This is a genomic window from Limnohabitans sp. DM1, from assembly GCF_001269385.1.
Taxonomy (GTDB): domain Bacteria; phylum Pseudomonadota; class Gammaproteobacteria; order Burkholderiales; family Burkholderiaceae_C; genus Limnohabitans_A.
Genome location: NZ_CXOO01000042.1, coordinates 1 through 56,194, shown reverse-complemented (window position 1 = coordinate 56,194; position 56,194 = coordinate 1). Strand labels below are relative to the sequence as shown.

Here is a 56,194-nt window from a genome sequence, read left to right as displayed (position 1 = left end):
GGCCCACCTGGGCCCACACACCCTGAGCGTGCGCGATGCGGCCACGATGATGAACGTGCTCAAACAGCCCGACGCCCGCGACTGGACCTCGCTGCCGCCGGACACCACCGACTACACCGTGGGCCTGGAAGACGGCATCCGTGGCCTGCGCATCGCCTACTCGCCCACGCTGGGTTACGCCAAGAACGTCCACCCCGAAATCGCGGCCTCGGTCGATCAGGCCGTTAAGCAACTCCTGGCCTTGGGTGCGTATGTGGAGCAGGTGGACCCGGGTTTTGAAGACCCCCTCGACATCACCACCGGCCTGTGGTTCCTCGGGGCTTACACCGTCTGGTCGGGTCTCACGGCCGAGCAGCAGGCCTTGGCTGACCCCGACTTCCGGGCTGAAGCGCAATTAGGTGCTCAGCTCAGCGCTCAGCAGGTCCAGCAATTGCACCAGCGCCGGGGCGTGCTGGGCTCGCACATGCGCCAGTTCATGCAGCGCTTTGACCTGCTGGTCACTCCTGCTGTGGCCATCCCGGCTTTTGAGGCGCGTGCGGCCGGCACGGTGGCCATGAACCCGGTGTCCATGCTGGGCTGGACACCCTTCAGCTACCCCTTCAACCTCACTCAGCAGCCCGCCATTACCGTGCCCTGCGGCTTGACCCGCAGCGGCCTGCCCATGGGCCTGCAGATCGTGGGGCCGATGTTTGGCGACGCCTTGGTCTTGCGGGCTGCCCGTGCCTATGAATCTGTGGCACCCATCCAACGGCCCGTCATTTGATTTGTCACTGCGTTCGCAGTGAGTCTGGGGGGGCAGGGGCAATGACTGCGGGTAAATCAGTCATTGAGCCCTTGGGAAATATCCAATTGGGTAATGTTAAATATAACGATTGAAGGTATATTTTTTTGACGATATTGTCTGAGTTGTGGATTTGATGCGTTGATCTCAGGGTTTACGGTGATTGCAGGCCGGTCTGTTTATCCTTTACTCTACAAAGTAGTCAAGATTCTGTTTTTTTCATGACAAATCCATCACTGAGATATTGGTTTTGACTATATTCGTCTAATAAAGTTTCTTTTTGACCTTCAAAATACGAATAGTGTTTGAGGTAAGTTTTTTGATCGTTTGATTGAGGTTTGCAACGCCCAGCAAGGTGTGCCAGCCACAGGAGTTCTCATGCAGTTGATCTGGGTGTCTGCACCTACAGCCAAAGTGGTGACGCTTTCCATCACCGCCCGAACCGTCTTGGTGGGCGTTTTGGCCCTGTCCACGCTCTTGGTCGCCTTGGGTGTGCTTTTTCATTTTGTGGGCCTGCGCGTTGCGGTGGAATACGCGCCAGAATTGGCCACACGCATGGGGGGTGTGACCAGTCAGGGTGAGCAAGACAAAGTCGAGGCCGCTTACCGAGCCAAACTCGAAGAGATCAACCAGCAGTGGGGGGCCGTGTCCGAGCGGCTAGAGCAATTGGAGTCTTCCAAGAACGAGTTGCTGGTGCGCCTGGGTGTTGCGCGCTTGTTAGGTGCGCCCACCGACAAAAAAACGCTTTCACAAGATGGCCGCGGTGGGCCTTTGAAGCTGTTGCCCATCTGGGGCAGCACCCATGCCCAACCCCTGAGCGAACAAATGGCGCAGGCTTCGCAGAAATTGCAGCAATTTGAGCAATCCATGGCTCAAACACAAACGCAATGGCAAAAAGACGCAGAACGTTTTGACAAGCTGCCCACAGCGCTGCCTTTGTCCAACGACTTCATGCTGACCAGCTCCTTTGGCGTGCGCTCTGATCCCATGACCCACTTGCCCAGCATGCATGAAGGCATCGATTTTGTGGCACCTGTGGGCACACCCATTCAAGCCACGGCCAATGGCGTGGTGCTGCGTTCTGAGCGTGCCGGGGCCTATGGCATTCTGGTCGAAGTGGCGCATGCCGATGGTTTTGTGACCCGCTATGCGCACTTGAAAGCCGCCACGGTTCAAGAGGGCGCTGTTGTGCAGCGCGGTGACACCGTGGGCCTGCTGGGCAACACCGGCCGCTCCACGGGCCCTCATTTGCACTATGAGGTGATTTTCAAGGGCCAGGCCATGCATCCAGCCAAGGCCCTGGCCGCATGGGCCAATCAATGAATCATGCCGTTTAAAAAGACAAGGAAACACGATGTTCGGTAGCAAAAAATCCAACAACACCCCATTGGTCATGAGTCAGGAAAAATTCAACACCTTGATCGGTAAAAACTCCGAAATCCACGGCTGCCTGCTGCTCAAGGAAAGCGTGCGGATTGACGGCAAAGTGATCGGCAACATCGAAGCCCCCAGAGATCAAGACATCTCGGTGGTGATCGGCCCGACAGGAGAAATCCTGGGTGATGTGATCGCTGGCCGCATCATCGTGGCGGGTAAGGTGTCCGGCAACATCCACTCTTATGAGCGTGTCGAGTTGTTGTCCAGCGCCCTGGTGCAAGGCGACACCAAATACGCTTCCATTGCCGTGGAGCATGGCGCGCGGTTGCTGGGCTTGCTGCTTCAGGTAGATGGCACGGACGTGCCCGCTCAACCCGAGCGTGACGCCCAAGATGCAATTCGCAAAGCTCAAACATCCGGTGTTGATGAGTCCTGAGTTTCAAGACAATTGAATTCATTAAAATCGGGGCATGACATTTTTAGCCCTTGATGTTGGCAATACCCGTTTGAAATGGGCTTTGTACGACCGCCCCAGCTCACAGGCCCAACTGTTGGCGCATGGCGCGGAATTCCTTGAAAACATCGACCGTTTGTCGGAAGGGGCCTGGGCAGATTTGCCAACGCCCGAGCGCATGTTGGGCTGCGTGGTGGCAGGAGACGCCATCAAGCGCCGGGTTCAGGAACAAATGGAACTGTGGGACTTCACGCCCCAGTGGGTGGTCCCCAGCGCCCAAGAAGCGGGCGTCACCAATGGCTATGACCACCCCTCTCGCTTGGGCTCAGACCGCTGGGTGGCCATGATCGGTGCCCGCCAGCGCATGCTGGCTCAAGGCCCGGCACGGCCTTTGGTGGTGGTCATGGTGGGCACTGCCGTGACGGTGGAGGCCATAGATGCCGAAGGCCGTTTTTTGGGGGGGCTGATCCTGCCCGGACACGGCATCATGCTTCGGGCGCTAGAGTCGGGTACGGCAGGCTTGCATGTGCCCACCGGCGAAGTGCGTCCCTTTCCGACCAACACCAGCGACGCGCTCACCAGCGGAGGTACCTATGCCATTGCGGGCGCTTGCGAACGCATGGTGCAGCATCTGCGCGAGTACACCGGCCAAGAGCCCATCTGCGTCATGACCGGTGGCGCAGGCTGGAAGATGGCACCCAGCATGTCCTTGCAATTTGAGTTGGTCGACAACCTTATTTTTGATGGACTGCTGAGCTTGGCGCAGCAGCGTTTTGCCTGAAGCGGGTGCAGTCAGGCACAGCGGGACTCACTTGGCCGGTGCGCTGTAGGCAGCGGTCAAGGCCTGCAAATGCGCCTTCAATTCAGGGCTGGCCATATAGGGGGTCAGCAAAGCCAGCACATGTCGGGCGCCGCGAGTCAATGCCAAGCCCGCGCTGGCGGGCTCCATGGCTTGGCGCGGGTTGCGCACATATTCATAACTGAGCCAATACGTGACCATGACCGACATGCTGGCCGATAGGGTTTCAATGCTGTCCGGGTTAATCTGCATGAGGCTTGCGGCCGCCAGGGATTCCAGCATCAGCCGAAAAGCATGGTTCTTGCGTTCCAGCACCGCATGGAAATGCGTCTCCAGATGGCGGTTGCCCGACAGCAGGTTGTTCAGGTCGCGGTACAAGAAACGGTGGTTCCAGACCTGCTCGAACAGGGAGTGCAGGAAAAACCATGCGTCTTCAATGTCATGCACATCGGGCGCCGCATCCAAAAGGCCCAGCATGGCGCCCTCGTATTGGTCAAACAGTTGGTTGACCAATGCATCCTTGGACGGGTAGTGGTAGTAAAGATTGCCGGGGCTGATGTTCAGCTCGGCCGAAATCAGCGTGGTCGAGACGTTGGGTTCGCCAAATCGGTTGAACAGATCCAGCGTGACCTCGGCAATGCGCAAGGCGGTGCGGCGGGGGGCTTTTTTGGCCATGGCGTGCGCTGGGCAGCGATGCGCTGATTACTTTGGGGACTTGCGGAAAAGGGTTTTGGTGGCCGGTTTGGTGCCTGGTTTTGCCGCTGGCTTGGATGCAGACGTAGATGTATTGGAGCCTGTTGGCTTTGGCGTCGATACGGCGGTTTTGGCTGTGCGTGGGGGCGTGCGGTCGGCTGCTGGGGCTGCGTTCAGTTGCGCTTCAAGTTGCTCGATGCGTGCCGTTAGCATCTGCATGTCCAGCAAGGTGGGCATGCCCAAGCGGTGCAGGGCTTTGGCCACGCGGTCTTCAAACAGATGCTCCAGCTTGTCCACCCGGACCGAGGCCTGTTGGCCCAGGTCGGTGGCCATGTGGGTCAGGCGTTCTGTGGCTTCTTGCAGTCGTTGCTGGGCTTCGGCCTGGCTTTTGCGTTGCAGGGCCAGTCCGTCGTTGACCAAGGCCTCCATGGCTTTGCTGCCTTGTTCTTGCGCCTTGGCCATGGCGCCCAAACCGGCCAGCCAGATGTTGTGGGCCGATTGAACGCTGAAGTCAGGCATGCTGCTGGATGGGTCAGCCGAGGTCTTGGGGGCTTTGCTGGGCGTTTTGGCCATGGTGAGGTTTCTCCAGAAGGCCTGACTTTAACCGGAAGGCTTTGGCAAAGCTTCTAAAATCCTGAAAAAACGGGCGCTGCATCCCGCTGCGTTCTCAACTCCAAAAAAAAAATGACCATTCTTGTCACCGGCGCGGCCGGATTCATCGGCGCCAATTTCGTGCTCGACTGGCTGGCACTCAGCCAGGAAACCGTCATCAACCTCGACAAACTCACCTACGCAGGCAATCTGGAGACCTTGTCCAGCCTGCAAGGCGATGCGCGGCATGTCTTTGTGCAGGGTGACATCGGTGACGCCGAACGGGTCAGCCGCTTGCTGGCCGAGCACCAACCCCGCGCGGTGGTCAACTTCGCTGCCGAAAGCCATGTGGACCGCTCCATCCATGGCCCGGGTGATTTCATCGAAACCAACATCGTGGGCACCTTCCGCCTGTTGGAGTCTGTGCGCGGTTACTGGTCTCCTTTGCCCGAGCAGGAAAAATCGGCATTCCGCTTTTTGCATGTGTCCACCGACGAGGTGTATGGCTCGCTGTCCAAAGACGATCCGGCATTCGCAGAGACGAACCGCTACGAGCCCAACAGCCCCTACAGCGCCAGCAAGGCCGCTAGCGACCACCTGGTGCGCGCCTGGCACCACACCTATGGCTTGCCGGTGCTGACCACCAACTGCAGCAACAACTATGGGCCTTACCATTTCCCGGAAAAACTGATCCCGCTGATGATCGTCAACGCCCTGGCGGGCAAGCCGCTGCCGGTGTACGGTGACGGCATGCAGATCCGTGACTGGCTCTACGTCAAGGACCACTGCAGCGCGATTCGCCGCGTGCTCGAAGCCGGGCGTCTGGGCGAGACCTACAACGTGGGCGGCTGGAATGAAAAGCCCAACATCGAGATCGTCAACACCGTGTGCAAGCTGCTCGACGAGTTGCGCCCCAAGGCCGACGGCAGCAGCTACGCCACGCAAATCACCTACGTGACCGACCGCCCCGGCCACGACCGGCGCTATGCCATCGACGCTCGCAAGCTCGAAGCCGAGCTGGGCTGGAAGCCTGCTGAGACCTTCGAAACCGGCATCCGCAAAACGGTCGAGTGGTACCTGGCCAACCCGCAATGGGTCAGCAATGTGCAAAGCGGCGCCTACCGCGACTGGGTGAACAAGCAGTACGCATGAATGCGTCATGGCGAGCGAAGGGCGGCCATACATGGATCGCCGCTTTGCTTCGCTCCTCGCGATGACTTTGGGAGCTTTTTTTGAAAATTCTGCTTTTGGGAAAAAACGGCCAAGTCGGCTGGGAGTTGCAGCGCAGCCTGGCCCCCCTGGGCCAAGTGTTGGCGCTGGACCGTCACAGCACCGACTTTTGCGGTGACCTGAGCCAACCTGAACAGCTGGCACAAACTGTGCGCGACTGGCGGCCCGACGTCATCGTCAACGCAGCCGCTCACACGGCGGTCGACAAAGCCGAGTCTGAGCCCGACCTGGCCCGCTGCCTGAACGCCACCGCCGTGCAAGCGCTGGCCCAGGCTGCAGCTGAAGTGGGCGCCTGGCTGGTGCATTACTCGACCGACTACGTGTTCAACGGCCAGGGCCAGCAAGCCTGGCAAGAGAGCGACGCCACAGCGCCGCTGAGCGTTTATGGCCAGACCAAGCTTGAAGGCGAGCAGGCCATTCAGGCCTCGGGCGCCAAGCACCTGATTTTTCGCACCAGCTGGGTCTATGCCGCACGCGGCGGAAACTTTGCCAAAACCATGCTGCGCCTGGCAGCCGAGCGCGAGCGTTTGACCGTCATTGACGACCAACACGGCGCACCCACCGGGGCCGACATGATTGCCGACGTGACCGCGCATGCGCTGCGTCAGGCCCTCCAGAGTCAGGACGCATCCCTCAGCGGCATTTACCACCTGGTGGCTTCGGGCGAGACCAGCTGGCACGGCTACGCCCGCCATGTGATCAGCCAGGCGCAGCAGCTCAGGCCTGAGCAGCTGCTGAAAGTGACCGAGATTGCACCCGTGCCCACCTCGGCATTTCCCACGCCTGCCAAGCGGCCGCTCAACTCCCGACTGGACACGCAAAAACTTCAGCACACCTTCGGTCTGGTGCTGTCTCCCTGGCAGCAAGGGGTGGACCGCATGCTGGCCGAAATCCTCTGAGCGCGCAGACCCCTTGCGGCACAATCACTTCCAAATGTCCCCTTTGAAACCAAGTTTCGCAACATGACCGACACCCTTGCCGCCACAACCGTCTCCCCCCGCGACCAAGCCCAGATCCTGGCGCAGGCCATGCCCTACATCCGCAAGTTCCACGGCAAAACGCTGGTCATCAAATACGGCGGCAACGCCATGACCGATCCGGCCCTGCAGCAGGCCTTTGCCGAAGACGTGGTGCTGCTCAAGCTGGTGGGCATGAACCCGGTGGTGGTGCATGGCGGCGGCCCGCAAATTGAAAATGCCCTGACCCGTTTGGGCAAAAAAGGCGAGTTCGTGCAAGGCATGCGCGTGACCGACGCCGAAACCATGGAAGTGGTTGAGTGGGTGCTGGGCGGCGAAGTGCAGCAAGACATCGTGGGCATGATCAACCGCGCAGGCGGCAAGGCCGTGGGCCTGACGGGCCGCGATGGCGCCATGATCCGCGCCAAGAAACTGCGCCTGATCGACGCGCAAGACCCCAGCAAAGAGCTGGACGTGGGCCAAGTGGGCGACATCCTCAGCATTGACCCGTCCATCTTGAAGGCCCTGCAAGACGATGCCTTCATCCCGGTGGTCAGCCCCATCGGCTTTGGCGAGAACAACGAGAGCTACAACATCAACGCCGACGTGGTGGCCGCCAAACTGGCCACCGTGCTGCAGGCCGAGAAGCTCTTGATGCTGACCAACATCCGGGGCGTGCTCGACAAAGAGGGCAACTTGCTCACCGAGCTGACGCCCAACCGCATCGACGAGCTGTGTGCCGACGGCACCATCAGCGGCGGCATGATCCCCAAAATCGCGGGCGCTTTGGATGCAGCCAAGAGTGGCGTCAATGCCGTGCACATCATCGACGGCCGCGTGCCCCACGCCATGCTGCTCGAAGTTCTGTCCGAGCAGGCCTTCGGCACCATGATCAAAAGCCGTTGATCCATCACAAATAAAAGAACGGGGGAGCACATGTCCGATTTAGACGAAACCAGCGAAGCCACCGCCGAAGCGCCTGCCCGCAAACGCCCACGACCCGGTGAGCGCCGCCTGCAGATCCTGCAAACCCTGGCGTCCATGCTGGAGCAGCCCGGCGCAGAGCGCGTGACCACCGCGTCCTTGGCGGGCAAGATCGGGGTGAGCGAAGCGGCCCTGTACCGGCACTTTGCCAGCAAGGCCCAGATGTTTGAAGGTCTGATTGATTTTGTCGACCAGTCCGTGGTGGGCCTGATCCGTCAGGTCACCGACCGCGAAGCCCCAGGCCCCAACCAAGCTGCACGCATCGTGGCACTGCTGCTGCAGTTCGCCGAAAAAAATCCCGGCATGTGCCGCGTCATGACCGGCGACGCGCTGGTGCTGGAAAACGAACGCCTGCAAGAGCGCATCAACTTGCTGTTCGACAAGATCGAAGCGCAACTGCGCCAGTCACTCAAAGTGTCAGACTCCAACACCCCCACCGCCGATGCCCAGGTGGCCGCGTCGGTGCTGGTGGCCTTCATGCAAGGGCGCTTGCAGCGCTTTGTGCGCTCGGGCTTCAAACGCCAGCCGTCAGAGCATTTGCAGGCTGCGTTGGCCCGCATCCTGTAATCGCCCATTTACTTGCAGGGCCGTACTTCGAGATGACCGTCTTGTAAGTCGGCACTCGAAGAGTCCGACGTTTAGGGTTGATGCCAGACACACCCTGCGAGAGCGTTTAGAGCTTGCAGACGCCATGAATAGTGGCAATAAGTACTGGATTGCCAGCAGATGAGACCATGGATGTACAGGGGTAAATTGCAAGTCATGGCTTGCAATTTAGAATGGTTGCTGCAAAAATGCATGCCATGACTGACAATATCCGCCTTCCCGATGAACTGGGCCGCCAACTGCAAGCCCGCCGAGAAGCGCTGGGCATGAGCAAGTCTGCTCTGGCCGAAAAGGCTGGCAAGGTTCGCGAAGTGATCTATCGGCTGGAAGCGGGAGAAGAGTCCACGGTTTCGTCGCTCCTGGCCGTCATGGGGGCCATGGGGTTGGTGATGCGCATGGAGCGCGCAGGCTTGCCAACAGCCGACGAAGTCGCCGCCAGATTCATGGACGAGGACGTCGATGCTTCCTGAAAAAATCCGTCTGCTGAATGTCTCGATTGGCGACGCAGACAATGCGGAAAAATGCGTGAAATGGGTCTGTCAATTGTGTTGACTTTGGAAATGCCTTACATTAATGTAAGGATAATAAGGAGATATGTAATATGACCATGGCCATGCTCACCAGCAAAGGACAAATCACCATTCCCGCCGATGTTCGTCGCGACTTGAAAGTTGATACGGGTGATCGTGTCGAATTCATCCAAATCGCACCGGGTCGGTACGAATTTGTGGCTGCCACACAGAACGTCACTCAACTCAAAGGGATGTTCGGAAAACCGGCAAAAAAAGTTTCCATCGATGACATGAACAAAGCCGTTGCTCAGCGTGGAGCGGCAGCAAGATGATTGGACTGGACACCAATGTCCTCGTGCGCTACATCATGCAAGACGATGCCAAGCAATCACCCAAGGCCACGGCACTGATCGAGTCATTGGATTCAGACCATCCGGGCTTCATCACCGTGGTTTCTGTGGTGGAGTTGTATTGGGTACTGACCTCTTGTTATGACCTGAGTGCACAGCAGGTCAAACAGGCGCTGGAAGTCCTGCTTCGAACCAAGCAGATCGTCGTGGATCGTGCCGATCAGGTGCTGCGTGCACTGCGGGTTTTTGATGAAGGCAAGGCAGATTTTGCAGATTGCTTGATTGAGCGCACAGCCGCTTCGGCAGGATGTGTGCAGACCATGACTTTTGACGTGGGTGCCGCGAAACACGCGGGGATGGTGTTGATCCGCTGAAGGCGTGTGCAAGGGTGATGCTCACTTGAATGTAGGCAACCGCCACAACAAAGTGTTGCCCTCCAGGCGGCTGGAGTTCCTCGACAAGTCAATCAACAAGCGATCGGTCAGTTGCCTGGCGTAAGTGCCAGCGGGCTCATGTCCACCCAAGACCTGCCCCTGCAAGAGCAGTTCATCACGAATGTCCTGGCTTTGGTAGGCCGTTTCGTTGGGCAGATAACTGTCCAGAAAATCACGCTTGTACCCAACAGGTTGACGCATGGCCTGCGCGGCCGAGTCAACTGGCTTGATGCACCAATAGTTCACGGCACGGGCATGGCCTTCGCGGCGAATCCGATGCTGGGCCATGAGCGCATTGAGCCAACGCTGCAAAGTTCGCCGATTTAGCGCAGATGGCAGGCTTTGTTCGTCGGGATATTGGGTGATGGCATCCTCCTCAGCTTGGTGAGACTGCATCAAAAGGGCATTGGGCAAATGCGCTCTTGTCGCGAAAGGTGGAATGGTGACATGGAGACCGACAAAGTGTCGCAATACTTTTATCGCGACATGGTCGTCCCCTGAAAAGGATTAGAGGAAGTATGGCGTCAGCCAACCCGCTTGCACCCTGTAGCGCATCCACCAAGCCGCGCACCGCAGCATGGAAAAAACCAAAAGCGACCCGCGCGTGCCCAAGGCGCTGCGGGCGCAGATGGCGTAGGCTTGGGAGTCGGGGTACGGCTATGCGAGATAGGTGGAAGTTACTGGGCTTTCTGCCTTTGTGATGCAATGACTGCCGCAGGCTGAAAGCCGACACAGGAATATCCAAAAAACCTGCTGCATATCTGTCATTGGAATCAGATTTATCCAGCAAAAAGCCGAATTAAATCCCTTGGGCCAAGATCATCTGGACCCCTTCAGTTTCGGGATCGCCAAATTTGACGATCCAGGCCTGCTCTGGGCTTTCAAGTTCTGACGGTGAAGAGCCAAGTGGAAATTTGAGGCCGATCTTCACATGATCCCACAGCACACCCTTCAAGTAGCGCGTTTCCTTTTCGATACGCATCCTCGCGGCGGGACGGCGTATCTTTAGATCCTTCACATTTTTTTCATTGAACGGGTTGATGGCGTGGAGGTGCTGACCAGCAGTGTCGTGAATATCTAGTAGTCGCTCCAGAACGGCGTCCTCGGGACCGCTCTCGAAATGTTTGGTTCCGTCCGCTTGCGACAACATGAATCCCAGCGACTTCGGCAGGAAGTGCGGGCTGATTTGACTAAGGTGCTTCAATACCTTCGCCGGCTTACCGTCGACCCGGTAGTCGGCGTTCTTATTCTGCTTCTGGCGAAGCGCGGCGTAACGTTCCTCATCGGCGGCTATTGCTGAGTACGCCACCAACTCGACGATTTGTCGGAGCTGTAGCCACATGAACTCATCATCGAACTCCGCGTTCAACGTCCGGGGCTTCTTGGCACCGAGGATCCTATCGATCGACCTGAAGCGCTGTTTCACTTCGATCATGTGATCTCGATACAGCTTTGGCGAAACGAGATCCATTGCCTATTTGCCTGCTGCGAAAATGAGCGCTAGCACGATGAAGCTGGCGATCCACTTGAAGGTATTTCGCATTTGTTCAACCTGAGCCCCAAGGGAAGCGATGGCAACGGCCATAGGGTCTGGGTTTGGCGGTGTGTCTTCGTATTCGGGCTCTACCGGCTCCGCAGGCTCAGGTTTGCGAAGGTCGCGGGGCGTTGAGGTGAAGTTAATCGATCTCACAAAGCCGGTGGCCATGTCAGGAATAGCGATCGTGTTGTCCTTCCGGTCAGGGCGGATGAACAAGTCACCGCGGTAAGAAAAAGGGTCTGTGGTGTACAGGCCCTGGAGTTTCAAACCCAACCTCATGCTGTAGATATGGCTGTTGCGGATGTCGGCCACCAAGGCATCAATGAAGGCTTTGGGTAGGTAGCAGGTGATCCACCATTCATCATCGACACCAATTTCCCAATCCGCCCGGTTGAATCCGAGCATGGCGCTGCCCAGCTCGTTGGATAGGGTCAGTAGTTCATGTTCGGTCGGTTCGAGCGACTGTGGTTTCCAGTCACCTGCGTCCAGGCTAATCGTCAAGCGCCGCACCTTGGACTTCGGGTCCCCGACAACTGAGATGCTCCAATCCTCCAATCCTCCAATCCTCCAGTGCGACAGTGCCACGCACACCTGTCATAAGCTGTGGCTCCTTACCTTCCTCCCCGAAATTGCTTAGGCTGGTCTGGACTTCCAGCGAATGGACCCCAATCCACATGATGTGACGCTGATAGTACGTGTGTTCCTCGCCTGCGTTGTCGGTGTACAGAATTTCCCCGCGCTCGATGTCTTTGACGTTGACGACCTTTTCATCCCTAAATGCCATAGTAGTTCCTTTGTGTTGTGCGTCATTATCTATGCGCAGCTCACGAGGGGAGCCGCCAGTTACCGAGCGCTGCCGCCACATAGATTCAAATCGATTGTTTGCCGAGGAGCGATTGCCGAAAGAAATCCGCAGTTTTCAATGCCCACTGCTTTTCGTCCGTTGAATTGGCCGTAGTGAATCGCACTTAATTGCCATCAAGAACCTGCCATGCATGAGCGTTGATTGGAAGTCGATTGAATTGCTGCCAAGCTGACGTCCACGATTGGCACCAAACGCTGCAAAGCAGCCCATCCACGTCCAGCGCCCCTCACCAATTCCACAAAGTCCCATCATGCTGCAACCGGTTCACCGGCAAATAAGCCCTTTGATACGGGTACTTCTCAGCCAGCTTTTCATCAATGTCCACCCCGTGGCCGGTTGATTCACCGCAGTGCATCATGCCGCGCTCAAAACGGTAGTCGTGCGGGAAGACCGTGAGCATTTCCTCGCTGTGCGGCATGAACTCTTGCACGCCGAAGTTGGGCACCCAGGTGTCAAAGTGCAGGGCAGCGCCCATGCACACGGGGGACAAATCGATTGCGCCGTGGCAGCCGGTGCGCACTTGGTAGAGGCTGGCCAGGTCGGCGATGCGGCGCAGGTGTGTGATGCCGCCCGCGTGGACCACGGTGGTGCGGATGTAGTCGATCCGCTGTTTTTCGATCAGCGTTTTGCAGTCCCAGATGCTGTTGAAAATCTCGCCCACCGCGATCGGTGTGGTGGTGTGGTGGCGTATCCACTGGAAGGCGTCCTGGTTTTCGGCGGGCGTCGGGTCTTCCATCCAGAACAGGCGCATGGGCTCCAGTGCTTTGCCCAGCTGCCCGGCTTCGATGGGTGTCAGGCGGTGGTGCACGTCGTGCAGCAAATGGATGTCGGGACCTACGGCTTCGCGCACGGCTTCAAACAGGCCAGGGGTGTGACGCAAATACTTCTCGGTGCTCCAGTCGTGCTCGCTGGGCAGGGTGCCGTCGGCGGGTTCGTACAGGCGGTTGGTTCCGCTCACGCCATAGACCTTGTTCAGGCCCGGCACGCCGCTTTGGGCGCGGATGGCCAAGTAGCCTTCTTCTTTGTGGCGCAAGACTTCATCGACCGTCTCGGCCGTGTCGCGGCCATTGGCGTGGCCGTAGACCATGACCCCGGTGCGGCTGCGCCCGCCCAGCAACTGGTACAGCGGCATGTTCGCCATCTTGGCCTTGATGTCCCACAGCGCGGTGTCCACGGCAGCAATCGCGCTCATGGTCACTGGGCCGCGACGCCAGTAGGCGCCTTTGTAGAGGTATTGCCAGATGTCTTCGATCTGCTGCGGGGCGCGCCCGATCAGGCAGGGGATGACATGGTCTTCGAGGTAGCTGACCACGGCCAGCTCGCGGCCGTTGAGCGTGGCGTCGCCGATGCCGTAAACGCCCTGGTCGGTCTCGATCTTGAGGGTGACGAAGTTGCGGCCGGGACTGCAGATGATGACGCGGGCGGCGGTGATTTTCATGGCTTGGTTTGCGGGAGTGATTGCAGTGTCATGCAATGGCGTCAGATTGGATTTTGTAGGTCGGCGGCTTTAGCCCCGACATGAGGCTTGCGCCGATGCGGACAAGCGTCGGAGCTGAAGCTGCCGACTTATGGGGGCGGTGTGTTTGGGCGGTCGGGGGCTTCCGCCTAGACATGAGGCTTTTGCCGAAGCGGGCAAATGTCGGAGCTGAAGCTGCCGACCTACGGGAACCCGTGTCGGGGTTTTGATGCGATGCGGCATTTGTCATGCGGCTGTGCTCAGCAGTTGCTGGACTGCGGCGTCCACGCCGTGTTGCAGAACCTGTTGGTGCCAGTGCGTGACGCGGGCGATCCAGGCTGCGTGTTGGGGCAGGGCGCTGCCCCACAGGTCTTCACGGGCCAGCAGGGCGCGAACGCAGGCTTCGGGTTCGGTGCGCTGAGCAGCGCCCAGGGCCATCAGGCTTTTGGCTTGCGGGTCGTTCAGTGTGTAGGCTTGGCCTTGCTCGTCCACGCCCAGCGTGTAGCGCACAAACACGGCTGCTGCCAGCGCGTGGTGCTCAAACGACGCACCCTTGGCGATTTGCCCGAGCACCGAGGGCGGCCAGCGCTGCGGGATTTTTTGCGAGCTGTCGGTGGCGATCTGGTGCACGCTGTGCTTCAAGTACGGGTTGCCAAAGCGCGCGATCAGCGCGTCGCGGTAATCTGCCCAGTCGGAGCGACTCAGGTGCGGCGCGACTTCTTGGCCCATCAGGCGGTAAACAAACTCACGAATGTCCGGCACACCAATGCAGCTGGCAATGAAGGGCCTGCCCGTGATCGCCCCCATGAGTGCCATGGCCGTGTGGCTGCCGTTGAGCATGCGCAGCTTGGCTTCTTCGTAGCTGTGCACATCGCCCGTCACGCGCACACCTGCGTTGTGCAGCAGGGCGGCGTCAGACGGGTCCGCAAAGCGGTCTTCGATCACCCATTCCCAAAATCCTTCGGTACTGAGTGACGCATCGTCGCGCAGGCCCAGCGCTTGGCTGGCGGCGGCCAGCACTTCGGCGGTGGAGGCGGGCACGATGCGGTCGACCATGCTGCACGGAAAGGCGCAATGCGCATCCATCCAGCGCAGCAGCTCGCCGTCTTGCGCTGTAGCGGTGGCCTTGACCAAGGCCTGCAGCTTGTGGCCATTGCCTTGCAGGTTGTCACACGAGGCCACAGTGATGCCCGGCAAACCGCCTTGCTGGCGCAGGCGCAAGCCGTCCAGCAGCAGTTGGCCTAAAGCGGGGGTGTAGCCTTTTTCTGTGACGGTGAGTGTGACCCAGCGGGTGGCGGGTGCGGCCATCGCCTGCACCACCGCATCGCGCTCGGTGGCGGCCACATTCATGCGCCACAGGGCTCCGGGCACTTGCCACTTCACACCCGTGCCATCGGCCACGCGCACGGCGTACAGGCCGTCTTGCGCCCGCAGCTGGTTCACCAAGTCGGGCCGCGTCATGCCGATGCCGTGAATGCCCCAGCGCGTGTCGCCCGTGGCCAGCAGGTGGTCAAACACCATGGCTTGGTGGGCGCGGTGAAAAGCCCCCAGCCCCAAGTGCACCACGCCGGGGGCGTGGGCTGTACGGTCATAGTTGGGGACTTTCACGTTGGATGGCAGCGATGAAAGGGTGTGGGCAGACAGTGGCATGGTGAATGTGTCTTGAAGAAGGGGTTTCAAACGAATAAGCGCGCCGCTCGTTGTAGGAGCTTGCCTGCAACCGAAAAGCCTGCGGACCGCAAGCGTTCGCATCGCCAGCAGGGCTGGCTCCTATGGGGAACAAGGCATATGCCCGAGGTGATGTGTAGGAGCTTGCCTGCAAGCGAACAGCCTGCGGACCGCAAGCGCTCGTATCGCCAGCAGGGCTGGCTCCTACGGGGAACAAGGCATATGCCCGGGGTGATGTGTAAGAGCTTGCCTGCAAGCGAACAGCCTGCGGACCACCAGCACCCGCATCGCCAGCAGGGCTGGCTCCTACAGGGAACAAGGCATATGCCCGAGGTGATGTGTAGGAGCTTGCCCTGCAAGCGATCAACCTGCGGACCGCAAGCGCTCGCATCGCTAGCAGGGCTGGCTCCTACATGAAATCCAGTCATCTTCAAGTCGCGGATCTTGCTTGGAGTTTCTGTTCAGACGCTTCGATCTCGGCCCAGGTGGCGTCGTCGATCCAGATGCCGTTTTGCTCGCGCTCTGCGCGGGCTGCGCGCTCGGGCTCGCCCGCCATGCGCACGCCATCGCTGCCCGGCGCATCGGGGCTTTGGCGCAGCCAGTCGGCAAAGGCCAGGGCTTCTTGTTCGAACATGGCTTGTGTGCCCAGGCGCACCGGATCGATCAGCATGGTCAGCATGCCGTTCAAGACCGCCCGTTGGTGGTCGGCTTCGCGGTGCCAGGTGCCACTGCCGGTGAGCGCGCCACCCAGCAGCTCGCAGGCCATGGCCATGCCAAAGCCCTTGTGGTCGCCAAAGGTCATCAGTGCGCCAAACAGGCCGTTGGACTGGGGCACCACCACCACACCCGGGTCGGTGGTGGGGTGGCCGTGTTCGTCGATCAAATAACCGGGTGGCACTTGCTCGCCCTTGTTGTGCGCCACGCGCATCTTGCCTTGCGCCACGCGGCTGGTGGCAAAGTCCAGCACAAAGGGCGCACGGTTGCCCATGGGCACGCCGATGCAGCACGGATTGGTGCCAAAGCGCCCGTCGCCACCGCCAAAGGGCGCGACCACGGGGCGCGAGAGCACGTTCACAAAATGCACCGACACCAAACCCTGCGCCACGGCCATCTCGGCAAAGTGGCCAATGCGGCCCAGGTGGTGCGAGCGGCTCAGCGCCACGGTGCACACGCCGTGCTGCTTGGCGCGTTCAATGCCCATCTGCATGGCTTGCACGCCGGTGATTTGGCCGTAACCGCGCTGGCCATCTAGGTTCAGCAAGGGGCCGGTGTCGAGCAGCACCTTCACGCCTGTGTTGGGACTCAGGCCACCTTCGAGCACCGCGTCCACATAGCGCGGCACCATGCCCACGCCGTGCGAATCGTGCCCGCTCAGGTTGGCCATGACCAGGTTGTCGGCCACCTGTGCGGCCTCGGCGGGGTTGCTGCCGGTCATGGCGATGATGTGGGTGATGTGCTGGCGCAGATCGGTGGCTTGGATGAGTTGGCTCATGAGGGGCTTTCAAGACGATGAGGTTGTAGCGGTGCACCGCTGTGCGCGATCGATTTTGGGGCGTGTGCCACGCCCATCGCCCACAGGGTGGGCTCCTACACGGAGGGTGTGGGTCTTTGTAGGAGCGCACCCTGTACGCGATGGTTTTTTTGGGCGTGTGCCACGCCCATCGCCCACAGGGTGGGCTCCTACATGGAGGATGTGGGTCTTTGTAGGAGCGCACCCCGTGCGCGATGTGGGGTGGGCCGCAAGGCGTGCCAAGGGATTCACATCACCGCGCCCACTTGCCAGGGCACAAACTCGTTTTGGCCGTAACCGTGGCGCTCGCTCTTGGTGGGCTCGCCCGATGCGGCGGCGAGGATCATCTCGAAGATGCGCTGGCCCATCTCGGCGATGCTCACGCCGCCGTCCACGATCTCGCCGCAGTTCAGGTCCATGTCTTCTTCCTGCTTTTTCCACAAGGCCGTGTTGGTCGAGAACTTGAGGCTGGGCGAGGGCGCGCAGCCATAGGCGCTGCCGCGTCCGGTGGTGAAGCAAATCAGGTTGGCGCCACCCGCCACCTGGCCCGTGGCGCTCACCGGGTCGTAGCCGGGTGTGTCCATGTAGACAAAGCCTTTGGCGGTGACCGGCTCGGCGTATTCGTACACCGCCTGCAAGTTGCTGGTGCCGCCTTTGGCTACCGCACCCAATGATTTTTCGAGGATGGTGGTCAGGCCACCCGCTTTGTTGCCAGGAGAGGGGTTGTTGTTCATTTCGCCGCCGTTGATGGCGGTGTAGTTTTCCCAGCAGCGGATGCGCTCGATCAGTTTGTGTGCCACCTCGGGCTTCACAGCACGGCGCGTGAGCAAATGCTCGGCACCATAAATCTCGGGGGTTTCGCTCAGGATCGCGGTGCCGCCGTGCTGTACCAGCAAGTCCACCGCCACGCCCAAAGCCGGGTTGGCGCTGATGCCCGAGTAACCGTCCGAGCCGCCGCATTGCAAACCCACGGTGATGTGCTCGGCGCTGCAAGGCTCGCGGGTGATGGCGTTGGCGCGGGGCAGCATCTCTTCGATCAAGGCGATGCCTTTTTCGACCGTGAGGCGCGTGCCGCCCGAGTCCTGGATGTTGAAGACCTTGAGCGTGTCACCCACGCGCAAGCTGCTGTGCGCCAGCCAGGTGCTGAGCTGGTTGGCCTCGCAGCCCAGGCCCACCACCACCACGCCCCAGAAGTTGGCGTGCGTGGCGTAGCCTGCCAGCGTGCGCTCGAGCAACTGGATACCCAGACCTTCGGTGTCCATGCCGCAACCGGTGCCATGCGTCAACGCCACCACGCCGTCGACATTCGGAAAGTTGGCGAGTGCTTGAGGGTTGTTGCGCTTGGAAAAGTGGTCGGCAATGGCGCGTGCTGCGGTAGCCGAGCAGTTCACGCTCGACAGCACCCCGATGTAGTTGCGTGTGGCCACGCGACCATCGCTGCGCTTGTAACCCATGAAGCTGGCTTCTTGGCGGGCGGGCTCGGGCTTGACGTCTTGGCCAATGGCGTAGTCGCGCTCAAAGTTGCCTTTTTCTGCGCCCATGTTCAGGTTGTGGGTGTGCACATGCTCGCCCGGCGCAATGGCTTGGTGCGCAAAGCCAATGATCTGGTTGTAGCGGCGCACCGGCTTACCCACGGCGATGGCGCGGGTGGCCACCTTGTGGCCCGGCGGGATCAGGCCGCGCACGGGCACGCCTTCGACGGCGCTGCCGCTCATGAGTTGAGTGCGAGCAATGACGACATCGTCGGCGGGGTGCAGGCGGATGATGAAATTTTGCATGTGTTGAATAAAAATGGATCCCCACCAGCCATATGCAAAGTTGCCTGGCGATTTGACGGGCTAACGATGAGAGGCCAAAGATTTAAGGGGCATTCGAAAAATCAGGGATAACGTGAATGGGGAAATGGGTCTGACCAGTTGCACAATCATCACATGTTCAAAATTCCAAGGTCAAGTGATTTCGCATGGGCATTTACCCCATTTAGACACAACCGTTCTTGATTAGGTTACTTCTGCAGTAGCTGTTCGTTGTCATTGATGCGGGCTCTTAGACGAGCTTCCAAACGTAATCAAAAAAATTCACACCATGAGACTCAAAGGAAAAACCGCATTGGTCACCGCTGCTGGCCAAGGCATTGGCCAAGCGGCTGCGCTGGCCATGGCCGCCGAGGGCGCAACGGTCTATGCCACCGATGTGAACGCCGAGCTGCTCAAGTCTTACCAAGGCGTGGCCAATGTGCACACCGCCGTGCTCAACGTGCTCGACAAAGCAGCCATCGCCACCCAGGTGGCCAGCTTACCGCGCATCGACATCGTCTTCAATTGCGCAGGCTATGTGCACAACGGCAACATTGAATTGGCCACCGACGAGGACTGGGAGTTCGCTTTCAATCTGAACGTGCGCTCGCAGTTCTGGATGATCCAGGCGGTCATTCCCAAAATGGTGGCGCAGTTTGCACAAACCGGCCACGGCGGCAGCATCATCAACATGGCCAGCGTGTGTTCCAGCGTGCGCGGCTTGCCCAACCGCTTCATCTACGGCACCAGCAAGGCGGCCGTGATTGGCCTGACCAAAAGCGTGGCGGCCGACTACGTGCGCCAAGGCGTGCGGTGCAATTGCATCTGCCCCGGCACCGTGGACACGCCTTCGCTGCAAGACCGCATCAACAGCTATGCCGACCCGGTGCAGGCCAGGCAAGACTTCATCAACCGCCAGCCCATGGGCCGTTTGGCGCAGGCGCACGAAATCGCGCCCATCGTCACCTTCCTCGCTTCCGACGAATCCATCTTCGCCACGGGCAATGCCTACATGGTGGACGGTGGCATGACCATTTGAGGACCTTGCAGGAAATCACCTTTGTAGGAGCTTGCCCTGCAAGCGATTTCTTGCGGTTCGCAAGAACTTTATCGCCAGCAGGGCAAGCTCCTACAAAAAGACATCCAGCGACTTAGTCATTCATTCAGGCTTGATGGGCCTGAACCTTAGAAAGACCGTATGAATTTGCTCGACATGAAAGGCCGTCACGCGGTCATCACCGGTGCGGCCACTGGCCTGGGTTTTGCGATTGCGCAGCGCATGCTGGCCTCGGGCGCACGCGTCACCATCTGGGACCGCGATGCCGCAGGCATGGCCCAAGCTGCTGAACAGTTGCGCCAAGGGCAGTTGGGTGCGGTGGTCAACACCGTGCAGGTCGATGTGGCCGACCACGCCTCGGTGGTGCAAGCCACCGCGCAAACCACGGCGCTGGCGGGGGTGGATGTGCTGGTCAACAGCGCGGGCATCACCGGCCCCAATGTCAAGGTGTGGGACTACCCGGTGGACGCCTGGAAACAGGTGTTCGATGTGAACGTGCACGGCTTGTTCCATTGCTGCCGTGAACTCAGCGCCCACATGAAGGCGCGCAATTACGGGCGCATCGTCAACATCGCCTCGGTGGCGGGCAAGGACGGCAATCCCAACGCCAGCGCTTACAGTGCGAGCAAGGCGGCGGTGATTGGCTTGACCAAGTCGCTGGGCAAAGAGCTGGCCGACACGGGCGTGCGCGTCAACTGTGTCACCCCGGCGGCTGTGAAGACGGCGATCTTTGATCAAATGACGCCCGAGCACATCCAGTTCATGCTCTCCAAAATTCCGATGGCTCGCTTTGGCGAGCCCGAAGAAGTCGCCGCCATGGTGACTTGGCTGAGCACCGAAGAATGTTCCTTCTCCACCGGCGCGGTCTTTGACCTGTCGGGTGGCCGTTCCACCTATTGATTTTTTTCACACAGAGAGGTTTTATGAAACTCGTTCGCTATGGCCAACCCGGCAAAGAAAAACCAGGCCTGATTGACGCCGATGGCCGTTTGCGCGACCTCAGTGCCGTGGTCAAGGACATCACCCCTGATCTTTTGAACGACAAGTCCCTGGCCAAACTGGCCAAGGTCAAGACCGACAAGCTGCCATTGGTGCGCGGCAAAAAACGTTTCGGCACACCCATCTCGTACACCAGCAAGTTCATCGCCATTGGTCTGAACTACGCCGACCACGCGGCCGAGTCGGGCATGCCCATCCCCAAAGAACCCATCGTGTTCACCAAGGCGATCTCTTGCATTCAGGGGGCTAACGATGACGTCATGCTGCCCAAAGGCTCCAAGAAAACCGACTGGGAAGTCGAGTTGGGCATCGTCATCGGCACCCGCACCCGTTATGTCACGCAAAAAGACGCCCTGAACCATGTGGCCGGTTACTGCGTGATCAACGATGTGAGCGAGCGCGAATACCAACTCGAGCGCGGTGCCACCTGGGACAAGGGCAAGGGCTGCGACACCTTCGGCCCCGTCGGACCTTGGTTGGTGACCCGCGACGAAGTGCCCAACCCGCAAGCCCTGGGCATGTGGCTGGACGTGAACGGCGTGCGCTTTCAAACCGGCAACACCAAGACCATGATTTTTGGTGTGGCCAAGCTGGTCAGCTACGTGAGCCAGTTCATGACCCTGGAGCCGGGCGACATCATTACCACGGGCACCCCGCCCGGCGTGGGCATGGGCGTCAAGGTAGACGGCAAGCCTGCACCCGTGTTCTTGAAGCGGGGCGATGTAATGCGCTTGGGCATCGACGGTCTGGGCGAGCAAACCCAGAATGTGGTGGCTTTCAAGGCCTGAACCCCAGTCATCGAAGAAGCTATGTCGGGGCTGAAGCCATCGACCTACAGGGGTCTTGTAGATCGGTGGCTTGCGCTTCGACATCGTGGTTCCTACCGATTTACCCTGATTCCTGCAAAGTTTCGCGGGAATCGCGAAGATTTGGTGCAAAATAGCACGACCGTTCTATTTTGATTGCCATGGCTTCCCGCAAACCCACTTCCAAAGTTGAAACCCTGCCCATGCCAGAAATGGGTCGGCGTGTTTTGATCAAAGGCCAGCAAACCAAAAGCGTGATCATCGACGCTGCGTTGGGCCTCGCTTCTCAGATTGGCCTGGAAGGCCTGTCCATCGGCGCTCTGGCTGAAGTCACCGGCATGAGCAAGTCCGGTGTGTTTGCGCACTTTGGCTCACGCGAAGAGTTGCAAATTTCCGTGATCCGCGAGTACCACACGCGCTTTGAGGCCGAAGTGTTTTATGCGGCCATGCAAAAGCCTCGTGGTGTGCCACGCTTGCAGGCGATGTTTGACAACTGGATGGTGCAAACGTCGGCAGAAATTGACTCGGGCTGCATTTACATCAGTGGTGCGGTGGAGTTTGATGACCGCACTGGCCCCGTGCGTGATGCCTTGGCCTCAACGGTGTCGACTTGGCAAACCGCTTTACGCCGGGCGGTCGAGCTGGCGCAGAATGAAGGGCATTTGAGCCGTGACTCCGATGCCTACCAGATCGCTTTCGAAATTCATGGCCTGATCTTGGCGCTGCACTACGAGGCACGCTTTTTGCGCAACCCGGGTGCAGCAGAGCGTGCCCGCCAAGGGTTTGCGCATGTCCTTGCGCGTCATGCGCAAGCCGCTACGAAACCCGTTGCCACCTTCACCAAAGCCCAACGCTGAAACGTCGCCCGCTTACCCCATTTTTTCCTTGCAGGAGTTTTCATGCCCGTCTACAACCCACCCCTTCGCGACATGCAGTTTGTCTTGCACGAATTGCTCAACGTGAGCGCCGAACTCAAGGCCTTGCCCAAGCACGCCGACACCGACGCCGACACCATCAATGCGGTGCTCGAAGAAGGCGGCAAATTCGCTTCCGAAGTGGTCTTTCCTCTGAACATTTCTGGCGACACCCAAGGCTGCCAGCTCAACCGCGATACACACGAAGTCAAAGCCCCCGACGGTTTCAAGGCCGCTTATGAGCAGTACGTGGCCGGTGGCTGGCCATCGCTCAGCTGCGACCCCGAGTACGGCGGCCAAGGCTTGCCCTTTGTGGTCAACCAGTGCTTTTATGAAATGCTCAACTCGTCCAACCAGGCCTGGACCATGTACCCCGGCTTGAGTCACGGTGCCTACGAGTGCCTGCATGCGCACGGCACGCTCGAACAAAAAGCCCTGTACCTGCCCAAGATGACAAGCGGCGAGTGGACCGGCACCATGTGCCTGACCGAGCCGCATTGCGGCACCGATCTGGGCATGCTCCGCACCAAGGCCGAGCCACAGGCCGACGGCACTTACAAGCTCAGCGGCCAAAAGATTTTCATCAGCGCCGGCGAACACGACTTGGCCCCCAACATCGTGCACCTGGTCTTGGCCCGTCTGCCCGACGCGCCCCCCGGCAGCAAAGGCATCAGCCTCTTCATCGTGCCCAAGTTCAATGTGGCCGCCGATGGCAGCATGGGCGAGCGCAACGGCATTTATTGCGGCGGCCTGGAGCACAAAATGGGCATCCACGGCAACGCCACTTGCCAGATGGTTTTGGACGGTGCGGTGGGCACCCTGGTGGGCCAGCCGCACAAGGGCCTGGCCGCGATGTTTGTGATGATGAACGCCGCCCGTTTGGGCGTGGGCAACCAGTCGCTGGGCCTGACCGAAGTGGCCTACCAAAACGCGCTGGCCTATGCCAAAGACCGCGTGCAAATGCGCTCGCTGACCGGTGTCAAAGCCCCCGGTAAACCCGCCGATCCGATCATCGTGCACCCCGATGTGCGCCGCATGCTGATGACGGCCAAGGCCTATGCCGAAGGTGGCCGTGCCCTGGCCTGCTACTGCGCCTTGCTGCTCGACAAAGAACTCAACCACCCCGACGAGGCCGTGCGCGCCGAAGCCGCCGAAGTCGTGGCCTTGCTCACACCCATCGTGAAAGCCTTCACCACCGACAACGCTTGGGAAGCCACATCGGCCTGCCAGCAGGTGTTTGGTGGCCACGGCTACATCAAGGAGTGGGGCATGGAGCAGTTTGTGCGCGACGCCCGCATCAACATGATTTACGAAGGCACCAACACCATCCAGTCGCTCGACTTGCTGGGCCGCAAAGTGCTGGGCAACCAGGGTGCCACACTCAAGAAGTTTGGCAAACTGGTCGAGCAGTTGGTCAAGGCCGAAATGGCCAACGAGGCCATGGGCGAGTTCATCAAGCCGCTGGCCGATCTGGGCCAAAAACTCACCCAACTCACCGGCGAAGTCGGCATGAAAGCCATTAGCAACGCCGACGAAGTGGGCGCAGCTGCCGTGGACTATTTGCGCGTGGTGGGCCACTTGGTGCTGGGTTACTTCTGGGCCCGCTCGGCGCAGATCGCCCTGGCTAAACTGGCCGAGGCCGAAGAGGAGGCGCAGCGCCCCGATCCGTTCTACCAGGCCAAGCTGCAGACCGCGCGTTTTTACTTCACCCGCCTGATGCCCGAAACTTCGACCCTGATGCGCCGCATCCGCGCCGGCAGCGATGTGCTGATGGACACCGACGCCGCGCTGGCCTGAACCCCCAGCTTCAAATAAGGAAGAACCCCATGATCAAAACCGCTTTGACCCTGAGCCTGGGCTTGCTGAGCCTGGCCGCACACGCCCAAATGAGCCCGGTGGGCCTGTGGCGCAGCATCGACGACGAGAGCAAGCAGCCCAAAGCCGAAATCCGCATCAGCCAGACAGCAGCGGGCACCTTGTCAGGCGTAGTCGAGCGCTCTTTGCTCACCACCCCCAACACCGAGCCGAATTGCAATTTGTGCACCGACGACCGCAAGGGCAAGCCCAAAATCGGCATGGAGATCATCCGAGGCGGTCAACAAAGTGACGGCAAAGCGGTATGGGAGGGTGGGAAAATCCTCGATCCCGAGAACGGCAAAAACTACAGCCTGCGCCTGACCCCGATCGACGGCGGCAAAAAACTCGAAGTCCGTGGTTTCATCGGTGCGCCCATGCTGGGTCGCACCCAAACCTGGATTCGGGTTCAGTAAGCCTTCTTACCCCTAAGACACACCTCAAGGACCCGCATGTCTGACATCCTGACCCACACCGACGCGGGGGTGATGACCATCACCTTCAACCGCCTGGACAAGAAGAACTCCATCACCGCTGCCATGTATGCCGCGATGGCCGACGCCGTGGCCCAGGCGGCGGCCGATCCCGCCGTTCGGGTCGTGGTGTTTCAGGGACACGAAAGCATTTTCAGTGCGGGCAACGACATCGGCGACTTCTTGAACCAGCCGCCCACCACACAAGAGTCGCCCGTGTTCCGTTTCCTGCGCGGCATCGCCACCTTTGAAAAGCCGCTGATCGCCGCTGTGGCCGGGCCTGCGGTGGGCATCGGCACCACCATGCTGTTCCATTGCGACTTGGTCTACGCGGGTGACAACGCGGCGTTTTCCATGCCTTTCGTCAACCTGGGTCTGTGCCCCGAGGCGGCGTCCAGCCTGCTGGCGCCACGCATGTTCGGCTACCACCGCGCCGCCGAAGCGCTGCTCATGGGCGAGCCCTTTTTTGCCGAAGCCGCGCAAGAAGTCGGCTTGGTCAACCGCGTCGTGCCACCCACCGAAGTCAATGGCTATGCGCAGGCCCAGGCCCGCAAACTGGCCGCCAAGCCGCTCACGTCACTCATCGCCACCAAGCGCTTGATGAAGGGTGGCGATCAGCAGGCCGTGCTGCAAAAGATGGACGAAGAAGGCCGAGACTTTGGCCGCATGCTGCGCGAGCCCGCTGCCAAAGAGGCGTTTGGTGCTTTCATGGAAAAGCGCAAGCCTGATTTTTCCAAACTTTGAAGGCTTGTGGCTGCCGAGCGCGGTTCTTCCCTAGAATCGCAGGCATGCCCCACCGTTCACCCGCCCCCGTCGTTCTGGAACCCGAGTACATCGAAGGTTTTCGCCAGATCTACGAAGAAAAAATCGTCTTCAACAAAACCTTGGGCTTGAAGCTCGTCAAGGTCACGCCAGACGGCGTGGAGGCCCGCATCGACATGCGGCCTGAGTTGGTAGGTCATTTTGCCTACAACCGCATCCACGGCGGCGTCATCAGCGCCGTGCTCGATGCGATTGGCAGCGCGGCTGTGATGGCCGCACTGGCCGCCAAACACATGGACGAGCCGCCCGCCAAACGCCTGGAGCGCTTTGCCAAGCTGGGCACCATCGACTTGCGGGTGGACTACCTGCGCCCGGGCATTGGCGAGCACTTCACCATCACCGCCAACGCCTTGCGCGTGGGCTCGCGGGTGGGGTCGTCGCGCATGGAGTTTTGTGGGCCCGACGGCACCTTGATGTCCACAGGTGCTGCGGCGTACATCGTGTCCTGAGCGCCACAAGCCGAATCACTCGGCTGGCACGGGCCTGGGTTTGCCTTGGTCGTCCACCGCCACATAGGTCAGGTTCGCTTCGGTGACCTTGATGTACTGGCCCTGCAACTGAAAGCGTTCGGCAAACACCTCGACCTTGACGGTGACCGAGGTGCGGCCCACGCGCACGATGCGCGAGAAAAACGACAGGATGTCGCCCACCTTGACGGCCTGTTTGAAGATGAACTCGTTCACCGCCACGGTGACCATGCGGCCGCGCACGCGCCGGGCGGGCAACACGGCCCCTGCCAAGTCGACCTGCGCCATGACCCAGCCGCCAAAAATATCGCCGCTCGCATTGCAGTCAGCAGGCATGGGGATGACCTTGAGCACCAGCTCTTGGTCGGTGGGCAAAGACACGGTGTTCGGGTGTGGGGCGTCAGACATGGGCACAATCGGTGGTTAACGTCAAAATCGGATTGTCCCTTATGCGCCACCACGGCGAAACCGCTGCCCCTGCTTCTCCCCATGCCCCTGGTGCCAAGCCCGGCGCTGCGACTCAAGCGCCGCCCGGCAAGGACTGGAAAACCTTGTCGCGCCTCTTGCCCTATTTGTGGCAATACAAATGGCGTGTGGTCATTGCGCTCAGCCTCATGGTGTGCGCCAAGTTGGCCAATGTGAGTGTGCCCCTGCTGCTCAAGGAGCTGGTGGACGCCATGAGCCTCAAGCCCGGCGACCCGCAGGCCGTGCTGGTGGTGCCGGTGGCCTTGTTGGTGGGTTACGGCGCTTTGCGTTTGATGACGTCCGCGTTCACCGAGTTGCGCGAGCTGGTGTTTGCCAAGGCCACGCAAGGCGCGTCGCGCAGCATTGCCTTACAGACCTTTGAGCACCTGCACGCTTTGAGTCTGCGCTTTCATCTGGCCCGGCAAACGGGCGGGATGACGCGCGACATCGAGCGCGGCGTGCGCGGCATCGAGTCGCTGATTTCGTATTCGCTCTACAGCGTCATTCCGACCTTGATCGAGGTGGGGCTGGTGCTGACCATTTTGGCGGTCAAGTTCGACGCCTGGTTTGCGGGCATCACGTTGCTGGCTTTGGCGTTTTATATTTTCTTCACGGTGCGTGTGACCGAGTGGCGCACGCAGTTTCGCAAGCAGGCCAACGAGTTCGATTCGGCGGCCCACACGCGGGCGGTTGACTCGCTGTTGAACTACGAAACCGTCAAGTACTTTGGCAATGAGCGCTTCGAAGCCGGCCGTTACGACGAAAGCTTGGAGCGCCTGCGCTTGTCGCGCCTGAAGGCACAAACCTCGTTGTCCTTGCTCAACACCGGGCAGCAGCTCATCATCGCGTCGGCCTTGGTGGCCATGCTTTGGCGGGCCACCGAAGGCGTGGTGGCCGGGCGCATGACGCTTGGCGATTTGGTCATGATCAACGCCTTCATGATCCAGCTGTACATCCCGCTCAACTTCTTGGGTGTGCTGTACCGCGAGATCAAACAAAGCCTGACCGATCTGGACAAGATGTTTGTGCTGATGGACCGCGAGCGCGAAGTGGCCGATATGCCAGGAGCCCAAGCCTTGGCTTTGCAAGGCGCGCCCGATGTGGTGTTTGACCGCGTGTCATTTGCCTACGAAGGCGACCGCCCGATCCTCAAAGACATCAGCTTCACCATTCCTGCGGGCAAAACGGTGGCGGTGGTCGGGCCTTCGGGTTCGGGCAAGTCCACGCTGGCGCGTTTGATGTTCCGCTTTTACGACGTGCAGCAAGGCTTCATTCGCATCGCGGGGCAGGACATCCGCCAGGTCACGCAAGCGAGTGTGCGCCAGGCCTTGGGCATCGTGCCGCAAGACACGGTGTTGTTCAACGACAGCGTGGCCTACAACATCGCCTATGGCCGCCCCGGGGCCAGTCAGGCTGAGATCGAGGGCGCGGCGCGTTCGGCTCGCATCCACGACTTCATCGCCTCCACGCCCAAGGGTTACCAAACTTCGGTGGGCGAGCGCGGGCTCAAATTGTCGGGCGGTGAAAAGCAGCGCGTGGCCATTGCCCGCACCTTGCTCAAAGACCCACCAATTCTGGTGTTCGACGAAGCCACCTCGGCACTCGACTCGGCCAACGAACGCGCCATCCAGTCTGAGCTGGCCAGCGTGGCGCAAAACAAAACCACCTTGGTGATTGCGCACCGTTTGTCCACGGTGGTCGATGCACACGAAATTCTGGTGATGGACGCAGGCCAGATCATCGAACGTGGTAACCACGCCGATTTGCTGGCCATGCAAGGGCGGTATGCCAGCATGTGGGCTTTGCAACAATCGGCGGATTGATCCAGGCTTGATGTCGGGGTCTTTGACCGCCGACTTACCGGGAGCGCTGTCCTTTGTAGGTCGGCGCTCGCAGAGTCCGACATGGTCGCGTTGCGCAAAGCCATAATCACCTGATGGAAACCAAGTGGCTTGAAGACTTTGTGAGCTTGGCTGAAACCCGCAGTTTCAGCCGATCGGCGCAGTTGCGGCATGTGACGCAACCCGCGTTTTCCCGGCGTATCCAGTCACTGGAGGCCTGGGCCGGGGCCGATCTGGTGGACCGCAGCTCTTACCCCACCAAACTCACGCCAGCAGGCGAGACCTTGTACGCGCAGGCGCTGGAGTTGCTTCAGTCCTTGCAGAGCACCCGGGCCATGCTGCGCGGGCACAACTCGGCAGGACAGGACTTCATCGAATTCGCGGTTCCGCACACCTTGGCCTTCACTTTTTTTCCCGCCTGGGTGGCGAGTTTGCGTGAAGGTTTTGGGTCCATCAAAAGTCGCCTGATTGCCTTGAATGTGCACGATGCGTCCATGCGCTTGGTCGAAGGGGGGTGTGATGTGCTGATCGCCTACCACCACCCCTCGCAGCCCTTGCAGCTGGATGCAGAGCGTTATGAAATGGTGGTTTTGGGTGAGGAAGTGATTGCGCCCTATACCAAGGCGGGGGCGCTGGGGCATCCGGTTGTCAGTTTGCCGGGCACGGCGTCCCGGCCCCTGCCTTATCTGGGTTATGCCCCGGGGGCTTATTTGGGCGGTGTGACGGACTGGATACTCAAGCAAGCCAAAACCCCCATTCACCTGGATCGTGTTTACGAAACCGACATGGCTGAAGGCCTGAAAGTCATGGCGCTGGAGGGGCATGGCATCGCCTTTTTGCCCCAAAGCGCTGTCCGCAAGGAAGTGTTGGCTGGCACACTGATCGAGGTCACCTTGCCGGGTGATGCTTTGATGTCTCTGACCATGGAAGTGCGCGCCTACAGAGAAAAACCCGGTGTTCGTCATACCGGCAAGCGCAGCGCTCTCGAACTTTGGACCTATTTGAGTAGCATCACCAAGTCCTCTTTGGATGGCTCAGGTGATTCATAAGGTTATGCATTTTTTGCATCAAAACTCGGGTACACCCTGAGATTGACCTGACATTAAACTGACTATAGTCACGGCTTATTGAATGACAGGCACGTTTTGTGCTGAATTCGAAGGGTACAGTCAGGGGGCTGACCCTTGAGGCGCACAACTGCTGCAAGCTTGCGGTGGTTGTTTTTTTCGAACTGTGCGATCTTTTCTGGAGAAATGAATGAAAAAACAATTGTTGGCTGTTGCAGTGGCCGCCCTGACTTGCGTAGCCTCACACGCAGACACTCTCGATAAGGTCAAGGCCTCTGGCGCGATCACCATGGGCGTGCGCGACTCTTCGGGCGCTCTGTCCTACACCCTGGGTGATGGCAAGTACGCCGGTTTCCACTACGAGATTTGCCAACGCATCATTGGCAACGTGGAAAAAGCCGTGGGTAAAAAACTGGAAGTGAGGTTCCAGTCCGTCACATCGCAAAACCGCATTCCTCTGGTGCAAAACGGCACCGTGGACATCGAGTGCGGCTCCACCACGAATAACACCGCACGTCAAAAAGACGTGGCTTTTGTTGTTACCACTTATGTGGAAGAAGTGCGCATTGCCACCAAAGTGGCTTCGGGCATCACCTCGATCGGCCAGTTGGCAGGCAAAAATGTGGCCACCACCACCGGCACCACTTCGGTCCAACTGTTGCGCAAACATGAGCGCGCTAATGGCGTTGACTTCAAGGAAGTCTTTGGCAAAGACCACGCCGACAGCTTCTTGCTGCTGGACTCCGGCCGTGCCGACGCATTTGTGATGGACGGCTCCATCCTGGCGGGCAATATTGCCAACGCCAAGAACCCCGCGGACTTCCGCATCGTGGGTGAAGTGCTGGCCGTTGAGCCGATTGCCATCATGATCCGCAAGGACGATGCCGCATTCAAGAAATTGGCCGACGACACCGTGCGTGATTTGATCAAGAGCGGTGATATGGCCAAACTGTGGGACAAATGGTTCCTGCAACCCATCCCTCCCAAGAACGTCAAGATCGGTCTGGCTTTGAGCGACAGCACCAAAGCTGCCTGGGCCAACCCCAACGACAAGCCTGCTGAAGACTACGCCAAGAAGTAATCCTTCCAGGCTCAGCGCAAACCCCGCCGGGGATGACTTGGGCGGGGTTTCTTTATGGGCGATGCCTTTGACTTCGTAGAAAGTTCACACAATGACATGGGATTGGCAGGTCTTTTTGACCGATGACGGCAGCGGCCGAACCTACCTCGAATGGATGCTGGAGGCCTGGCGCTGGACGCTGGCCGTGGCGGCCAGCTCCTGGCTGGTGGCGATGGGGGTGGGCGCGGTGGTGGGCACTTTGCGCACCTTGCCTGGGCGTCCTGTGGTGGCGGCCCTGGCCAACGCGTGGGTGGAGTTGTTCCGCAACATTCCGCTGTTGGTGCAGATTTTCTTGTGGTACTTCGTGGTGCCCAAAGTGTTTCCGGCTTTCCAGCAAGTCCCCGGCTTTTTGCTGGTGGTGTTTGGCTTGGGCTTTTTCACCTCGGCGCGGATTGCTGAACAATTCCGTGCGGGCATACAGGCCTTACCTAAAGGTCAGCGCTATGCGGCCATGGCCATGGGATTCACCACCGCGCAGTCCTACCGCTACGTGATCTTGCCCATGGCGTTTCGCATCATCTTGCCGCCTTTGACCAGCGAGTCGATGAACCTGCTGAAGAACTCTTCGGTGGCTTTTGCAGTCTCGATTGCCGAGCTGACGATGTTCGCCATGCAGGCGCAGGAAGAAACCTCTCGCGGCATCGAGGTGTACCTGGCGGTGACGGCGCTGTATGCCTTGTCAGCCTTTGCGGTGAACCGTGTGTTCGCGCTGATCGAAAAGAAAATGCGCGTGCCCGGCTTCATTGTCTCGGGTGGAACGGGAGGGCACTGAGATGTTGGGACTTGATTTTTCTTACTTCGACCTGGAAGTCCTTCGCAAGTTCGTCTTGGGCGGTCTGCTGTTCAGCGTGCAGCTGACCATCATGGCCACCATTGGCGGTGTGATCTTTGGCACGGTGCTGGCCTTGATGCGCTTGTCGGGCTCCAAGTTGTTGGCAGCGCCTGCCACTTTCTATGTCAACGGCATGCGCTCAGTGCCGCTGGTCATGGTCATCCTGTGGTTCTATTTGCTCATGCCCTTTGTGATCGGCCGACCGATTGGTGCCGAATGGTCGGCCATCATCACCTTCGTGGCGTTTGAGGCGGCGTATTTCAGCGAAATCATGCGCGCTGGCATCCAGTCGATTCCGCGTGGTCAGGTCTTTGCGGGTCAGGCTTTGGGCATGAGCTATGGCCAGAATATGCGCCTGGTGATCTTGCCGCAGGCCTTTCGCAACATGCTGCCTGTGCTGCTCACGCAGACCATCATCTTGTTTCAGGACACCTCGCTGGTGTATGCCATTGGCGCCTATGACCTGCTCAAAGGCTTCACCAATGCGGGCAAGATTTATGGCCGCTCAGAAGAGGCCTACTTTCTGGCCGCCATTGTTTATTTTGTGATTTGTTTTGCACTGTCCTGGAGCGTCAAGCGCCTGCAGGCCAGGATCGCCATCGTGCGCTGAAGCACGCGCTGATATTGGGAAAAGAAAATGATTGAAATCAAAAATGTGTCCAAGTGGTACGGCCCGGTGCAGGTGCTCAATGACTGTTCGGTGAGCATCAACAAAGGCGATGTGGTGGTGGTTTGTGGCCCCTCGGGTTCCGGCAAATCCACCCTCATCAAGACCGTCAACGCGCTGGAGCCCTTCCAGAAAGGCGAGATCACCGTCGATGGCGTGCCCTTGCACGACCCGAGCACCGACCTGCCCAAGCTGCGTTCGCGCGTAGGCATGGTGTTCCAGAGCTTCGAGCTGTTCCCGCACCTGTCGGTCACTGAAAACCTGACGATTGCCCAAGTCAAGGTGCTGGGCCGCAACCTGGACGATGCCAAGGCGCGGGGTCTCAAGATGCTGGATCGCGTGGGCCTCTTGGCCCACAAGGACAAGTTTCCGGGCCAGCTCTCGGGCGGTCAACAGCAGCGCGTGGCCATTGCCCGTGCCTTGTCGATGGACCCGATGGTGATGCTGTTTGACGAGCCCACTTCGGCGCTCGACCCCGAGATGGTGGGCGAGGTGCTGGACGTGATGGTGCAACTGGCCAACGAGGGCATGACCATGATGGTGGTCACGCACGAAATGGGCTTTGCCCGCAAAGTGGCCAACCGCGTGATCTTCATCGACGTGGGCGGCCGCATTCTGGAAGACTGCTCCAAGGACGAGTTCTTTAACCACCCCGAAAACCGCCAACCGCGCACCAAGGATTTCCTCAACAAGATCCTGCAGCACTGATCGTTTTAATTGGGGTCAGATCCCGATTAATTTTTCACTTGCTTCGTTTTAATTGGGGTCGGATCCCGATTAAAGGGTTTGATTAGAAGTCCGTTGACCGGGATTGCGCCCGGCGGCGCACGCACTTTCTTTGATTCGCCAAAGAAAGTCAGCAAAGAAAGGTGAGCCGCAGTCAGGGCCCTTCGGGTGCCTTGCACTGCGCGCACCGGTCGGAGTTGGGTGCAAACTCGCTTAGCTCACACAGGCAGCCGCCCTGGTTCGACCGCTGCTGCGCTGCTTAGCCCTGCCAGAACTGCACGGAGTCCATGCGGGCATTGCTTCGCTCGCTTCACGCTGAATTGGACCTGACCTGCAATGAGCCTGACCCCAATTAAACGTCAGGCGCTACCAAACTGGTTTTGCCAAAGCAAGTATTGTTTGATGCAATCCTTGTATGGAAATCGGGGGTAAACCTTGATGAAGACTGACGACAAGCTGACTATATTCGCCATCACTGGCGTGCAAGTACATTCTCTGCGCATGCCCAGGCTGCTGGCGTTGGGGGGCACCATGGGGTGTACTTCTTAAACAGTTAACCTGTTTGGGCCAAGTCCTTGGGAAGCTCCTAGGCAGTTCACTGTTGGATTTGGCATTTAATCTGCGGGTGGTAATTTGCTACTCACCATTTCACAAGAGGATTCAAACCATGAAGAAAATGACACAAACCTTGATCGGCTCGGTGCTGGCCACGGCCGGCTTGCTGGCGGCCACATCCGCCATGGCGGGTAAAACCCTGGACCAGATCAAGCAGCGCGGTCAAATCGTCTGCGGTGTCAACACCGGTCTGGCCGGTTTTTCAGCCGCTGACTCCAGCGGCAACTGGTCGGGTCTGGATGTGGACCACTGCCGTGCCGTGGCCGCTGCCGTGCTGAGCGATGCGACCAAAGTCAAATACGTCCCCCTGACCGCACAGCAGCGCTTCACTGCCCTGCAGTCTGGCGAAGTCGACGTGCTGGCCCGCAACACCACCAACACCTTGAACCGTGACGGCTCCTTGGGTCTGCACTTCATCGGTGCCAACTACTATGACGGCCAAGGCTTCATGGTGCCCAAAGGCAAGATCACCAGCGCCAAGCAGCTCAAGGGTGCCACCGTGTGCGTGCAATCGGGCACGACCACCGAGAAAAACTTGACCGACTTCTCCCGCGCCAACAAGCTCAACTTGAAGCCTGTCGTGTTTGAAAAAGTCGAGGCCGCTACGGGCGCTTACTTCTCTGGCCGCTGCCAGGCTTACACCACCGACGCATCGGGCCTGGCCTCGGTGCGTGCCAAGGAAGCCAAAGACCCTGCGGCCCACCTGATCTTGTCCGACCTGATCTCCAAAGAGCCCTTGGGCCCGATGGTGCGCCGTGGTGACGACGAGTGGTTTGCCATCAACAAATGGGTGCTGGCCGGCCTGATCGAAGCCGAAGAGTATGGCATCACCCAGGCCAATGTGGACCAGATGAAAACCAGCGACAACCCCCAAGTGGGCCGTTTGCTGGGCGCCACTGAAGATCTGGGCAAGCACCTGGGCCTGGACAAGGAATGGTTGGCCCGCGCCATCAAGACGACCGGTAACTACGGCGAAATGTTCGAGCGCAACGTCGGCCCCAAGACCTCCATCAACCTGCCACGTGGCCTGAACAACCAGTGGAACAAGGGCGGCCTGATGTACGCCGCACCACTGCGTTGATCGCCTGCCTTTTTTGAAGGTTCTGGATACGCCCCTCACGGGGCGTATTTTTTACCACCCCGTCATTTTTCAGGCAGTTCCCATGTCCCACTTTTCCATGATCGAGGCCAGGCCCTTGCCCGGCAAGAAAACCCGATCGATTTCGTGGCGCAGCCGCGAAGGGCGTTCGGTCATTTACCAGATCGTCGCCATCCTCTCAGCGCTGGCCCTGGTGGCCTTGCTGGTGCGCAACACGCTCACCAACATGCGCCTGCGCGGCATTCAAAGCGGCTACGACTTTTTGTTCCAACCGTTTGGCTTTGACATCAGCGAAACGGTGATCGAGTACGCGCACAACAGTTCTTACTTTGTCGCTTTTGCCATTGGCATGCTCAACACACTCAAGGTGGCGGTGATCGGCATCGTGCTGGCCACGGTGCTGGGCGTGCTGGTGGGTGTCGGGCGGTTTTCGGCCAACTTTCTGGTGCGCAAAATCTGCTACGCCTACGTCGAATTTTTCCGCAACGTGCCGGTTTATCTGCAGTTGCTCATCTGGTATCTGGTCTTCGCCGAGATGCTGCCCGACCTGGATAAGGCTTGGCAGGCAGGCCATTTCTTTTTGAGCAAAAACGGGGTCTCCTTCCCTTGGCCCGTGTGGCAGTTGGGTCAAACCCTGGCCTTGGTCGGTGTGGGCTTTGGTCTGGTCTTTGCGGTGGTCTATCGCCGCATGGCGCGGGCGCATTTCGACCGTACAGGCCTGACCCGCCCGGTGTGGGCGGTGTCCTTGGCGGTCACCCTGGTGCTGGCTGTGCTCGGCTGGTTGCTGGGTGGTGCCCCCAACGAATGGGACTTGCCCAAAAAGGGTGACTTCCAGATCGAAGACGGCGGCGCGTTCAGCCCCGAATTCATGGCCCTGCTGTGTGGCCTGGTTTTTTATACCGCGTCCTTCATTGCCGAAGTCGTGCGCTCGGGCATCGCCTCGGTGTCGCTGGGCCAGCACGAGGCCTCGGCCTCTTTGGGTCTGAGCAAAAGCCAATCCATGCGTCTGGTGGTGCTACCCCAGGCCTTGCGGGTGATCATTCCGCCGTTGACCAGCCAATACCTGAACCTGACCAAGAACTCGTCCCTGGCGGTGGCCATTGGCTACCCCGAACTGGTCTCGATCGCCAACACCACCCTCAACCAGACGGGCCGCGCCATTGAGGCCTTGTCGATTGTCATGCTGGTGTACCTCACCCTGTCCCTTCTCACCTCGGCCCTCATGAACTGGTTCAACGCCAGTGCCGCCATCCAGGAGCGCTGACATGAACGTTTTCAAATCCACTGAAGCCCGGCCCATGCCCGGGCGCAGCTCAGGCCCTGTGGCCTGGTTGCGCAGCAACCTCTTCTCCACCCCGGGCAACAGCCTGATGTCGCTGGCGCTGCTGGCTGTGTGCCTGTGGGCGCTGGTCTCCTCGCTCGACTGGGCTGTTTTGCAAGCGGTCTTTGGCAGCAACTTGCAGGCCTGCAACGACGTGCGCGGCGTGGGGGCCTGCTGGGGCGTGATCTCCGAAAAAGGCCGCTTGATCGTGATGGGCCGTTACCCCGAAACAGAGCACTGGCGTCCGGTGATCGCTACCGCCTTGATGTTGGGTGTGGTGGTCATCAGCTGCATGCCGCGTTTTTGGAACAAGGCCTTGCCTTTGGTCTGGCTGGTCATGCTGGCTGTGTACTTCGTGCTCATGAAGGGCGGCTTTTTCGGCCTGACCGAGGTCGACACCGACCAATGGGGCGGTTTGCCGCTCACGGTCATGCTCACCGTGATCTCCATGACGCTGGCCTTTCCGCTGGCCATCTTCGTGGCGCTGGGCCGACGCTCCAACATGCCCGCCATCAAGACCCTGTGCACGCTCTATGTGGAGTTGGTGCGGGGTGTGCCGCTGATCACCGTGCTGTTCATGGCTTCGTTCATGCTGCCGCTGTTCATGCCCGAGGGCGTGAAGATTGACGTGCTGGTGCGCGTGGTGGTGGGCATCACGCTGTTTTCTGGGGCCTACATGGCCGAGGTGATCCGCGGTGGCCTGCAGGCCTTGCCCAAGGGCCAGACCGAAGCGGCCGCCACCTTGGGCCTGAGCTACTGGCAGACCCAGCGCATGATCGTCTTGCCCCAAGCCCTGGCCACCGTGGTGCCGTCCATCATGAACACCTTCATTGGCCTGTTCAAGGACACCTCGCTGGTGACCATCGTGTCCTTGTATGAGCTGACGGGCGCTTTGGGCCTGGCGCTCAACTCGGACGCCGACTGGCGCCCCTTCAAGATCGAAGCCTACCTCTTCATCACCTTCATTTATTTCGCGTTCTGCTTTGCCATGTCGCGCTACAGCCTGTGGATTGAAGAGCGCACGGCCGTGAGCAAAGTCCGCTGAACGAAAGACCCCCTATGACCTCCAACGCTACCCCCCTCATCGAGTTCAAAGGCGTCAACAAGTGGTACGCCAGCAATGGCTACCACGTGCTGCGCGACGTGAACCTGCAATTTGCCAAAGGCGAAAAAGTCGTCATCTGCGGCCCCTCGGGCTCGGGCAAGTCCACCCTGATCCGCTGCATCAACGCCCTGGAGGAATACCAGGAAGGCACGCTCACGGTGGACGGCACCGTGCTGGGCGACGACCTCAAAGGCATCGACAAAGTGCGCCGCGAAGTCGGCATGGTGTTCCAGCAGTTCAACCTGTTTCCGCATCTGACGGTGCTGGAAAACCTGATCTTGTCGCCCACCTGGGTGGCCAAGATGCCGCGCAAGGAAGCCGTGGACAAAGCCATGGTGCAGCTCGAGCGCGTGCGCATTTCCGAGCACGCGAACAAATACCCCTTGCAACTGTCCGGCGGTCAACAGCAGCGCGTGGCGATTGCGCGTGCGCTGTGCCTGACGCCCAAGATCATGCTGTTCGATGAGCCCACTTCGGCGCTCGACCCCGAGATGATCAAGGAAGTGCTGGACGTGATGATCGAGCTGACCAGCCAGGGGATGACCATGCTGTGCGTAACGCACGAAATGGGTTTTGCCAAGGCGGTGGCCGACCGCGTCATCTTCATGGACCAGGGCCAAGTGGTTGAACAAGCACCGCCGCAGCAGTTCTTTGACGCGCCGCAGACGGATCGGGCGCAGGACTTTTTGTCCAAGATCCTTGGGCATTGATTTAATTGGGGTCAGATCCCGCTTGAAAGCTGAGTCTTTTTTGAGCGTCCTTGGCCGGGATTGCGCCCGGCGGCGCACTCACTTTCTTTGCTTCGCCAAAGAAAGTAAGCAAAGAAAGGCGAGCCGCAGTCAGGGCCCTTCGGGTTCCTTGCGCTGCTCGCAGCGGGCGGGGTCGGGTGCAAACTCGCTTCGCTCAAACAAGCACCCGCCCTGATCCACCCGCTGCTGCGCTGCTCAGCCCTGCCAGAACGGCATGGAGTCAATTCGGGGCATTGCTTCGCTCGCCCTGTTGCTTTCTACTCTCTGTACCTTTGAGATCTCCAGAATTTAATTGGGGTCAGATCCCGATTAAATGCGGAGTTCTTTTGAGCGTGCTTGGCCGGGATTGCGCCCGGCGGCGCACTCACTTTCTTTGCTTCGCCAAAGAAAGTAAGCAAAGAAAGGCGAGCCGCAGTCAGGGCCCTTCGGGTTCCTTGCGCTGCTCGCAGCGGGCGGGGTCGGGTGCAAACTCGCTTCGCTCAAACAAGCACCCGCCCTGATCCACCCGCTGCTGCGCTGCTCAGCCCTGCCAGAACGGCATGAAGTCCTTGCGGGGCATTGCTTCGCTCGCCCCGTAAGCTTAATGTTTGAAGTTTTTCGGGTCTTGTAGGTAGGCTTGGCTTCTTTCTATACGTTCACCACCAATGCTCGCACCAGAGTCGGGGCTGCGGGTTGGGGCGATTTGGCGAGCTTGCGAGTATGAGCCCCGGCCCGCAGCCCCGCCTCTGGTTCCACGAGCCGTTTTCCTAGGAGCCCCGACCTGTAACCCACCTTTGGTTCTACGAGCCGTTCTCCCAGGAGCCCTGACCCGTGACACCACCTCTGGGACCAGCAACGTCAAGCCGATGGCAGGTTTGAGACAATACGCCCCATGACCCAAGAACTCACCCTCATTCGCCCCGACGACTGGCACCTGCATGTGCGCGACGGTGCTGCCCTGAACGTGGTGGTGCCGCACACTGCCGCGCAGTTTGGCCGCGCTGTCATCATGCCCAACCTCAAGCCGCCCGTGACCACCGCCGAGCAGGCGCTGGCCTACAAGCAGCGCATCCTGGCCGCCGTGCCAGCGGGCATGGCCTTTGAGCCGCTCATGACGCTTTACTTGACGGACAACCTGGCCCCGTCAGAGATTGCCCGCGCCAAGGCCGCAGGCGTGGTGGCTTGCAAGCTCTACCCGGCTGGCGCCACTACCAACAGCGACGCGGGCGTGACCGATCTGCGCAAGATCTACCCCGTGCTCGAAGCCATGCAGCGCGAAGGCGTGCTGCTGCTGGTGCACGGCGAAGTCACCTCGTCCGACATCGACCTGTTCGACCGCGAAGCCGTGTTCATTGAGCAGCAGCTGATCCCGCTGCGCCGTGATTTCCCAGGCCTGAAAATCGTGATGGAACACATCACCACCAAAGAAGCCGCCGATTACGTGGCCGCTGGTGACGCCAATTTGGGTGCCACCATCACCGCGCACCACCTGCTGTACAACCGCAACGCCCTGTTTTTGGGCGGCATGCGCCCGCATTACTACTGCTTGCCGGTGCTCAAGCGCGAAACCCACCGCCTGGCGCTGGTGCAAGCGGCCACCAGTGGCAACGCCCGGTTCTTCTTGGGCACCGATAGCGCCCCGCACCCGGCGCACCTCAAAGAGCACGCCAGCGGTTGCGCCGGTTGCTACACCGCGCACGCTGCCATCGAGATGTACGCAGAGGCGTTTGATCAGGCGGGCGCACTGGACAAGCTCGAGGGATTTGCCAGCTTCTTTGGGGCCGATTTTTACGGTCTGCCGCGCAACACCGGCACCATCACCCTGCGCCGCGAAAGCTGGACGCCTGCTGAAAGCTTTGCTTTCGGCGAGGCCGAACTCAAGCCCCTGCGTTCGGGAGAAAGTCTGCCGTGGCGTCTGGTGGCGGGCTGAGCCCCAACCGGGCCGGGCAACGCTGCGCGCCCGCCTCCAGCTTGGGCGTGTCCGACATCGATTGGGACGCGCCTTGGCTGGCCGACTGGCGGGCGGTAGGTGAGCCCATCGCACGGCAAGTGGCGGCAGGCGTTCCCCAGCCCGAGGCCTTGAACGCGGCGGGCCGTGCCCCCGTATGTTTTGTGCCACAAGCCGACTTGCCCGAGGGCCAGGCCTATGAAGACTTCATTTTTGCCACGGGCCAGGTGCCCACCCGCGAGGGCTTGCATGACTTCTTCAACGCCCTGTGCTGGATGCAGTTTCCGTTGGCCAAAAAGCGCCTGAACCAGTTGCAGGCCAGCGAAATCGCCCGCGCCGGCGTGGGCCAGGTGCGCGGGCCGGTGCGCGATGCGGCCACAGTGTTTGATGAAAACGCGCTGCTGATCCAGCCTTCAAACGCTTTGTGGGCGGCCCTGACCGAGCACCGTTGGCAGGACGCCCTGCTTGGCCTGCGCCACGAGTGGGCGCACACCCGGCTGTGGGTTTTTGGCCATGCGGCGCTCGAAAAGCTGGTGCAACCCTACAAGTCGATCACGGTGCACCTGTGGCGCGTGCCGCAAACTGTGGCCCCGGCAGACATCGACACCTGGCTGGCGCAGGACCTCTCGCCCGACAAACTGGCCACCAAGCCCTTCAGCCCCTTGCCTGTGCTGGGCGTGCCGGGTTGGTGGTCTGCCAACGCGGCGCCCGCCTTTTACGACGATGCCGAGGTCTTTCGGCCTCGGCGCGTGCGGGCGCAGGTCAAAAAACCGTACGCCAATGCGGACATCGTGCCCTCCGCTTGATTTTGATGGGCCAGCCCCTACCATTCGACTCCACGCGTCCGCGTGTTCCGGACTGAAAGTGAAAACATCATGAAACGTATTTTCCTGTTTGCATTGACCAATATTGCGGTGGTGGTGGTGCTGGGCATTGTGGCCAGCTTGCTGGGCGTCAACCGTTTCCTGACCGCCAACGGCCTCAACCTCGGGGCGCTTTTGGGCTATGCCCTGATCATGGGTTTTGGTGGCGCCATCATTTCCTTGCTGATCAGCAAGCCCATGGCCAAATGGACCTCGGGCGTGAAAGTCATCGACCAGCCTGCCAACGCCGACGAAGCCTGGATCGTCGACACCGTGCGCAAATTTGCCGACAAGGCCGGCATCGGTATGCCCGAAGTGGGTATTTTTGAGGGTGATCCCAACGCCTTCGCCACTGGCGCCTTCCGCGACTCGGCCCTGGTCGCCGTGTCCACCGGTTTGCTGCAAAACATGACGCACGAAGAAATTGAAGCCGTCATCGGTCACGAAGTGGCCCACATCGCCAACGGCGACATGGTCACCATGACCCTGATCCAGGGTGTCATGAACACCTTTGTGGTGTTCATCTCGCGGGTGGTCGGTTACGCGGTGGACAGCTTCTTGCGCAAGGGCGACAGCGAAAACACAGGCCCCGGCATCGGCTACTACGTGACCACCATCGTGATGGACATCGTCCTGGGCTTTGCCGCTGCCATCATCGTGGCCTGGTTCAGTCGGCACCGTGAATTTCGCGCCGATGCGGGGGCTGCCCAACTCATGGGCCGCAAGCAACCCATGATCAACGCCCTGGCCCGTCTGGGTGGCGTGCACACCGCCGAATTGCCCAAGAGCATGGCCGCCATGGGCATTGCCGGGGGCATCGGCCAGCTGTTCAGCACCCACCCGCCCATTGAAGCGCGCATTGCCGCGTTGCAAAACAGCCCCACCTGAGCGGGCCCACTGAAGTTGGCGCGGCCCTTCTCCTGATAGATTCGGCCCTGTGAAGTTTTCAAGGGCTAAGGATGTTGTAGGTCGGCGGCTTCAGCCCCGACATGTGCTCGCGCTCAACCCACACTGTCGCGCTAAACCTGCAGACCTACAAATTTCCACTTGGGTGGACGGCACAAAGAATTTCAAACTTCAGCATGCCGGATCAATGAGAGCGGCGCACCCGCTGCGATAGCCGCCGCAGTGCGCATGGATTCACCCAGGCTTGGTAACCGAAGTGACTGGCGTTTTCGGGGTCGCCCCTATGATCGTGCGGTGATCCATCTTCTTCCTCTTGGGCTTGCATGAAACCGCGCAAGTCTTTCTTGTCTCCCCCTCGTCAACTGGCTGTGGTGCGCCGACGCAGTTTGCGTGCCATGGCCGCTTGGCCTGCGGCCGTGCGGGGCATGGTGTGGATGGTGCTGGGCGGGGTGTTGTTCTCGGTGATGAACGCCCTGTCCCGGCAACTGAGCCTCCAGCTCGATGACCAGCTGGTGCTTTTTTTGCGTTATTTGTTTGGCCTGCTGGTGATCTTGCCCTGGGTGTTTCGCCAAGGCTGGCGCAGCTACAGGCCGGTCAACATGGTCGGGCAGTTCTGGCGCGGCGGTGTGCACACGCTGGGCTGTGTGTTGTGGTTTGCCGCCTTGCCGCACATGCCTCTGGCGGACACCACCGCCATTGGTTTTACCGGGCCGATTTTCATCATGCTGGGGGCCGCCTGGTTTTTGGGGGAGCCCATGCGCCAGGACCGCTGGATCGCGGCCTTCATCGGCTTTGCCGGGGTCATGGTGGTGGTCTTGCCCAAAATGTCGGGCGACGGCGGTTGGTTCAACCTGGTCATGCTGGCCTCTTCGCCGGTGTTTGCCGCATCGTTTCTGATCACCAAAGCCCTCACGCGCTACGAGAAACCCGGCGTGATTGTGCTGTGGCAAGCCCTGACGGTCACCTTGCTCAGTTTGCCCATGGCCTGGTTTCATTGGCAAATGCCCACACCCTTGCAATGGCTGGCTTTTGCCGCCACGGGCGTGTTGGGCACGGTGGCCCACTATTGCCTGACACGGGCCTTTGCGATGGCGGATATTTCGGCCACCCAGTCCTTGCGGTTTCTGGACCTGGTCTGGGCGTCCTTGCTGGGCTGGTTGATTTTTGGCGATGTACCCAGCCGGTCGACCTGGCTGGGGGCTTTTGTGATTTTGTGGGCCACGGTGTGGATTGCCCGTCGCGAAAGCAGGAGAAGGATCACCGTACCCGATTGACGGGGTATATTGCCGCCTCTATGGAGGGAGGGTGTTGTGATCGAGATTGAGCCATTGCGTTACACATGGACCCAAGGGGGGCCTGACACCCTGACGCTGGGGCGCTTGCAGGTGAACCCCGGACAAACCGTTTTCCTGCATGGCCCCAGCGGCAGCGGCAAGAGCACTTTGCTGGGTTTGTTGTCGGGTGTCTTGTCACCCCGCCAAGGCCGTGTGTCCTTGCTGGGACAAGACTGGGCGGCTTTGAAGCCCGGTCAGCGCGACACCTTTCGGGCCGACCATGTGGGCGTGGTGTTCCAGCAGTTCAATTTGCTGCCCTACCTGAGTGTGCTGGACAACGTGACCCTGCCTTGCCGTTTTTCCATGCTGCGCCGCGAGCGCTGCCAGGCCGCTGGTGGCCCCGAGGCCACGGCCCAAAGCTGGTTGCAGCGCATGGGCTTGCCCGAGGCGCTGTGGAGCCGCCGCGCCGACGCCTTGTCGGTGGGCCAGCAGCAGCGCGTGGCCGCTGCCCGCGCCTTGATGGGCCAGCCCGAATTGATCCTGGCCGACGAGCCCACCTCGGCGCTCGACGCCGCCTTGCGCCAGGGCTTCATGGATTTGTTGCTGCAGGCCGCGCGCGACGCGGGCAGCACTTTGGTGTGTGTGAGCCACGACGAGCAGCAGGCGGTGCGCTTTGATGTGCAGTGGTCCTTGCCCGCCTTGCAGCAAGCGGGGGTGAGCGCATGAACAGCCTTTGGCGCATGGCGCGCAGCAGCGCCTGGAACCGGCGCAGCACCCTGGTGTGGGTGGTGGTGTCGCTGGCGCTGGCCACCGCCTTGCTGTGGACGCTGGAGCGTTTGCGCCACGACATCCGCCACAGTTTTTCGCAATCGGTCAGCGGCGTTGATTTGATTGTGGGCGCGCGCAGCAGCCCGGTGCAGCTGATGCTGTTTTCGGTGTTCCACATCGGCAGCGTGCCGCAAAGCATGTCCATGGACAGCGTGCACAAGCTGGCGCAGCACCGCTCGGTGTCGTGGGTCGTTCCCTTGAGTTTGGGTGACTCGCACCGGGGCTTTCCGGTGCTGGGCACCACGCCCGCGTTTTTTCAGCACTTTGCCTATGGCGATAAACAGCCGCTGGTCTTGCAGCAAGGCGCGGCGTTTGCCGACACGCTGGATGGCTTGTACGAGGCCGTGATTGGAGCCGAGGTGGCGCGCAAGTTGGGCTATGGCCTGGGCCAAAGCATCACGCTGGGCCATGGCATGCACGACCATGGTCATGACCACGGAGCTGAGGAGAACAAAGAAGATGAACATGCCGACAAGCCCTTCAAGGTGGTCGGCATTCTGGCCCCCACAGGCACCCCGGTGGACCGTTCGGTGCAAGTGAGCCTCAAGGCCCTCGAAGCTATCCACCTCGACTGGGTCGCGGGCACGCCCATGCCGGGCGGGCAGATCCCGGCCGACCAGGCGCGCAAATTCAACCTGGAGCCCGAAGAAGTCACGGCTGCCCTGGTGGGCCTGAAAAGCCGGGCGGCGGTGTTCAATGTGCAGCGCTTTGTGAATTTTTACGAAGAAGAGGCCCTGATGGGCGTGATGCCCGGCGTGGCCTTGGGTGAGCTGTGGTCGGTGCTGGGCGTGGGCGAAAACGCCTTGCTGGCGGTCTCGGCCCTGGTGGCTTTGGTGAGTGTGGTCTCGCTGGTGGCGGTGGTGTTGGCGGGCCTGAACGAGCGCCGCCGCGAACTGGCCGTGCTGCGCGCCGTGGGGGCCGCGCCGCGCCATGTGCTGGGCTTGCTCACTTTGGAGGGGGTGTGGGTCACCTGCGCCGGGGTGGTGTTGGGCGTGCTGCTGGCGCACGCGGGCATGGCGCTGGCCACGCCCTGGCTGCAGCAGTCGCTGGGCATTCGCTTGCAACTGGCCGCACCTTTGCCCACGCAGCTGGCTTTGGCGGGCGCGGTTTTGCTGGCCGGGTTGCTGGCCAGTTTGGGGCCCGCCTGGCGGGCTTACCGATTGTCCTTGGCCGATGGCTTGTCGCCGCGCGTGTGAGTCCTGCCCGCCCGAATCGTGTATTCGTAGGTCGGCGGTCGAAGACCCCGACATGGGCCTTTGCAAAAAACCCATCATGTCGGACTCTGCGAGTAGCGACCTACGAGAAGTCATTACTCACACATTCAAAACTTCAGCATGCCGGATCAATGGCACGAAAAAAACCAAGCCCTTGAGCCAGCTTGCCGCAGTTGAAGAGACTCAACTGGCTTAAAGTTCCCGTATGGGAGTTCATATGAAAAAAACCATTGTTTTACAACACACCGCGCTGCTGGCAAGCCTGCTGCTGGCGGGCTCCGTCTTGGCGCAAAGCGTGCGAGAGACCGTGCGCGACATGGTGCCGCAAGTCCAGCCGTCTTTGTCGGCCGGGCCAGACCTCCAGGGGGCCAGCACACCCGGCCCGGCCCGCACCATTGGCTGGGAGCAGCTCATTCCGACCGGCTGGGACCCCTACAAAGACCTCAAAGCCTTGAACCTTCAAGGTCTGAAAGACAACGATCCGAGGGCGGATGAGGCGCTGAAAAAAATGCGCCAAATGTGGGACAACGCCCCCATCAACCCCTTGATCCTTGGGCAGAACGTGCGTTTGCCCGGTTTTATCGTGCCGCTGGAAGACTTGCCTGAGGGCATCAAGGAGTTTTTGCTGGTGCCGTACTTTGGCGCCTGTGTGCACTCCCCACCACCGCCCGCCAACCAGATCGTGCATGTGAAATTGGACAAAGCCGTCAAGCGCTTTCGCAGCATGGACACCGTCTGGGTTTCTGGCACCTTGAGCGCCACCAAAACCGACTCGCACATGGGTGTGTCCAGTTACCGTATCGACGCGAAGTTGGTCGAGCCCTATGTCGAGAAAAGGTAAGCCGCGGGCCTTCTCCTTTTGGGCGCGGCGCCCACGCCGTGATACCCCCCGCACAGACTCCCCGCAAAGCCCCCATCCGCGAACGGCTATGCTCAACGCTGGGGCCAAAACCCATGGCCCAACGCGTTCAAACGGAACTGGAGTTCACGATGCCCGTCACACTGGAAGGCCAACTGGTCGTTGCGATTTCTTCGCGGGCCTTGTTCGACTTTGAAGAAGAAAACCACGTCTTTGAGCAAGGCGACGACCGGGCCTATATGCAGTTGCAGCTGGGGCGCCTGGAAGAACCCGCCAAACCGGGCGTGGCGTTTTCGCTGGTGCGCAAGCTGCTGGCCTTCAACGACGCCGATGCCCAGCGCGTCGAGGTCGTGATCCTCTCGCGCAATGACCCGGTCTCGGGCATGCGCGTGTTCCGTTCGGCCCAGCATTACGGTCTGCCCATTCAACGTGGCAGCTTCACGCGGGGCCAGCCGCCTTGGCGTTACCTCAAGCCACTGAACGCCAACCTGTTCCTGTCGGCGCACCTGTCAGATGTGCGTGCTGCGCTGGATGCGGGCGTGCCTGCGGCGCAGGTTTACCCCCACTCTGCCTTGGCCTCAGAAGCGCACCCGCATGAAGTGCGCATTGCCTTTGACGGCGATGCGGTGCTGTTTTCAGACGAAGCCGAGCGCGTGTTCCAGGCCCAGGGCTTGTCGGCTTTTCAGCAGCATGAACGCGACAAAGCCAGCCAGCCCTTGCTGGCGGGGCCTTTCAAACCCTTGCTTGCGGCCTTGCACCGCCTGCAACAAGAAGGCACACCCGCCATGCGCATCCGCACGGCACTGGTCACGGCCCGCAGCGCGCCCGCGCACGAACGCGCCATCCGCACCTTGATGAACTGGAACATCGAAGTCGACGAAGCCATGTTTTTGGGGGGCTTGCCCAAGGGCGAGTTCCTGCGCGAATTCGAGCCCGATTTCTTCTTTGACGACCAGACCGGCCACATCGAATCCGCCGCCAAGCACGTCCCTGCCGGACACGTCGCTTCGGGTGTGTCCAATTCCTATTGATCCTGCCCTGTGAAGTTTGCAGGGTGACTTCAATCTTGCACCTTGTGGGAGCTCGCCCTGCTGGCGATCAGACGCTTGTGGACCACAGGCTTTTCGCTTGGCTGGCAAGCTCCCACAAAATCCTCCCAACTGGAAACACACGGCTCAGACTTCATCGGGCCGAATTTATAAGCAGTGACGGCGCAAAAAATTCAAACTTCAGCGTGCCGAATCAATAGGTTGAAACGCGCAGCGTCCGAGGTTTACAGATCAGGCGCGTACAACCCGTAGGTCGGCACTCGAAGAGTCCGACGATGGTCTGTTCAGTGGTGTAGCCTGTTTGCAGGCCACTCATTTGACAAACTGGTTCATTTCCATGATGGGCATGAGCACGGCCAACACGATCAGCATGACCATGCCGCCCATGCCCACGATCAGCAAAGGCTCCAGGATGGTGGCCAGGGCCATGGCGCGGCGCTGCACTTCAGACGACAGCTGCGTGGCCGCCCTTTGCAGCATCACCGGGAGTTGGCCGGTCTGTTCCCCCAAGCGGGCAAACATGGACAGCAGGCCAGGAAAGCGGGCGTTTTGGGCCAGCGCGGTGCCCAGGGGAGCGCCTTCGCGCACCCGTACCAACGCTTCAAGCGCGTCGGCTCGCAGGGCCTGGTTGGACAGGGTGTCAGCCGCTGCCTGCAAGGCCTTGAGAATGGGCACGCCCGCAGCCGTGAGCATGGCCAAGGTGGAGGCAAAACGCGCGCTGTTGTAGCCCCGGGCCAGCCGCCCGATCAGGGGCAAACGCAGCCAGGCGGCGTCAAAGCGCAGGCGCAGGGCGGGTTGGCGCAGCGCCATGCGGCTGCCTGCTACCGTCAGCACCAGCGTCAAGAGCATGAGCCAGCCCCAGTGGCGCACCACATCGCTGATGGCCAGCATGGCCACCGTGAGCAGAGGCAGTTGGCGCTTGGTGCCTGCAAACACCCCGGCCACCTGCGGCACCACCGAGGTCACCAGAAAAATCACAATCGCCAGCGCCACCAGGCTGACGATGGCCGGATACAGTGCAGCGCCCATCAGTTTGGCGCGCAGCTGCTGCTGGTCTTCCAGGTCGTTGGCCAGTTGGTTGAGCACATCGGCCAGGTGCCCGCTTTGCTCGCCTGCGGCAATCACGGCCAGGTCAATGGCCGGAAACTCGTTCGGGTGCAGGCCCAGCGCCCGGCCCAGGCTGCTGCCCGAGTTGACTTCGGCGCGGATGGCGGCCATCAGCAATCTTTGTTTCTCATCTTCGGCTTCATCGGCCAGGGCCGACAAGGCGCGCTCGACCGGCAGGCCGCTGCCCACCAGGCTGGCCAGCTGGCGCGTCCACACGGCCCGCTCGCTGCTGCTGAAGGCACGCGAGCGGCCCACCGTGCGCTGCCACCAGGGCACATCAGGGCCGCTGGCGCTGCCGCCGGAGGCAATGGCTTCAACGCTCAAGGGCACCAGGGACTGGGCGCGCAGTTGGCTGCGGGCCGATTTTTGGCTGTCAGCCTCGACCACGCCCTTGCGCATGGCGCCATCGGCTTGCAGGGCTTCAAAACGGTAGGCGGGCATGGGTCAAAGGTCTTCAGTGGCTGAAATAAATCACGCCCAGCTGGCCGCCGACAACGGCCGCTTGGCCGCTGGGCAGCATCGGGTTGATGAATTGGCTGGCGCTCAGTTGCGAATAAAACGCCCAGCGCGGCGTCCAGCGGTGGCGGTAAGTGATTTGCGCGCCCCAGCTGCCCAGGCCTGCATCCTGGCGCAGGGCCGAGCCGGGCGCACGCGCCGCCGTGCTTTGCCAGTGCGTTGCAGTGCCCCAGGTGGTGTAGGCGCTCAGCAGCATGGCACTGTCCTCGTCCAGGGGCTGGATGTAGGTCACCGTGGGTGAGACGGTGGTGCCGTCGCCGCGCCCAAGCACGTCTTGCGTCAGGCTCAGGCCCGTTAGCCATTGGCGTGAAAACCGGTAGTCCAGATTGGCCCGCAGGCGCAGGGTTTTGCGGCCACTTTTGAAGGCGTCAAAGTCGGCGTCTTGGTCGAGATTGATCACGCTGGCCGACAGGGCGGTCTGCCAGTTGCTTTTCTTGAGCCAGTCATAGGTCAGGGCGCTGTCTTGCAGGGCTTGGCCAAAGCGGTACCAGTTCGCGCCCTCCACCGTGCCGACACGCCAGCGCCCATAGCGCAGCCCCAGCGTGGGCCGCAGGCTCATTTGGCCAGGCTGGCGCAAGTTGCCCATGTCCACTTTGGCGCCCAGGCTGTAGTCCCAACGGCTTGTCGTGGAAGGGGGCTGAGCCGGTTCTGTGTCTGCGGACAAGGGTTCTGCCGCTGTCGTGACATCCGGTGTCTGTGCGAAAGCCACAGACCCAGCGCCTGGCAGCAAGGCAAGCAGCACAAGCAGGACCAGATTCATGTAGGAGCCAGCCCTGCTGGCGATCGGGCGGTGGTGCAGCGCTGGCCATCGCTTGCAGGGCAAGCTCCTACAAAATGCGGCCAGGGCTGCACATCGCTTTGCGAAAGCGCCAGGCACAGCGCCCAGCAGCACAAGCAGGACCAGATTCATGTAGGAGCCAGCCCTGCTGGCGATGGGGCGGTGGTGCATCGCTGGCAATCGCTTGCAGGGCAAGCTCCTACAAATACCTGTGCCCCAATGGGCATCAGTGCGCTGCAGACGTGCTGGGGCCAAGAACGCCAAGAGGGACGTTGGAGCCAGAAGGGCGGTCAAATCGCGCATCAGTCCCGCGTCACGCGCAGCAGTTCTTCGGCGCTGGTGATGCCTGCATCCACCAGGCGCTGGCCGTCGTCCCGCATGAGCACCATGCCCTGGGCCAGGGCCGTGGTGCGCAGGTCGGCTTCGGCGGCGCGGTTGTGGATTTGTGCCTTGATGTCCTCACTGGCCACCAGCAGCTCAAAAATGCCGGTGCGCCCGGCGTAGCCGGTGTGGCCGCACGCGTCGCAGCCCGCGCCGTGGCAGGCGGTGCAGCGCTTGCGCACCAGGCGCTGGGCCAGCACGCCCAAGAGCGAGGAGCTGAGCAAGAACGGCTCCACGCCCATGTCGATCAGGCGGTTGACGGCGCTGGTCGCGTCGTTGGTGTGCAGCGTGGCCAGCACCAGGTGGCCTGTCAGGGATGCCTGAATGGCGATTTGTGCGGTCTCAAAGTCGCGGATCTCGCCGATCATGATCACGTCCGGGTCTTGCCGCAGGATGGCGCGCAGCGCCTTGGCAAACGTCAGGTCGATCTTGGCATTCACCTGGGTCTGACCTACGCCAGGCAGCTCGTATTCGATGGGGTCTTCCACCGTCATGATGTTGTTGCGCGTGGCGTCCAGGCGCTGCAGCGCGGCATACAGGCTGGTGGTTTTGCCCGAGCCCGTTGGCCCCGTCACCAGCAAAATGCCGTGCGGTTGGTGGATCAACTGGTCAATTTGCTGCAAGACGCGGCCCTGCATGCCCACCGCCTCCAGCGTCAGGCGCGCTTCGCTCTTGTCGAGCAGGCGCAGCACGGCGCGTTCGCCATGGGCGCTGGGCAGGGTGGACACGCGCACATCGACCGCGCGTGAGCCCAGGCGCAGGCTGATGCGGCCGTCTTGCGGCAGTCGTTTTTCGGCAATGTCGAGTTCGGCCATGATTTTCAGGCGCGAGATCAGTGCAGCGTGCAGCGCCCGGTTCGGTTGTACAACCTCGCGCAGCGTTCCGTCGATGCGAAAGCGCACACTCGAATGGCGTTCATAAGGCTCAATGTGGATGTCGCTGGCCCCGTCGCGTGCGGCCTGCGTCAGCAAGGCGTTGAGCATGCGGATGATGGGCGCGTCGTCGCTGGCCTCCAGCAGGTCTTCCACGGCGGGCAGGTCCTGCATCATGCGCGAGAGGTCGGCTTCGGACTCGACCTCGCTGACAACGGCCGCCGCCGTCGAGCCGCTGTGGGCCTGGCCGCCGGAATAGGCCTGGTGGATGCGTCGGCTCACCTCGGACAGCGTGCTGTGCTGCAGCTGCAGGGCCAGCGGTTGGGCAGAGGCGGGGCCGAATTTTCGGGTGACTTCAGACAACGCTTGGCGCTCGCTGTCCGGGCACAGCCACAGGGTCAGGCCTTGTCCGTCGTCTTCGAGCAGCAGCTGGTGCGCGCGGGCAAACGCATAGGGCAGGGGGTAACGCATGCCGACCTCAGGGCTTGGGGGTGGCTGGCGTGGTCGCAGGCAAGGCGGGCAGCACCGCCGCGCCCGATATGGGCAAGGTGGACGTGCCCACCGGTTGCACGCCTTGCTGGTTCAGCCGCATTTGTTCATAGCGGCCCAAGGACAGGGCTTCGGTGGCCGCGCCGTCGCGCACCACCACCGGGCGCAGAAAGACCATCAGATTGGTTTTTTTGCGGCTGCGCGCTTCGGACTTGAACAGGTTGCCCAAAAAGGGCAAATCCCCCAGGCCCGGCACTTTTTCCTGGCTGTTGCTGGTGTCGTCTTGCAGCAAGCCGCCCAGCACGATGATGGAGCCGTCTTCCACCAGCACGTTGGTTTCGATGGAGCGTTTGTTGGTGGTCAGACCATCCTTGGAGCCGATGGATTTGGCGTCTACGTTGCTGACTTCCTGGTAGACCTGCATCTTGACCGTGCCGTTTTCACTGATCTGAGGCTTCACCCTGAGCGTCAGGCCCACATCTTTGCGTTCAATCGTTGTGAATGGATTGGTGGTGCCTGCCGCGGCGGCGGCATAGGAGCCAGTCACAAAAGGCACGTTCTGACCGATCACGATCTTGGCTTCCTCGTTGTCCAGGGTCAGCAAATTGGGCGTGGACAGCACATTGGCATCGCCTTCACTTTGCAGAAAACGGGCCAACGCCCCCAGCGCCAGAGCCCCGTTGCGCTGCTGCCCCACGGCCACGTTCAGCCCGGTGGAGGCGGTGTATCTGCCCGCGGCCGCATTGGCCCCCAGCGTCAGCAAATTGGTGCCCCCCACAGAAAAGTTGGTGCCCAGCAAACCCACGGCGCTGCCATTGGTGCCGGTGCCGCTCATCCACTGCACGCCAAATTCGGCGGCCTTGTCGGCGCTGACTTCGGCGATCAGGCTTTCCACAAACACCTGGGCGCGGCGCTGGTCGAGCATGTCGATGACGCTGCGCAACTGGCGGTATTGCGGCTCGGGCGCGGTGATGATGAGCGCGTTGGTGGCCGGGTCGGCCTGAATCTGGCCGCCGGTAGAGGGCTGGGCGCTGGCGCTGGTGCCTGAACTTGTGCCGGATGCCCCGGGCGTGCCGGCTGGGGCTGAGCCGGGCGCACTGCCTGTCCCGCTGGCGCTGGTGCTGATGGCTGCGCGCAGCGTGGTGGCCAGTTTGGTGGCGTCGGCGTTCTTCAGATACACCACATGGATGTTGCCGCTGGCCGCGTTGGCGCCGCCGGCGTTGGGCTGGTCGAGTTGTTCGATCAGGCTGCGCGTGAGCGCCAAACGCGCCGGGTTGGCCGCCCGCACGATCAAGCTGTTGGTGCGCACTTCGGCCAGCACCGTGGTTTTGAAGCCGGTGTCGGCCTGGCCTGCGGTGGCGGGGGCACCCCCAGGCGCACCCGCTGCGGCGCCCGAGTCGAGCAGGCGCTGCACCAGCGTGGCCACATCCGGGGCGATGCCGTGTTTGAGCCGGATCACCTCAACCCCTGTCGCGTTGGCCACATCGAGCGCGGCAATGATGCGGCCTAAGCGTTGCAGGTTGTCGCCATAGTCGGTGATCACCAGGGCGTTGGTGCCGGGGTTCACGTTGATGGTGTTGTTGGGGCTGATCAGCGGGCGCAGCACCGGCACCAGGTTGTTGGCGTTTTCGTGGTTCAGCCGAAAAATCTGCGTCACGATCTGGCCGCTGCTGGCGGGCACGGTGCCTGCCGACACGCTGGCGCTTTGCAGCTTGGCTTCGGCTTCGGGCAGCACGGTGTAAAGACCGGCCGACTCGACCATGGCAAAGCCCTGGGTGCGCAGCTGGCTGGCAAACAGGCGCAGCGCCTGCGCCGGGGGCACGGGCACGGTGCTCGACAGCGTCATCGTGCCCTTGACACGCGGGTCCAACACCACGTTGTGCCCCGACAAAGTGGCCAAGGTGCGGGCCACGGCGTCGATTTCGGCGTTTTGAAAGTTCAGCGTCACCGGCTCTTTGGGGTTGATCGGCTTGGCGGTTTGCGCCCCGGCGGGCGTGCCCAGGCAAGCGAGGCAGAGGGCCGTGGCCGTCAAAAGATGGGGCAAAACAGGCAGGGTGTGCATTTTGTAAAAGGGTGGCATGTGGAGCATGGGTTTATCCCAGTGAAAGCAGGCTGCGCGTGCCCTGACGGCGGCCGATGATGTTGAGCAAATTGGACAAGGCGGCCTCGCTGCCCTCTTGGGCACTGGCTTCGCCGCTAAAGCGCAGGCGTTGGCCCACCCATTGGCCCTGGCCTTGCAGTTGCAAGGGGCCTTGCAGCGTGCTCAGCTGCAAATCGGGCGTGGCCGAGCCTTCGGGCGTGCCCCGCAGCTGGATGCGGTAACTGCCCATGGGCTGCAAGGTGCTGAGTTTGGAGGACATGTTCAGGGCGTCGAGTTTGGCCAGGCCCTGCAGTTGCAAACGGCCAGCGGCCCAGTTCAGTTGCAGGGCTTCGGTGTGCAGCTGCAGTTGTCCGGCCGCTTGCAAGGTGTTCCAGGGGGCGCCCAGGCCCGACAGCAAAGCGGCAGGCCAGGTCGAGGTGTGGTCGCTCAGCTGCAGTTGCAGCGTGGACAGGCCCGCCTGCAGGCGGGCGCTGGTGCTTTGCTGCATGCAGCAGTCGGCCAAAAACTGAACATTGACCGCCCCCCAGCCGGGGGTGATGTGCCACTGCAAGCGCCCGGGCAGGGCTTGCGCGTCGCGGCTGCCCGCGCCACCACTGAGCACCAGCTGGGCCGAGCCCTGCCAGACCGTGCCCCGTGCCTGGTGCAGCTGAACTTGCCCCTGGCTGGCTTGGCTCACCCCCCAGGCGAGCCAGCGGGCGGGCGCCCACACGAGCAGCGCCAGGCCCAGGCCAAGGCAAGCGCCCCACACAGCCGGGCGCCAGGGGCTGCGCGGCGGGACAGCCGACAGGGGCAGGCCAGTGCGCCGCGTCATGGGTTTCAAATCCAGGCGCTTCAAGTCCGGGCGTGGCGGGGTGGGGTGCATCACGGTGGGGCGCATCAAGGCAGGCTCATCACCAGGGAGCCGCTCCAGCGCACAGCGCTGCTGCTGGCGGCGGCATCGGGGGCCTTGGCCGCTGAAGTCGCCGTTGCCGTGCCGGGCTTGGCCGCTGCGGGCACGCTGACTTGCCGCAGCTGGGCCTGCACGGGCAGGGCCTGGGCGTGTTCGCGGGCTTGCTGCAACCAGGTGGCCAGGCTTTCGGCGGGGGTGGCTTGCAGGTTCAGGGTGGCGCGTTCGCCTTGCAGGCTGAGCTTGGCGTCGGCGCCCAAGGTCAAGAGGTTGCGTTCGAGCCACTGAACGGCATCGGCTCGGGTGATGGCCGAAGGATTTTTCAGGCTTTGGGCCTGTGCTTGCAGCTGTCGCATTTGGGCGCTTTGGCGGTCGAGTGCGGCTTGGCGGGCGGGGGCTTCGTGCCAGGTTTGCAAGGCCGGGGCCAGGGCGATGCGCCAGACAGCGGCCAGGGCCAAGACCACGGCGGCCAGTCCCAGCAGTTGGCGTTCGCGTGCACTGCGCTGTGCCCAGGCGGCGCTCAGTGACGCGCGCAGGGGCGCAGTCACGGCCTGAAGTTGCTTTTGCCAGCTGCTCATGGTTGCCCCTGTTTCGCGGTCATGACCCCGGCTGTGCCGTCGGTGCGCCAGGCATAGCCTTGGGCGTTCAGTCCTTTTTCAAGGGCCTGCTGCGCACTGACGCTCAAGCTCAGTTCCGGCAGGCGCAGCTGGTCGGGCTCAAACTGAAACTGTGAGGGGGCAGCGCTGCCCGCAGGCCAGCTTTGCCCCAGGGCGCCGAGCATGGCTTCCAGGTCGGGCGGGCTCAGCTGGCCCGAGCCTTGGCGCAGCCGGGCCACTTCGCGGGCCATTTGCAAAGGCGCATCCACCACCACCAGGGTTTGCGGAAAAGTCTCGCGCAGCACCTGTGCCCAGCTGCTTTGCTGGGCCTGCCAGTCGGCGCGTGTTTTGTAGGCCCACACATTGAGCCCCAGCAACTGGCTGGCCAGTAACACCCCCAAGCCCCAGCGGGTCGGGCGCCAGTCGCGGCTGTGCCACAGCTGGCTGGCGTTGCGTTGCCAATTTTTCAGGCGCCGCGCACGGGCGTTGGCCTCGAATTCGAACTGTGCCAAATCCCAGCCTGTGTCCAGGGCCCGCAGCCAATGCTGTTTGGGCGCCACCATGGGCGCTTTCAGTCCCAGGCGCTCGCTCACCCAGCTCACCACGCCCGGCTCGGCGCTCAGGTGGGCATTGGCGTTGTCCTCGTCACTGAGCACATCCTGTGCCGTCAGCCCACTGGCCATGGGCATGCCCCACACGCCGCGATCGACCTGCTGCAGCCACAGCCAGCCCTCGTCGGCCGGGCCAACGGCCGTGATGTGCAGCGCAGCGCCCACGGGGGCAAATTCGGGCACGATGCGGTGCACCGTGATGCCGGCCGACTCCAGGGCCTGCAGCTGGGCGCTCAGCCAGGCGCGGTCACAGGCGGCTACCCAGGGCTGTTCGGTGTTTTTCCAGTGGGCTTGCAAGGCCAGGTGCAGCTGGGCCGGGTCGTCAAGCAGGGCGTCTTCCAGCAGGCCCTGCAAGGCGGCCTTCAGGCGGGCCGTCTGTTTGTGCAGCCCGGCGGGCAGAGTCACCCGGTGCCAGGACAAGGCCCCGGCGGGCACCAGGGCCACCACCTCGGTTTGCCGATCGGTGCGTGGCAGCAGGGGGCTTTGTGCCCATTGCACGTTCAGTGAGGCCGCTGGCGTGTCGGTCTGTACCAGCGCATGTGGGTACACCGTGGCCGTGCCAGGCTGGCCAAAGGGCAGTTGAATGATCAGGGTTCGCATCGTTTTTTATTGTAGGGGGGGGGCAGGCGTGAGCTGTGGGCTGCGCACCCGCCAGAGCATGCGCACCTGGTTGCCGTCTCGCCGCACCAAGGCCAGGTCTTGCTGTACCACGTTGTCAATGCGCAGGCGTCCGCGCACCTCGAAATAACGGCTGTTCACGCTGTGCTGTTGGTCGTTGACCAAGGCGCTTGCGGCCCCCAGGGTTTTGCGTACGGCTTCCAGCGATGTCCAGGGCGCCTTGTCGCGCTGCGCCACCAACTGGCGCGCAGCGCCCAGGTCCAGGCCGGGCAGGCTGGCCATCAGCACCTCGGCACTGGCGGTGTTCAGGTTCACCGGTGTGGTCTCGGGCAGCACGCTCACAAAGCCATCGAGTGCCCGTACCGTGGCCGGGCTCAGGCCTAGCCAGACCAGCTGCGCGGTTTGCTGGGGCATGAGGGGTGTTTGGGGGGGGGGGCCTGCTGTGGCAGTGCCTGTGGCGGCTGTTGCGGGKGTGTTTTGCAGCGCCTCTTGCAATTGGCGCGACAGCGTTTGCAGCTCCTCCAGCGGCAGGTTCAGGCGCTCAAACAAGCGCGCAAAACGTGCCAGCTGGGCCTTGGACACCTGGCCGTCCTCGATCAGGTTGCGCACATTCAGGCGCGACTGCCTGCCCCTGCTGCACGACCTGGCCCCCGACGACCAGGCCAGTGTGCGCTGGGTGCTGGGCCACATCACACGCGGGCAGGTGCTGGATGTTCAGCGC

General features: G+C 61.1%; 56 protein-coding genes (1 of these 56 cut by a window edge). 37 read left to right on the top strand and 19 right to left on the bottom strand.

Annotated features, from left to right (window positions below):
* From AMM33_RS16175 to AMM33_RS16160, 4 genes are all read left to right on the top strand, one after another.
* Nucleotides 1-763, top strand: the 3' portion of a protein-coding gene (locus AMM33_RS16175; RefSeq protein ID WP_090142327.1) for an amidase. 650 nt of this gene lie to the left of the window's left edge; 763 of the gene's 1,413 nt are visible here — the last part of the coding sequence; its start codon lies off the left edge, out of view; its stop codon occupies nucleotides 761-763.
* Nucleotides 764-1,159: 396 nt separating this feature from the next.
* Nucleotides 1,160-2,104, top strand: a complete 945-nt coding sequence (locus tag AMM33_RS16170) for a M23 family metallopeptidase (protein WP_194945506.1) — start codon at nucleotides 1,160-1,162, stop codon at nucleotides 2,102-2,104.
* A 31-nt stretch (nucleotides 2,105-2,135) separates the two neighbouring features.
* Nucleotides 2,136-2,594 (top strand): bactofilin family protein, encoded by a 459-nt coding sequence (locus AMM33_RS16165; protein ID WP_090142325.1) that lies wholly within the window; start codon nucleotides 2,136-2,138, stop codon nucleotides 2,592-2,594.
* A gap of 34 nt (nucleotides 2,595-2,628) precedes the next feature.
* Entirely contained in the window at nucleotides 2,629-3,393 is a 765-nt protein-coding gene (locus AMM33_RS16160; RefSeq protein WP_090142324.1) for a type III pantothenate kinase, read from the top strand.
* A 27-nt stretch (nucleotides 3,394-3,420) separates the two neighbouring features.
* Here the strand turns inward: AMM33_RS16160 and AMM33_RS16155 are convergent, their stop codons facing one another.
* Both AMM33_RS16155 and AMM33_RS16150 read right to left on the bottom strand, forming a co-directional pair.
* Entirely contained in the window at nucleotides 3,421-4,086 is a 666-nt protein-coding gene (locus AMM33_RS16155) for a TetR/AcrR family transcriptional regulator (protein ID WP_090142323.1), read from the bottom strand.
* A gap of 27 nt (nucleotides 4,087-4,113) precedes the next feature.
* Entirely contained in the window at nucleotides 4,114-4,677 is a 564-nt protein-coding gene (locus AMM33_RS16150) for a phasin family protein (RefSeq protein WP_090142322.1), read from the bottom strand.
* A gap of 111 nt (nucleotides 4,678-4,788) precedes the next feature.
* On the opposite strand from AMM33_RS16150, the gene rfbB reads away from it, so the two are divergent.
* The 7 genes from rfbB (at nucleotide 4,789) to AMM33_RS16115 (ending at nucleotide 9,707) form a co-directional block, all read left to right on the top strand.
* Nucleotides 4,789-5,847: a dTDP-glucose 4,6-dehydratase gene (gene rfbB / locus AMM33_RS16145; RefSeq protein ID WP_090142321.1), complete on the top strand. Its 1,059-nt coding sequence runs from the start codon at nucleotides 4,789-4,791 to the stop codon at nucleotides 5,845-5,847.
* An 80-nt stretch (nucleotides 5,848-5,927) separates the two neighbouring features.
* Nucleotides 5,928-6,824, top strand: coding sequence for a dTDP-4-dehydrorhamnose reductase (gene rfbD, locus AMM33_RS16140; protein WP_090142320.1), 897 nt, complete (start codon nucleotides 5,928-5,930; stop codon nucleotides 6,822-6,824).
* A 63-nt stretch (nucleotides 6,825-6,887) separates the two neighbouring features.
* Nucleotides 6,888-7,787, top strand: coding sequence for an acetylglutamate kinase (gene argB, locus AMM33_RS16135; RefSeq protein WP_090142319.1), 900 nt, complete (start codon nucleotides 6,888-6,890; stop codon nucleotides 7,785-7,787).
* Between the two features lie 30 nt (nucleotides 7,788-7,817).
* The gene (slmA, locus tag AMM33_RS16130; protein ID WP_090142318.1) at nucleotides 7,818-8,432 is read left to right on the top strand and encodes a nucleoid occlusion factor SlmA; all 615 of its coding nucleotides are present in this window, start codon (nucleotides 7,818-7,820) and stop codon (nucleotides 8,430-8,432) included.
* 236 nt (nucleotides 8,433-8,668) lie between these two features.
* Entirely contained in the window at nucleotides 8,669-8,941 is a 273-nt protein-coding gene (locus tag AMM33_RS16125; RefSeq protein WP_194945505.1) for a helix-turn-helix domain-containing protein, read from the top strand.
* 131 nt (nucleotides 8,942-9,072) lie between these two features.
* Nucleotides 9,073-9,315, top strand: a complete 243-nt coding sequence (locus tag AMM33_RS16120) for an AbrB/MazE/SpoVT family DNA-binding domain-containing protein (protein WP_090142317.1) — start codon at nucleotides 9,073-9,075, stop codon at nucleotides 9,313-9,315.
* On the top strand, nucleotides 9,312-9,707 hold the full coding sequence (locus AMM33_RS16115; RefSeq protein ID WP_090142316.1) for a PIN domain-containing protein: 396 nt from the start codon (nucleotides 9,312-9,314) through the stop codon (nucleotides 9,705-9,707). Before AMM33_RS16120 ends, AMM33_RS16115 begins: the two co-directional genes overlap by 4 nt.
* A 21-nt stretch (nucleotides 9,708-9,728) precedes the next feature.
* Here AMM33_RS16115 and AMM33_RS16110 read toward each other — a convergent pair whose 3' ends face one another.
* The 8 genes from AMM33_RS16110 to AMM33_RS16075 form a co-directional block, all read right to left on the bottom strand.
* Nucleotides 9,729-10,163, bottom strand: coding sequence for a hypothetical protein (locus AMM33_RS16110; RefSeq protein WP_090142315.1), 435 nt, complete (start codon nucleotides 10,161-10,163; stop codon nucleotides 9,729-9,731).
* 403 nt (nucleotides 10,164-10,566) lie between these two features.
* Nucleotides 10,567-11,202, bottom strand: coding sequence for a hypothetical protein (locus AMM33_RS16105; protein ID WP_194945504.1), 636 nt, complete (start codon nucleotides 11,200-11,202; stop codon nucleotides 10,567-10,569).
* Between the two features lie 39 nt (nucleotides 11,203-11,241).
* Nucleotides 11,242-11,805 (bottom strand): hypothetical protein, encoded by a 564-nt coding sequence (locus AMM33_RS16100; RefSeq protein ID WP_090142313.1) that lies wholly within the window; start codon nucleotides 11,803-11,805, stop codon nucleotides 11,242-11,244.
* The gene (locus tag AMM33_RS16095; RefSeq protein WP_194945503.1) at nucleotides 11,795-12,088 is read right to left on the bottom strand and encodes a hypothetical protein; all 294 of its coding nucleotides are present in this window, start codon (nucleotides 12,086-12,088) and stop codon (nucleotides 11,795-11,797) included. Before AMM33_RS16095 ends, AMM33_RS16100 begins: the two co-directional genes overlap by 11 nt.
* Nucleotides 12,089-12,395: 307 nt before the next feature.
* A complete protein-coding gene (gene manD, locus AMM33_RS16090) occupies nucleotides 12,396-13,607 on the bottom strand; it encodes a D-mannonate dehydratase ManD (RefSeq protein WP_090142311.1) in 1,212 nt (403 codons plus the stop codon).
* Nucleotides 13,608-13,871: 264 nt separating this feature from the next.
* Nucleotides 13,872-15,275 carry a mannitol dehydrogenase family protein gene (locus AMM33_RS16085; RefSeq protein ID WP_090142310.1) on the bottom strand — a complete coding sequence of 468 codons (1,404 nt, stop codon included), beginning with the start codon at nucleotides 15,273-15,275 and terminating at the stop codon, nucleotides 13,872-13,874.
* A 448-nt stretch (nucleotides 15,276-15,723) separates the two neighbouring features.
* Nucleotides 15,724-16,785, bottom strand: coding sequence for a malate/lactate/ureidoglycolate dehydrogenase (locus AMM33_RS16080; protein WP_090142309.1), 1,062 nt, complete (start codon nucleotides 16,783-16,785; stop codon nucleotides 15,724-15,726).
* Between the two features lie 266 nt (nucleotides 16,786-17,051).
* Entirely contained in the window at nucleotides 17,052-18,581 is a 1,530-nt protein-coding gene (locus AMM33_RS16075) for a UxaA family hydrolase (protein WP_090142308.1), read from the bottom strand.
* Between the two features lie 307 nt (nucleotides 18,582-18,888).
* Here AMM33_RS16075 and AMM33_RS16070 point away from each other — a divergent pair, with 307 nt between their 5' ends.
* The 8 genes from AMM33_RS16070 (at nucleotide 18,889) to AMM33_RS16035 (ending at nucleotide 25,973) form a co-directional block, all read left to right on the top strand.
* Nucleotides 18,889-19,638 (top strand): SDR family oxidoreductase, encoded by a 750-nt coding sequence (locus AMM33_RS16070; protein ID WP_090142307.1) that lies wholly within the window; start codon nucleotides 18,889-18,891, stop codon nucleotides 19,636-19,638.
* 159 nt (nucleotides 19,639-19,797) lie between these two features.
* The gene (locus tag AMM33_RS16065) at nucleotides 19,798-20,556 is read left to right on the top strand and encodes an SDR family NAD(P)-dependent oxidoreductase (protein ID WP_090142306.1); all 759 of its coding nucleotides are present in this window, start codon (nucleotides 19,798-19,800) and stop codon (nucleotides 20,554-20,556) included.
* Between the two features lie 23 nt (nucleotides 20,557-20,579).
* Nucleotides 20,580-21,443, top strand: coding sequence for a fumarylacetoacetate hydrolase family protein (locus AMM33_RS16060; RefSeq protein WP_090142305.1), 864 nt, complete (start codon nucleotides 20,580-20,582; stop codon nucleotides 21,441-21,443).
* Nucleotides 21,444-21,622: 179 nt separating this feature from the next.
* Nucleotides 21,623-22,318, top strand: a complete 696-nt coding sequence (locus tag AMM33_RS16055; protein ID WP_090142304.1) for a TetR/AcrR family transcriptional regulator — start codon at nucleotides 21,623-21,625, stop codon at nucleotides 22,316-22,318.
* Nucleotides 22,319-22,360: 42 nt separating this feature from the next.
* Nucleotides 22,361-24,172: an acyl-CoA dehydrogenase C-terminal domain-containing protein gene (locus AMM33_RS16050; RefSeq protein ID WP_090142303.1), complete on the top strand. Its 1,812-nt coding sequence runs from the start codon at nucleotides 22,361-22,363 to the stop codon at nucleotides 24,170-24,172.
* A 29-nt stretch (nucleotides 24,173-24,201) separates the two neighbouring features.
* Nucleotides 24,202-24,645: a DUF2147 domain-containing protein gene (locus AMM33_RS16045; RefSeq protein ID WP_090142302.1), complete on the top strand. Its 444-nt coding sequence runs from the start codon at nucleotides 24,202-24,204 to the stop codon at nucleotides 24,643-24,645.
* Between the two features lie 36 nt (nucleotides 24,646-24,681).
* Nucleotides 24,682-25,446, top strand: coding sequence for an enoyl-CoA hydratase (locus AMM33_RS16040; protein WP_090142301.1), 765 nt, complete (start codon nucleotides 24,682-24,684; stop codon nucleotides 25,444-25,446).
* A gap of 44 nt (nucleotides 25,447-25,490) precedes the next feature.
* Nucleotides 25,491-25,973, top strand: a complete 483-nt coding sequence (locus tag AMM33_RS16035; RefSeq protein WP_090142300.1) for a thioesterase family protein — start codon at nucleotides 25,491-25,493, stop codon at nucleotides 25,971-25,973.
* Between the two features lie 15 nt (nucleotides 25,974-25,988).
* Here AMM33_RS16035 and AMM33_RS16030 read toward each other — a convergent pair whose 3' ends face one another.
* The gene (locus AMM33_RS16030) at nucleotides 25,989-26,399 is read right to left on the bottom strand and encodes an acyl-CoA thioesterase (RefSeq protein ID WP_090142299.1); all 411 of its coding nucleotides are present in this window, start codon (nucleotides 26,397-26,399) and stop codon (nucleotides 25,989-25,991) included.
* A 41-nt stretch (nucleotides 26,400-26,440) separates the two neighbouring features.
* Here AMM33_RS16030 and AMM33_RS16025 point away from each other — a divergent pair, with 41 nt between their 5' ends.
* The 18 genes from AMM33_RS16025 to AMM33_RS15940 all read left to right on the top strand — a co-directional run bounded on the left by AMM33_RS16025 (nucleotide 26,441) and on the right by AMM33_RS15940 (nucleotide 46,500).
* Entirely contained in the window at nucleotides 26,441-28,279 is a 1,839-nt protein-coding gene (locus tag AMM33_RS16025; RefSeq protein ID WP_090142298.1) for an ABCB family ABC transporter ATP-binding protein/permease, read from the top strand.
* Nucleotides 28,280-28,392: 113 nt separating this feature from the next.
* Entirely contained in the window at nucleotides 28,393-29,346 is a 954-nt protein-coding gene (locus AMM33_RS16020) for a LysR family transcriptional regulator (RefSeq protein ID WP_090142297.1), read from the top strand.
* A gap of 208 nt (nucleotides 29,347-29,554) precedes the next feature.
* Nucleotides 29,555-30,445 carry a transporter substrate-binding domain-containing protein gene (locus AMM33_RS16015; RefSeq protein ID WP_090142296.1) on the top strand — a complete coding sequence of 297 codons (891 nt, stop codon included), beginning with the start codon at nucleotides 29,555-29,557 and terminating at the stop codon, nucleotides 30,443-30,445.
* A gap of 91 nt (nucleotides 30,446-30,536) precedes the next feature.
* Nucleotides 30,537-31,256, top strand: coding sequence for an amino acid ABC transporter permease (locus AMM33_RS16010; RefSeq protein ID WP_090142295.1), 720 nt, complete (start codon nucleotides 30,537-30,539; stop codon nucleotides 31,254-31,256).
* 1 nt (nucleotide 31,257) lies between these two features.
* Entirely contained in the window at nucleotides 31,258-31,926 is a 669-nt protein-coding gene (locus tag AMM33_RS16005; RefSeq protein ID WP_090142294.1) for an amino acid ABC transporter permease, read from the top strand.
* A gap of 27 nt (nucleotides 31,927-31,953) precedes the next feature.
* Entirely contained in the window at nucleotides 31,954-32,691 is a 738-nt protein-coding gene (locus AMM33_RS16000) for an amino acid ABC transporter ATP-binding protein (protein WP_090142293.1), read from the top strand.
* Nucleotides 32,692-33,376: 685 nt separating this feature from the next.
* The gene (locus AMM33_RS15995) at nucleotides 33,377-34,405 is read left to right on the top strand and encodes an amino acid ABC transporter substrate-binding protein (RefSeq protein WP_090142292.1); all 1,029 of its coding nucleotides are present in this window, start codon (nucleotides 33,377-33,379) and stop codon (nucleotides 34,403-34,405) included.
* A gap of 82 nt (nucleotides 34,406-34,487) precedes the next feature.
* Nucleotides 34,488-35,687 (top strand): amino acid ABC transporter permease, encoded by a 1,200-nt coding sequence (locus tag AMM33_RS15990; RefSeq protein ID WP_228768186.1) that lies wholly within the window; start codon nucleotides 34,488-34,490, stop codon nucleotides 35,685-35,687.
* Between the two features lies 1 nt (nucleotide 35,688).
* Nucleotides 35,689-36,789: an amino acid ABC transporter permease gene (locus tag AMM33_RS15985; RefSeq protein WP_228768185.1), complete on the top strand. Its 1,101-nt coding sequence runs from the start codon at nucleotides 35,689-35,691 to the stop codon at nucleotides 36,787-36,789.
* Nucleotides 36,790-36,803: 14 nt separating this feature from the next.
* The gene (locus AMM33_RS15980) at nucleotides 36,804-37,559 is read left to right on the top strand and encodes an amino acid ABC transporter ATP-binding protein (RefSeq protein ID WP_090142291.1); all 756 of its coding nucleotides are present in this window, start codon (nucleotides 36,804-36,806) and stop codon (nucleotides 37,557-37,559) included.
* Nucleotides 37,560-38,469: 910 nt separating this feature from the next.
* A complete protein-coding gene (gene pyrC / locus AMM33_RS15975) occupies nucleotides 38,470-39,507 on the top strand; it encodes a dihydroorotase (RefSeq protein ID WP_090142290.1) in 1,038 nt (345 codons plus the stop codon).
* A gap of 47 nt (nucleotides 39,508-39,554) precedes the next feature.
* On the top strand, nucleotides 39,555-40,331 hold the full coding sequence (locus tag AMM33_RS15970) for a DUF3025 domain-containing protein (protein WP_228768191.1): 777 nt from the start codon (nucleotides 39,555-39,557) through the stop codon (nucleotides 40,329-40,331).
* A gap of 69 nt (nucleotides 40,332-40,400) precedes the next feature.
* Nucleotides 40,401-41,276: a protease HtpX gene (gene htpX / locus AMM33_RS15965; protein WP_090142289.1), complete on the top strand. Its 876-nt coding sequence runs from the start codon at nucleotides 40,401-40,403 to the stop codon at nucleotides 41,274-41,276.
* Between the two features lie 362 nt (nucleotides 41,277-41,638).
* Nucleotides 41,639-42,568 carry a DMT family transporter gene (locus tag AMM33_RS15960; RefSeq protein WP_228768184.1) on the top strand — a complete coding sequence of 310 codons (930 nt, stop codon included), beginning with the start codon at nucleotides 41,639-41,641 and terminating at the stop codon, nucleotides 42,566-42,568.
* Nucleotides 42,569-42,604: 36 nt separating this feature from the next.
* Complete coding sequence (locus AMM33_RS15955; protein ID WP_090142287.1) at nucleotides 42,605-43,294, top strand: ABC transporter ATP-binding protein; 690 nt, start codon at nucleotides 42,605-42,607, stop codon at nucleotides 43,292-43,294.
* On the top strand, nucleotides 43,291-44,592 hold the full coding sequence (locus tag AMM33_RS15950; RefSeq protein ID WP_090142286.1) for an ABC transporter permease: 1,302 nt from the start codon (nucleotides 43,291-43,293) through the stop codon (nucleotides 44,590-44,592). The genes AMM33_RS15955 and AMM33_RS15950 overlap by 4 nt, the downstream gene beginning before the upstream one ends.
* 235 nt (nucleotides 44,593-44,827) lie before the next feature.
* A complete protein-coding gene (locus AMM33_RS15945; protein WP_194945502.1) occupies nucleotides 44,828-45,451 on the top strand; it encodes a DUF3299 domain-containing protein in 624 nt (207 codons plus the stop codon).
* Between the two features lie 149 nt (nucleotides 45,452-45,600).
* Nucleotides 45,601-46,500: a 5'-nucleotidase gene (locus tag AMM33_RS15940; RefSeq protein ID WP_090142363.1), complete on the top strand. Its 900-nt coding sequence runs from the start codon at nucleotides 45,601-45,603 to the stop codon at nucleotides 46,498-46,500.
* A 330-nt stretch (nucleotides 46,501-46,830) separates the two neighbouring features.
* Here AMM33_RS15940 and gspF read toward each other — a convergent pair whose 3' ends face one another.
* The 8 genes from gspF to AMM33_RS15900 all read right to left on the bottom strand — a co-directional run bounded on the left by gspF (nucleotide 46,831) and on the right by AMM33_RS15900 (nucleotide 56,082).
* Entirely contained in the window at nucleotides 46,831-48,066 is a 1,236-nt protein-coding gene (gene gspF / locus AMM33_RS15935) for a type II secretion system inner membrane protein GspF (RefSeq protein WP_090142285.1), read from the bottom strand.
* 13 nt (nucleotides 48,067-48,079) lie between these two features.
* Entirely contained in the window at nucleotides 48,080-48,901 is an 822-nt protein-coding gene (locus AMM33_RS15930; RefSeq protein ID WP_194945501.1) for a porin family protein, read from the bottom strand.
* A 320-nt stretch (nucleotides 48,902-49,221) separates the two neighbouring features.
* Nucleotides 49,222-50,643, bottom strand: a complete 1,422-nt coding sequence (locus AMM33_RS15925) for a GspE/PulE family protein (RefSeq protein WP_090142283.1) — start codon at nucleotides 50,641-50,643, stop codon at nucleotides 49,222-49,224.
* A 7-nt stretch (nucleotides 50,644-50,650) separates the two neighbouring features.
* A complete protein-coding gene (gene gspD / locus AMM33_RS15920) occupies nucleotides 50,651-52,741 on the bottom strand; it encodes a type II secretion system secretin GspD (protein WP_369802463.1) in 2,091 nt (696 codons plus the stop codon).
* A 13-nt stretch (nucleotides 52,742-52,754) separates the two neighbouring features.
* Entirely contained in the window at nucleotides 52,755-53,573 is an 819-nt protein-coding gene (gene gspN, locus AMM33_RS15915) for a type II secretion system protein N (protein ID WP_090142361.1), read from the bottom strand.
* Nucleotides 53,574-53,638: 65 nt separating this feature from the next.
* Nucleotides 53,639-54,226, bottom strand: a complete 588-nt coding sequence (gene gspM / locus AMM33_RS15910; RefSeq protein ID WP_090142282.1) for a type II secretion system protein GspM — start codon at nucleotides 54,224-54,226, stop codon at nucleotides 53,639-53,641.
* Entirely contained in the window at nucleotides 54,223-55,455 is a 1,233-nt protein-coding gene (gspL, locus tag AMM33_RS15905; protein ID WP_090142281.1) for a type II secretion system protein GspL, read from the bottom strand. Before gspL ends, gspM begins: the two co-directional genes overlap by 4 nt.
* Nucleotides 55,456-55,461: 6 nt before the next feature.
* Nucleotides 55,462-56,082, bottom strand: coding sequence for a type II secretion system protein GspK (locus AMM33_RS15900; protein ID WP_228768182.1), 621 nt, complete (start codon nucleotides 56,080-56,082; stop codon nucleotides 55,462-55,464).
* Between the last annotated feature and the right edge of the window lie 112 nt (nucleotides 56,083-56,194).

Coding starts and splice junctions, on each gene's coding strand:
- AMM33_RS16170 (WP_194945506.1), top strand. CDS start 1,160: ATGCAGTTGATCTGGGTGTCTGCACCTACAGCCAAAGTGGTGACGCTT.
- AMM33_RS16165 (WP_090142325.1), top strand. CDS start 2,136: ATGTTCGGTAGCAAAAAATCCAACAACACCCCATTGGTCATGAGTCAG.
- AMM33_RS16160 (WP_090142324.1), top strand. CDS start 2,629: ATGACATTTTTAGCCCTTGATGTTGGCAATACCCGTTTGAAATGGGCT.
- AMM33_RS16155 (WP_090142323.1), bottom strand. CDS start 4,086: ATGGCCAAAAAAGCCCCCCGCCGCACCGCCTTGCGCATTGCCGAGGTC.
- AMM33_RS16150 (WP_090142322.1), bottom strand. CDS start 4,677: ATGGCCAAAACGCCCAGCAAAGCCCCCAAGACCTCGGCTGACCCATCC.
- rfbB (WP_090142321.1), top strand. CDS start 4,789: ATGACCATTCTTGTCACCGGCGCGGCCGGATTCATCGGCGCCAATTTC.
- argB (WP_090142319.1), top strand. CDS start 6,888: ATGACCGACACCCTTGCCGCCACAACCGTCTCCCCCCGCGACCAAGCC.
- slmA (WP_090142318.1), top strand. CDS start 7,818: ATGTCCGATTTAGACGAAACCAGCGAAGCCACCGCCGAAGCGCCTGCC.
- AMM33_RS16125 (WP_194945505.1), top strand. CDS start 8,669: ATGACTGACAATATCCGCCTTCCCGATGAACTGGGCCGCCAACTGCAA.
- AMM33_RS16120 (WP_090142317.1), top strand. CDS start 9,073: ATGACCATGGCCATGCTCACCAGCAAAGGACAAATCACCATTCCCGCC.
- AMM33_RS16115 (WP_090142316.1), top strand. CDS start 9,312: ATGATTGGACTGGACACCAATGTCCTCGTGCGCTACATCATGCAAGAC.
- AMM33_RS16110 (WP_090142315.1), bottom strand. CDS start 10,163: ATGCAGTCTCACCAAGCTGAGGAGGATGCCATCACCCAATATCCCGAC.
- AMM33_RS16105 (WP_194945504.1), bottom strand. CDS start 11,202: ATGATCGAAGTGAAACAGCGCTTCAGGTCGATCGATAGGATCCTCGGT.
- AMM33_RS16095 (WP_194945503.1), bottom strand. CDS start 12,088: ATGGCATTTAGGGATGAAAAGGTCGTCAACGTCAAAGACATCGAGCGC.
- manD (WP_090142311.1), bottom strand. CDS start 13,607: ATGAAAATCACCGCCGCCCGCGTCATCATCTGCAGTCCCGGCCGCAAC.
- AMM33_RS16085 (WP_090142310.1), bottom strand. CDS start 15,275: ATGCCACTGTCTGCCCACACCCTTTCATCGCTGCCATCCAACGTGAAA.
- AMM33_RS16080 (WP_090142309.1), bottom strand. CDS start 16,785: ATGAGCCAACTCATCCAAGCCACCGATCTGCGCCAGCACATCACCCAC.
- AMM33_RS16075 (WP_090142308.1), bottom strand. CDS start 18,581: ATGCAAAATTTCATCATCCGCCTGCACCCCGCCGACGATGTCGTCATT.
- AMM33_RS16070 (WP_090142307.1), top strand. CDS start 18,889: ATGAGACTCAAAGGAAAAACCGCATTGGTCACCGCTGCTGGCCAAGGC.
- AMM33_RS16065 (WP_090142306.1), top strand. CDS start 19,798: ATGAATTTGCTCGACATGAAAGGCCGTCACGCGGTCATCACCGGTGCG.
- AMM33_RS16060 (WP_090142305.1), top strand. CDS start 20,580: ATGAAACTCGTTCGCTATGGCCAACCCGGCAAAGAAAAACCAGGCCTG.
- AMM33_RS16055 (WP_090142304.1), top strand. CDS start 21,623: ATGGCTTCCCGCAAACCCACTTCCAAAGTTGAAACCCTGCCCATGCCA.
- AMM33_RS16050 (WP_090142303.1), top strand. CDS start 22,361: ATGCCCGTCTACAACCCACCCCTTCGCGACATGCAGTTTGTCTTGCAC.
- AMM33_RS16045 (WP_090142302.1), top strand. CDS start 24,202: ATGATCAAAACCGCTTTGACCCTGAGCCTGGGCTTGCTGAGCCTGGCC.
- AMM33_RS16040 (WP_090142301.1), top strand. CDS start 24,682: ATGTCTGACATCCTGACCCACACCGACGCGGGGGTGATGACCATCACC.
- AMM33_RS16035 (WP_090142300.1), top strand. CDS start 25,491: ATGCCCCACCGTTCACCCGCCCCCGTCGTTCTGGAACCCGAGTACATC.
- AMM33_RS16030 (WP_090142299.1), bottom strand. CDS start 26,399: ATGTCTGACGCCCCACACCCGAACACCGTGTCTTTGCCCACCGACCAA.
- AMM33_RS16025 (WP_090142298.1), top strand. CDS start 26,441: ATGCGCCACCACGGCGAAACCGCTGCCCCTGCTTCTCCCCATGCCCCT.
- AMM33_RS16020 (WP_090142297.1), top strand. CDS start 28,393: ATGGAAACCAAGTGGCTTGAAGACTTTGTGAGCTTGGCTGAAACCCGC.
- AMM33_RS16015 (WP_090142296.1), top strand. CDS start 29,555: ATGAAAAAACAATTGTTGGCTGTTGCAGTGGCCGCCCTGACTTGCGTA.
- AMM33_RS16010 (WP_090142295.1), top strand. CDS start 30,537: ATGACATGGGATTGGCAGGTCTTTTTGACCGATGACGGCAGCGGCCGA.
- AMM33_RS16005 (WP_090142294.1), top strand. CDS start 31,258: ATGTTGGGACTTGATTTTTCTTACTTCGACCTGGAAGTCCTTCGCAAG.
- AMM33_RS16000 (WP_090142293.1), top strand. CDS start 31,954: ATGATTGAAATCAAAAATGTGTCCAAGTGGTACGGCCCGGTGCAGGTG.
- AMM33_RS15995 (WP_090142292.1), top strand. CDS start 33,377: ATGAAGAAAATGACACAAACCTTGATCGGCTCGGTGCTGGCCACGGCC.
- AMM33_RS15990 (WP_228768186.1), top strand. CDS start 34,488: ATGTCCCACTTTTCCATGATCGAGGCCAGGCCCTTGCCCGGCAAGAAA.
- AMM33_RS15985 (WP_228768185.1), top strand. CDS start 35,689: ATGAACGTTTTCAAATCCACTGAAGCCCGGCCCATGCCCGGGCGCAGC.
- AMM33_RS15980 (WP_090142291.1), top strand. CDS start 36,804: ATGACCTCCAACGCTACCCCCCTCATCGAGTTCAAAGGCGTCAACAAG.
- pyrC (WP_090142290.1), top strand. CDS start 38,470: ATGACCCAAGAACTCACCCTCATTCGCCCCGACGACTGGCACCTGCAT.
- htpX (WP_090142289.1), top strand. CDS start 40,401: ATGAAACGTATTTTCCTGTTTGCATTGACCAATATTGCGGTGGTGGTG.
- AMM33_RS15950 (WP_090142286.1), top strand. CDS start 43,291: ATGAACAGCCTTTGGCGCATGGCGCGCAGCAGCGCCTGGAACCGGCGC.
- AMM33_RS15945 (WP_194945502.1), top strand. CDS start 44,828: ATGAAAAAAACCATTGTTTTACAACACACCGCGCTGCTGGCAAGCCTG.
- AMM33_RS15940 (WP_090142363.1), top strand. CDS start 45,601: ATGCCCGTCACACTGGAAGGCCAACTGGTCGTTGCGATTTCTTCGCGG.
- gspF (WP_090142285.1), bottom strand. CDS start 48,066: ATGCCCGCCTACCGTTTTGAAGCCCTGCAAGCCGATGGCGCCATGCGC.
- AMM33_RS15930 (WP_194945501.1), bottom strand. CDS start 48,901: ATGAATCTGGTCCTGCTTGTGCTGCTTGCCTTGCTGCCAGGCGCTGGG.
- AMM33_RS15925 (WP_090142283.1), bottom strand. CDS start 50,643: ATGCGTTACCCCCTGCCCTATGCGTTTGCCCGCGCGCACCAGCTGCTG.
- gspD (WP_369802463.1), bottom strand. CDS start 52,741: ATGCCACCCTTTTACAAAATGCACACCCTGCCTGTTTTGCCCCATCTT.
- gspN (WP_090142361.1), bottom strand. CDS start 53,573: ATGACGCGGCGCACTGGCCTGCCCCTGTCGGCTGTCCCGCCGCGCAGC.
- gspM (WP_090142282.1), bottom strand. CDS start 54,226: ATGAGCAGCTGGCAAAAGCAACTTCAGGCCGTGACTGCGCCCCTGCGC.
- gspL (WP_090142281.1), bottom strand. CDS start 55,455: ATGCGAACCCTGATCATTCAACTGCCCTTTGGCCAGCCTGGCACGGCC.